Below are 57671 nucleotides of genomic sequence, written 5' to 3' on the forward strand. Positions count from 1 at the left end.
GCCGGCGACTCCGGCGCGCGCGGCCTTCTGGCCCTACGCCTCGTTCTCCCCCGAATGGCAGGCACTGCGCTACGCCGCCGAATTCGCCGTGCCCGTTCGCTTCTGCGATCTGCCCGCCGCGAACGCGCTCGCCGCGTCCGACGACGGCGGCGAAAGCGGTGACCCGCTGGCCGAATTGGCGGCCGCCGCGGGCTACGACGACGCCGAACGCTGGTGGGACGCGGTCGTCGAATCCAGCGCCGACGCCACCGCTTTCGACGCCATCACCGAAGCCATGGCCGCGCTGCGCGATTCGCCGGTTTCGGCGGTGGTCGACGCGCACACCCTGCGCCGCGAGGCGTTCATGCGCCAGACCATGCGCAAGGCGCTCAAGGCAGGCGCTCGCCGGCTGGCCGTGGTCTGCGGAGCCTGGCACGCGCCCGCGCTGACGGGTCCGCTCGGCCCCGCCGCACCCGATATGCGCCTGCTCAAGGGGATGCCCAAGGTGAAGGCCACCGTGACGTGGGTGCCGTGGACGCATTCGCGACTGTCGACGGCGTCGGGCTACGGCGCGGGCGTCACCTCACCCGGCTGGTATCACCACCTGTTCTCCGAAACCGAACAGCCGGTCGCGCGCTGGCTGACGAAGGTCGCCGGGGTGCTGCGGGCCCACGATCTGCCGGTCTCCAGCGCGCACGTCATCGAGGCGGTGCGGCTCGCCGACACCCTCGCGACCCTGCGGACCCGGGCACTCGCCGGTTTGTCGGAGGTGACCGAGGCGGTCCGTTCGGTGCTGTGCGGGGGTGACGAGACCATGGTGCGGGTCGTGGTCGCCGAACTCGTGGTCGGAGAAGCGCTCGGCGCGGTGCCGGAGGGTGTTCCGACGGTGCCGCTGGACGCCGACCTACGGGCCGCGATGCGGACGCTGCGCCTGAAACAGGAGCCGACGCCGAAGACGCTCGATCTGGATCTGCGCAAGGACAGGGAACTCGAACGTTCCCGGCTGCTGCATCGGCTGCGTCTGCTCGGCATCGACTGGGGCACACCGATCACCGGCGAAGTGCGCAATACCGGCACCTTCCGGGAGAGCTGGCGGTTGAAATGGCGGCCCGAATTCGCCGTGGCGGTCATCGAGGCCTCGCGCTGGGGTCCGACGCTGCGCATCGCCGCGCAGGCGAAGATCCTCGATACCGCGCAGAGCACGGGGGTCACGTTGGCCGATCTCACCGACGCGCTCGATCTGGCCCTGCTCGCCGATCTCGGTGACGCCACCGAAGGGCTCATCACCCGCCTGGAATCGGTCGCCGCACTCGATCACGACGTCACGCATCTGCTCGCGGCGCTGCCCGGCCTGACCAAGACCCTGCGCTACGGCGACGTGCGCGGCACCGACACCGAGGCGCTCGGCCATGTCGCCGACGGCCTGCTGGTGCGGATCTGCGCCGGATTACCCGGCGCTGTCACCGGACTCGACACCGACGCGGCCGAGCAGGTGCGCGCGCTGATCGACGCGGCGCACACCGCGGTCCACACTCGCGACGACGCGTGGTCCACGGCGCAGTGGCTGACCGCGCTGGAGAAACTCGCCGAACGCGCCGACGTGCACGGCGCGCTCGTCGGGCGTGCCGTGCGATTGCTGAGTGATGCCGGTGTCATCGACGAGGGGCAGGCGGCTCGGCGGCTGTCGGCGGCGCTGTCGATCGGCAACACCCCCGCGGCCAAGGCCGCCTGGATCGACGGTTTCCTCGGTGGACGCGGACTGCTGCTCGTCCACGACAGGGAGTTGTTGCACCTCGTCGACGGGTGGCTGGAGAGTCTGGCCGAAGACCAATTCGTCGAGACGCTTCCGCTGTTGCGCCGCACCTTCGGCGCCTTCGAATCCGGGGAGCGCCGCGCCATCGGCCGGGCCGTGCGCGACACCGGACCCGGCCCCGGTACCGCCGTCGCCGGCATCGACTCGGCGCGCGGTCTGCTCGCCATGCGCACCGTCGCGGAAATACTCGGAGTGAACCCATGACCGACGAAACACAGAACAGGCGTTGGCGATTGGTCCTCGGCGGCGCGGCCGAGCCGGAACTGGGCGGACTCGGTTCGGGCGACGACGCGGCCATGGATCGAGCGATGGGCGGGCTCTACGACTCGGGTGAGGACGCCGCGACGGGTAAACGCTCGGCGGGGCTCGGCGGCTCGGCGCCGAAGGTCGCGCGCTGGCTGGGCGATATCCGCACCTACTTCCCGTCCACGGTGGTCGAGGTGATGCAACGCGACGCCGTCGAGCGGCTGAATCTGACGCAATTGCTGCTGGAACCGGAGTTGCTGGAAGCGGTGGAACCCGATATCCATTTGGTCGGCACCCTGCTCAGCCTCAACAAGGTGATGCCGGAGACCACCAAGGCGACCGCCCGCGTCGTCGTCGAACGGGTGGTGCGGGAGATCGAGCAGCGCGTCGCCGCGCATACCAGGGCCGCGGTCTCGGGCGCGCTCAATCGCGCCGCCCGCGTCGCCAGGCCGCGCCCGCGCGATATCGACTGGGACCGCACCATTCGCAAGAATCTCGCGCACTATCTGCCCGAATATCGCACCGTGGTCCCGGAACGGCTGATCGGCTACGGGCGCAAGGCCCAGGCCGTGCACCGGGATGTGGTGCTGGCGATCGACCAATCCGGTTCGATGGCGGCCAGTGTCGTCTACGCCTCGGTCTTCGGCGCGGTCCTGGCCTCCATGCGGGCGCTGAAGACCTCGCTGGTGGTCTTCGACACCGAGGTCGTCGATCTGACCGAATCGCTGGCCGATCCGGTCGACGTGCTGTTCGGCACCCAACTCGGCGGCGGCACCGATATCAATCGCGCCATCGCCTACAGCCAAACGCTGATCACCCGGCCCGCCGACACTCTGTTCGTACTCGTCTCCGATCTCTACGAGGGCGGAATCCGCCACGAGATGATCCGCCGCGTCCACGCGATGAAGGAGGCGGGCGTCACGGTGGTGGTGCTGCTCGCGCTGTCCGACGACGGCGCTCCCGCCTACGATCACGAGAACGCCGCCGCGCTTGCGGGCCTGGACATCCCCGCGTTCGCGTGCACCCCCGACCGATTCCCCGATCTGCTCGCCACCGCGCTCGACCGCGGTGACATCCGATCCTGGGCCGAACGCGACACCCGGTAGCGCCGGGTCGGAGTACCGTGCCCCTGCCGGACCGACGGGTTCGATAGGCTGCCAAGGTCTTTGCTGGGATGGGGGCACGCATGCTGCGCCGTGGTGACGTATTCGCCGGGTATGTGATCGAACGCGAACTCGGGCGCGGCGGCATGGGCGCGGTCTACGCGGCGCGCCACCCGCGCCTGCCGAAGCTGACGGCGCTGAAACTGCTGCACCGGGGCATGTTCGAGGACGCGGACACCCGCGTGCGCTTCGCCCGCGAGGCCGAGACCGTGGCACGTCTGGACCACCCGAATATCGTCACCGTCTTCGACCGCGGCATCGAGGACGATCAGCTGTGGATTTCCATGCAGTACGTGGACGGTGTCGACAGCGCGTCGGTTCCGGCGACGGCCATGTCCGCGAATCGGGCCGTGCAGATCACCGTCCAGATCGCGGGCGCGCTCGACTACGCGCACAAATCGGGAGTGCTGCACCGGGATGTGAAACCCGCGAATATCCTGCTGTCGAAATCCGCAGGCGCGTCCACCGGCTTCGAGGAACGGGTGCTGCTCACCGATTTCGGCATCGCCAAACTGCTCGACGGTTCGGCCGGACTCACCCGCACCGGGACGCTCACCGCGACACTGGCCTACGCCTCGCCCGAACAGCTCACCCGGGGCGACCTCGACCACCGGTCGGATCAGTATTCGCTGGCCTGCACGCTGTTCCGACTGCTCACCGGTGCGGGCCCGTTCGACGCCCCCAATATCGCCGCCGTCGTGTTCGGCCACGTCCAATCCCCGCCGCCGTCGCTGTGCGCGGCACGGCCCGACCTGCCCGCCGAATTGGGCGAGGTGGTGGCCACGGCGATGGCCAAGGATTCGGCGGATCGGTTCCCGTCCTGTGCCGAATTCGCCGCGGCGGCGGCGCGCGCGTTGCGCACCCGGGCGACGATTCTCGCACCGGCCCGATCCGATCCGCCACGTCGTGGCCCCCGGGCCGCACCCGATCCGACGGTGCGTGCCGAGCCGGTGCGGCCGAGCCGCGAGGACATCGTGCGAGGCTGCCTGTTCGGCGGCGCGGTCGGCGACGCGCTCGGCGCGCCGGTGGAGAACATGATGCTGCGCCACATCCGCCAGCGCTACGGCCCGCGCGGAGTGACCGGAGATTCGGCCGTCCTGGAGATCTCGGACGAAACCCAGCTCACGCTGTTCACGGTGGAGGCGCTGATCAAGGGTTCGATCCGGGCCAGGGCGCACGGCAAGGGCGGAGCCACGCTGGGATTCATGCAGGCCGGGTTCCTGGAATGGCTTCGAGGACAGGGGCTTTCCACGACGGAATCGGCCGCGCACGCGGATCGTCCGTACAGCTCGCTCACCGGATACCCGGAGCTCATGAGCCATCGCGGCACCAGCAACGCCAGCGTCACCGCGTTGCGCACAGCGGCCGAGCGCGGGCAACCCGGTCTGCCGCTCGGCACCCGCGAGCGTCCGATCAACGATTCCAAGGGGTGCGCGGCGCTGGTCCGCGCGGCGCCGTGCGGCTTCGGGTACGCCGCCGACACCTCCGGCTCCTCACTCGAGTTCGTCTTCGAATTGGGTTGCGACGCCGCGGCGCTCACGCACGGCAATCCCGGTGGCTGGCTACCCGCCGGCGTGCTCGCGGCCATCGTGTACGCCCTGTGCCGGGGCGCGGAACTCGACAAGGCCGTCGGGCTGGCCCGCGCGGAACTCACCCGCTACAAGGGGCACGAGGAGACCGAGAAGGCGCTCGCCACCGCAGTTCGGCTCGCGGGCGAGGCGGGCGGACGGGTGCCGGGCGCCGATGAGGTCGAATCGCTCGGACGCGGCTGGATCGGTCCGGAGGCGCTGGCGATCGGCGTCTACACGGCGCTGACCGCCGCGGCGGCGGGCGGCTCACCCGAGCAGATCGTGCGCACCGGAATCCTGCTCGCCGTGAATCATTCCGGCGACAGCGATTCGACGGCGGCCGTGTGCGGAAATATCCTCGGCGCCCGCTACGGCGTCGCGGCGGTGCCCGCGAGATGGCGATCGACACTCGACGTGGCCGCCGTCGTCGACCGGCTCGCCGGTGACTACTGCGCCGAATTCGGCCCGAATCCCCCGCGCGACGACAACGGCGAACCCGCGTCGGAATGGCGGACCCGCTACTTCGGCTGAACCGCGCCCATCCGTCCCCAGGCGGTGGCGGACGCGGGCACCAGCACCGGGTGCAGCAGCGCGGCCAGGCCGAGCAGCGTGATCGCGACGACGGCGTCGAGCCAGTAGTGGTTACCGGTGCCGACCACCACCAGCAGGGTGAGCACCGGATGCGCCAAGAGCAGCCAACGCCATCGGCCGCGCGTCGCGGCCACCACGGCGAAGGCGAGCAGCAGCGCCCAGCCGACGTGCAGCGACGGCATGGCGGCGAACTGATTCGACATTCCGCCCGCGCCCACCGGCCCGTAGACCGATTGCCCGTGCACGGCGGCCAGGTCGACGAAACCGTATTCCGGCAGCATGCGCGGCGGCGCGAGCGGCATCAGGACGTGTACGACCAGCGCCGCGCCGGTCAGCACCACCATGAGATTGCGCGTCCACCGGTAGTGCTCGGGGCGGAAGACCCACAGCCACAGCAGCACGCCGACCGCGACGGTGAAATGCGCGGTGGCGTAGTAGAAATTCGCGGGCACGGCCAGCCAGTCGTGACCGACGAACAGCGACTGCACCGTGGTCTCCCCCGGCAGGCCGAGTCGACGTTCGACGCCGAGGACCTCGTGGGCATTGTCGAGCGCGTGCGCGCTGTCGTCGGCGGTGATCATCCGCCCCATCTTGTAGGCGAGATAGAGCACCGTGATCAGCGCCAATTGCCCGATCGCCTCGCCGCCGCGGCCACGCAACGCCGTCCGCATCCGTTCGACGACGACTTCGGGCACCATCCGCAGCCCCACACCAGGTCCACCGAGACCTACCGCCACCATTGCCGCGGCCTCCTTCCCATCACATCCGGAAGACCACCCCCCTTAACCGGAGTGACACCCTCCGTTTAATCTAGCAACACCGGATGGACACGATCCGCACACTGTGACCGAGGAGACAGCGAGGGAGTCCCGCGCTCCCGCGGCGGTGAGGCGCGCCCTCGGATGCACTGAATCTACTGCGGCACAGGGGAATACGCCCCCCGATCTGTTCGAGGACGAAATGAGTCCGGTGGGCCGGTGGGCCGGTGGGCCGGTGGGCCGGTGGGCCGAGCGTAGGCACCGTCCCGGATATGACAGAGCCCGGTGGATGACGCGGCGTGCGTCACCCACCGGGCTCGGATCGTGCGGTCCTACAGGTCCGCGATAGCCGCCAGCGGAGGCGTCCTCGCGGCGCGGATACCGGGCCAGACAGCGGCGAGCACACCCACCACCGCCGAGGCGATCAGGACGGCGACCAGCTGGTTCCACGGGATGGAGATCTGGTCGATGCCGAAATCGCGCAGGGTGCGCAGGAATCCGATGCCGAGACCGACGCCGAGCAGCACCCCGACAATGGCGCCGAAGACCGCGATCAACATCGATTCCAGGTAGATGCTGCGTCTGACCTGGGCTCGCGTGGTGCCGACCGCGCGCAGCATCCCGATCTCCCTGCGCCGTTCGACCACCGACAGCGCGAGGGTGTTGATGATGCCGAGAATGGCGATCACCACCGCCAGCGCGAGCAGGCCGTAGAGGATCGCGAGCAGGGTGTTGATCTGCCTGCCCTGCGCGCCCTTGAACTCTTCACGATCCTGCACCTGGACCACGGCGAACCGGTCGGTGGCCTTCGCCAGGTCGGTTCGCATAGCGGTCAGGTCGGTTCCGGGCTTCGCCTTCACCAGCACGAAGAAATTGTTCTGGAAGGCGACCGGGGTCACCTTCTGGAACACCCCGGGCGACAACACCATCGAACCGAGCAGCGGCGTCTTCTTGTAGACGCCCGCGATAGTCACCGGGACCTTCTGATTCTTGTCCAGCGTGGTCAGTTCGACGGTCTGTCCGACCTTCCAGTTCCGGTCGGCCGCCTCGGTGTCGTCGACGAGGATGTCGTTGTCACCGAGGGTTCCGGTGCCGCGCAGGATGTCGTAGTTCAGCACACCCTCCAGCGGTCCGTCCGGCGAGACGCCCGCCAGCTGGTCGTCACCGATCTGCACGGCCGCGCCCCGGAGACCGACTGCCTGCGCGACCTCGGGTACCGCCTGTTTCACCGCGTCCGGCACCCCCAGCGGGAGACCGAGCAGCTGGGATTGCTGCGGACCGGCGAGCACGTAATCGGCGGCGACGCCCTTGTCGACCAGCACCCCGACACTGGACTTCGCCGAGGCTCCGAGGATGCCGATCGCCGAGACCAGCATCAGCCCGAGGGTCAGCGCGAAGGCCGTGGCGGCGGTGCGGCGGGGATTGCGCACGGCGTTGTTGCGCGCCATCCGGCCGATAGGACCGAACGGACGTACCAGTACCCCGAGCGTGCCGACCACCGGCCGCGACAGCGCGGGCGATGCCAGCAGCACCGCGAATATCAGCGCGAGCGCGCCCACCCCGACGGTCGCCGCGGCATTGCCGCCGGTGGATTGCGCTCCGAGCGCGACCAGCACCACGCCGATGACGCCGAGCACCGCGCCGACCAGCGTCCGCACCCGCAGCGAATCGCCCGCCGACGCGAATTCCTCGCGCATGGCCTCGACCGGCGGGATCTTCGCGGCCCGGCGCGCGGGGGCGTAGGCACTGACCACCGTCACCAGCAGGCCGACGACGAGACCGACGACGATGGTGCGCGGCAACACCGTCATGGAACCGGTCGGCAGCCCGAGATCGAAGGCGTTCAACAGGGCCGAGAGTCCGAAGGCCAAACCGACACCGGCCGCCAAACCTATCGCGCTACCGATGAATCCGATCACCAGGGCCTCGGAGATCACGGTATTGCCGACCTGGCGTCTGCTCGCGCCGACCGCGCGCAACAGGGCGAGTTCGCGCAGACGCTGGGCCACGATCATCGAGAAGGTGTTGTAGATGATGAAGGTGCCGACGATCAACGCGATCGCGCCGAAGGCGAGCAGGAAGTAATTGATGAAATTGAGCGCTTCCGACACCTGGGATTTCAGGTCGGCCCGCACCTGTTCGCCGTTCTGCACCTTGAAACCGGGTAGCTGCTCGGCGATCCGGTCACGCAGATCGTCACCGGCGACACCGGACGACGCCGCGACGTCGACGTAGGCCACGTGATAGCCGTCGGTGAACAGCTGACGGGCCTGGGTGTCGTCGAAGATCAGACCGATGAATCCGCCGGTATCGGAGGCGACGGTGTAGATGCCGGAGATCGTGACATCGATGGTCGGACTCTGCTGGGTGCTGCGCGAGGGAATCAGCACCTTGGCCGTATCGCCGACCTTCAGGCCCGCGCGGTCGGCGCCGCCGCTGTTGATCGCGACCTGCCCCGTCGCCGTGGGCGGAGCGCCCTCGATGAATTTCTTCGGCTCGGCGACCGCGCGCTCCGGCGGCACGTAGGACTCGCCCCAGCTCGGAGCGCCGCCGGTCTGCACCGGCTTGTTCTCCAGGTTCAACAGGACCAGCGGTCCGTTGACGTTCGGCGCCACCGCGCGCACACCCTCGGTGCGGCTGATCTGATCGACCACGGCGATCGGCACACCGAAGGACTGCTGGTTCTCCGGACTCACCCGGACGTCGACGCCCTTGGCCTCGTCCTCGAAGATTCCGTCGAAGGTGCGTTGCAGGGTATCGGTGAAGACGAAAGAACCCGCGATGAACGCGGTACCGAGCACCACCGACAGCAGGGTCAGCGCCAACCGGACCTTGTGCGCCGCGAGATTGCGTAGAGCCACCTTGCGCATCGGGTTGCCGCGCGGCCGACCATTCTTGGTCGGCGCGCCGGGCGATGCCGCCATCAGGCCTGCTCCAGCGATTTCATCCGGTCCAGCACCGACTCGGCGGTGGGATCGCGCAATTCGGACACGATGCGGCCGTCGGCCAGGAATACCACCCGGTCGGCGAAGGAGGCGGCGTGCGGTTCGTGGGTGACGATCACGACCGTCTGACCGAACTCGTTCACCGCCGCACGCAGGATGGAGAGCACCTCCTCGGAGGCGCGGGAGTCCAAGTTGCCGGTCGGCTCGTCCCCGAAGATGATCTCGGGTTTGCCCGCGAGAGCGCGCGCGCACGCCACCCGCTGCTGCTGACCGCCGGACAGTTCACTGGGACGGTGGCCGAGCCGGTCGGTGAGCCCGAGCCTGCCGAGCACCGTGTCGAGCCATTCCTGATCGGCCTTGCGGCCCGCGATGTCGAGCGGAAGGGTGATGTTCTCGAGCGCGGTCAGGGTCGGGACGAGGTTGAAGGCCTGGAAGACGAATCCGATGCGGTCACGGCGCAGACGCGTCATCTGCTTGTCGGACAGGTTCGTCAACTCGGTGTCGCCGATGCGCACCGCGCCCGAGGTCGCGCTGTCAAGACCCGCCAGGCAGTGCATCAGCGTGGACTTACCGGAGCCGGACGGACCCATGATCGCGGTGAACTCTCCACGCGCGAAATCCGCAGACACCTGATCCAAGGCTGTGACCTGCGTATCTCCTGTTCCATAGATCTTGGTAACCGCAATGGCGCTGGCCGCGATATCTGTCGCGGTCGGTGGATCAGCGATATCTGTACCCGCTACGTGCGAAGTCATGCCACCAGTCTGTCTGGCGAGCCGTCCGCGCGCCATCAGGGTTTGCCCGGAATCCCGTGGCCATCGGCCCGCGGCGCTCGCCGAGCGGGGCACCGCGAAACCGGCGTCCGGTACGTTGATTCTCGGATCACGGGGATCCGGAATTGGCAGGTGGAGACAAGTGAGCATTCGAACGATTCCGCTGCGCACACTGTCCGGCGAGCAGGCCACCCTGGCCGAGCTGGTCGGCGACAAGGTGGTGCTGCTGGTCAATGTGGCCTCGAAATGCGGTCTGACCCCCCAGTATTCGGGGCTGGTCGAATTGCAGCAGACCTACGGCCCCAAGGGTTTCAGTGTGGTCGGCGTGCCGTGTAACCAGTTCATGGGCCAGGAACCCGGCAGCGCCGAGGAGATCCAGGAATTCTGTTCGACCACCTACGGCGTCGACTTCCCGCTCCTGGAGAAGACCGATGTCAACGGCGACGAACGCCACCCGCTGTACCAGGAACTGGTGCGGAGCCCCGATACCGAGGGCGAGACCGGCGATATCCAGTGGAACTTCGAGAAGTTCCTGATCGACCGCTCGGGCGCGGTGGCAGGCCGTTTCCGCCCCCGCACCACCCCCGAGGCGCCGGAACTGCGTTCGGCCCTGGAAAACCTGCTCTGACCTCCTCGCCGCCCCGACGGGCCGAGTACCCGGCGTCGACAGCGAAAAGGCCGACCGGACGCAACCCGTCCGGTCGGCCTCCGCGTATTCGGGGTCGGATCGTGCCCTGAATCAGTTCAGCGGGGCCGAACGCCACCAGCGCAGCACCTCGTCGATGGTGCCGACGATTCCGTCGGTGTACATCAGGATCTGGCTCCGGTCCTTGTCGCCGGTGAAAACGGTGACCATCTTCGGACCGCTGTTCTCGAATTTGTAGTTGGTGTAGGTCTTCCCACCGTTGGTGTCGGTGGATTTCACCTTGTCGCTCGGCAGGTTGTTCACCGCCGCCTGGGCGTCCGCGGCGGAATCGTAGATGTAGAAGGTGAAGAACGGATCGTCGTTGTCGCCGCCGCCGAAGCAATCCCACTGGTAGACCCAGTCACCGAAATCCGGGGTACCCGAGGTCGGCGTCGACGGCGAACTCGCACTGTAGGAACCGCAGGTCGCGCCGTTGTAGCCGGTGTCGCCCGATGTGGACGCGGGCACCATGCGCGGGAATTCCTTGCTGATCGACTCCGAGTCGGCGGTCACGGTGCCGCTGCTGCTCGGCGAGGTCGTCGATGACGACGACGGGCGCGCGACCGTCGTGGTGGTCGGCGTATCGGAACCGCCGCCCGCGACCACACCGACGATGCCGATGACGACGACGAGAAGGACCACCGCCGCCACACCGATTCCGATGATCAGGCCGGTATTGGATTTGCGCGGCGGCTGATGCGAACCGGGGAACCCTCCGCCGCCACCCATCGGCGGGCGCGGCGGCTGCTGCGAATAGCCGTAGGTCTGCTGATTGTTGTACGGCCCCGACGTATTCGGATGCTGCGCGTTCGGACCGCTCTGCTGCGGTGGCATGGCATTGGGCATCGAGGTGTACGGCGGCGCCGCCGTATTGGCCATCGTCGCGCCGGTCAGCGGCTGGTTGCCGCTGTTGACCGGGGACGGACCTTTGGTGAGCGGGTAGGGCGAGCCGGTCAGCGGATGCTGCGGGCCGGTGCCGGGTCGCGGGCCGGTCACCGGAATCGGGGGGCCGGTGACCGGCATTCCCGTGATCGGCAGGGCAGGCGCACTCTGATTGGACAGCGCGACGAGCGCGGCCGCCGCGAATTCCGAACAGGAGGCGAAGCGCTCCTCGGGACGTTTGGCCATCGCCCGCGCGAGCACGAGATCGACCGCGTAGGGCAGGCCGGGGCGCGTATTGCTCAGCGCAGGCGGTGGTGTCTGGAGGTGGCCCTGGATCACCTGGGCCGGATTGGTCGCGGCGAACGGGCCGCTGCCGGTGAACAGCCAGAACAGCGTGCACGCCAGCGAATACTGATCCGAACGGTGATCCAGCGACGCGCCGGTGAGCTGCTCGGGGGACGCGTAGGCCAGGGTGGCGGTGAACGTCCCGGTCTGCGTCAGATGACCGGTGTCGTCACGCAGGCGCGCGATACCGAAATCGGTCAGGTAGACGCGCTCGCCGCGGCCGCTGCCGGAGCGAGCGAGCAGGATATTGGCAGGCTTCACGTCACGGTGCAGCACACCCATCCCGTGCGCGTAGTCGAGCGCGTCGGCGGTCTCCTTGATGATCTGCACGGCCCGTTCGGGCGGCAGCGTCGCGGGATCGACCGACGCGGCGTCGATTCCGTCGACGTACTGCATCGAGATCCACAACTGCTCGTCGTCGAGGCCGCGGTCGTAGACCGTGACGATATTCGGGTGATCGAGCCGGGCGACCAGATCCGCCTCCCGTTCGAACCGCGCCCGCACCTCCTTGTCGAAGAACATCTCCCTGTTCAACAACTTGAGCGCAGTCATCCGCGGCAGGCGCGGATGCTTCGCCAGATACACCGAACCCATGCCACCGCGGCCCAATTGCCGGTCGATGACATAGCCGGCGAAAACGTCACCGCTGGCCAGCATTGTCTGCTCCACTTCCCGCCGTCATCGGGACCCACCGATGAACAGGCGTACAGCATAAGAACGCGCGCCCGAGCAACGCCCGACCACGGAAAACATCGAAACCATAGCAGCAGTCGCGTGCTCATCGGTTGCCCGAGGATTTCCGGATTGTCCGGCGCGACATGGACAGCGGACCACTACGGCGGAGGCCGCGGCTCCGACGGCCCCCCGGCGCCCGGGGTCGCGCCCGGCGGACGGACGCGCCGGCCCCTGGCATCGGGCAGCGCGATCGTGATGGGCCGAACCGGACGCTTCCGGTTCGGCGTCTCCCGCGCCCCGGAATCCGGTTGCCCGGCAGCCGAACCCGACCGATCCTCGGCCGCACCCTGCCCGCCGTCGACCCGCCCCGACGAGGATTCCGACCCGCCCGACGGAACATCCGGTCGCGGCGAACCGTGCGCGGTACCGCCGGAACGGCGCGCCCGCGGTGCTCCCTGGACGCCGGGCGACCCACCACCCGCCTGCGCTGAACCGTCAACGGGCGGGCCCGGAACGACACCGTGCGACGCCCCACTCACCTGCGGCGAACCGTGCGGAACGACACTGTGGGACGTTCCACTGGATTGCGGCGCGCTGTGCGCCCGGGAGGCCGGTTGAGGCGGAACAGGTCCCGATGTGCCCGAATAGGGCGGAACCACACCGTGCGAGGTTCCACTCGATTGCGGCGAACCATGCGGCGACGCGCTCGCGTGCGGCGGAACGGGTGCCGAAGTGCCCGGATACGGCGAAACCGCACCGTGCGAATTCCTACTCGCCTGTGGCGAACCATGCGGCGGAACGACTCCGTGCGAGGTTCCACTCGATTGCGGCGAACCGTGCGGCGGCGCGCCCGGGTTGGGCGGAACGGGCGCCGATGTGCCCGGATACGGCGGAACCACACCGTGTGAACTCCCGCTCGACTGCGGTGCTCCGTGCGGCGGCGCGACGCTGTGCGCGGTTCCGCTCGACTGCGGCGAACCGTGCGGCGGCGCGCCCGGATTGGGCGGAACCACGCTGTGCGACGTTCCGCTCGGTTGCCGCGGGTGGGGCGGGACGACGCTGTGCGACGTTCCGCTCGACCGATATCCGGGACCGTTCGGCCGGGCCTGGGGACCCGGTGGCGCGTGGGGTGGTTGCGGACCGTTCGGCGAAACCGGGGCGGGGCGAGCGGGGTTCGGGTACGGAGGGCGGGGCGGGGTCCCGACGCGGGTCGGGTCGACGTAGCCGGGGGGAAGTACTCCGGTGGGCGGTAGCGCGGCGGCGGGTGGCTGCGCCGGGTGCCGGGGGGCCGACGGGCGCGGGTGTGCGGGGCCCTGCGGGACGGGCGGCCGGACGGTGCCCGGATGCGCTTGACCGGCGCTGTTGTTCGGGTAGGGGGTTCCGGTGGCCTGGTAGCCGGTTCCGTTGGGCGCGTATCCCGTCGGGTACCCGGTGCGCGGTCCCTGGACCGGCGCCTGACCGGTACGGGCGGACGGATGCGGGGGCATTCCCACGGGGCCGGGCTGACCGACGGGGGTGACCGCCCGTCGCGCCGCCGCCGCGAAATCGGTGCAACTGGCGAATCTGTCGTCGGGTCGCTTGGCCATCGCGCGCGCGAGCACGGCGTCGAGGGCGGGGGGAATTCCCGGGCGCAACGGTCGCAGTGAGGGCACCTGACCGTAGAGGTGGCCGTTCATGACCGAGGCGGGGCTGGTCCCGTTGAACGGCGCGGTACCGGTCAGCATCCAGAACAGGGTGCAGGCCAGCGAATACTGGTCGGCGCGATGGTCGAGCGACTGTCCGCTCAACTGTTCGGGGGCGGCGTAGGCGAGGGTGGCGGTGATGGTGCCCGCGGATCCGAGGGTGGTGTCGCTGTCGCGCATACCGGCGATGCCGAAATCGGTGAGCAGCACCCGTTCCGGCTGCCCGATGGGCGCCTTGGCCAACAGGATGTTGGCCGGTTTCACATCGCGGTGCAGTACCCCGTTGGCGTGCGCGAAATCGAGTGCGGCACCGGTCTCGCCGATGATCTGCACGGCGCGCGCGGGCGCGAGCACGTTCACATCGACGCTGGCCGCGTCGGACCCGGCCACGAATTGCATGGAGATCCAGAGCTGGTCCTCTTCCGCGCCCCGGTCGTACACGGTGACGATATTCGGATGGTCCAGCTGCGCGACCAGATCGGCCTCGCGCTCGAATCTGCCACGCATCTCGGCGTCACCGTACAGATCGCGTTCGAGCAGTTTCAGGGCGGTCAGTCGCGGCAACCGCGGATGCTGAGCCAGATACACGGTGCCCATGCCACCCTGACCGAGCACACGCTTGATCACATATCCGGCGAAGGTCTCGCCAGTGCGCAACACGGTCTGATTCACCCCCCTCGTAGGGTCGAGCACGTGGATCCTAACGATGTATCTCTTCGGACCACGCGGGCGCAACATCCCATTATCCACCGGCACGGCCGCGAACATCGGCTGTCGGCGAGCTGTCGGTGCCAGTCATTAGGCTGAACCCATGCGCATTGGAGCACACGTACGGCTCGACAGCGACCCGATCGGCTTCGGTGAGAAACTCGGTGCCGAGGTCATCCAGTTGTTCGTCGTCGATCCGCAGAGCTGGGACAAGCCCACGCCGCATCCGCGAACCGAGGAGATCCTGGCCAGTCCCATCGATGTGGTGGTGCACTCGTCGTATCAGATCAACGTCGCCAGCCTGAACAACCGGCTGCGGATGCCCTCGCGCAACGCGGTCGCCCAGCAGGCGAAGGCCGCCGCCGAGCTCGGCGCCTTCGGCCTGGTGGTGCACGGCGGTCACGTCCGTTCCGACGCCGAGATCGAGGACGGGATCGTCAACTGGCGCAAGTTGTTCGAACGTCAGCAGGACAAGGGCGGTTTCGCCGTGCCGATCCTGATCGAGAACACCGCGGGCGGCAACCACGCGATGGCGCGGCATTTCGACTCGATCGGCAGGCTCTGGGACGCGGTCGGCGATTTCGGCGCCGGGTTCTGTCTGGATACCTGCCATGCCTGGGCGGGCGGGGAGGAATTGGTCGGCGTCGTCGAACGGATCAAGGCCATCACCGGCCGGATCGACCTGGTGCACCTGAACTCCTCGCGTGACGAATTCAACTCCGGCGCGGATCGGCACGCCAACTTCGCCGACGGCACCATCGACCCGGAACTACTGGCCGAGGTGTGCCGGACCGCCGACGCCCCGGTGATCCTGGAGACCCCCGCCGAAGGTGTCGCCGACGATCTGGCCTACCTGCGCGAACACCTGGGCTGAACGGTCCGCCCGGTCGGGGGCCGGGCGTCGCCGGTTGCGATCAGCGCGACGACAAACCTGGTCGGGACGCTGTCCCGGTGATGTGCTCGACGTCGTACCCACCCGACTTCGAGCAGCGAAGGTGATCACATGACGGTCGACTACGCCACCCCCCGCACCGCGACGGTGTCCAAACTCGGCTCCCGCATCGGCGCCAGGGTCGACGGCGTCCGGCTCGGCGCCGATCTGGACGCCACCACCGTCGGGGTGATCCGGGCCGCGCTGCTCGAGCACAAGGTGATCTTCTTCCGCGGCCAGGATCACCTGACCGAGGACGGCCAGTACGAATTCGCGCAGTTGCTCGGCACCCCGACCACCCCGCATCCCACGGTCACCTCCAAGGGCGTGAAAAGCCTGGCGATCGATTCCGAGAGCGGTCGTGCCAACAGCTGGCACACCGATGTCACCTTCGTCGACCGGATCCCGAAGGCGTCGATCCTGCGGGCGGTGCACCTACCGCCCTACGGCGGCTCGACCACCTGGGCCTCCACCGTCGCGGCCTACGAGTCGCTGCCCGAGCCGCTGAAGTTGCTCGCCGAGAATCTGCGCGCGGTGCACACCAACGTCTACGACTACGCCGCCTCGCACAACACGATCAGGGACAACCCGAATTCGACCGCCTACCGCGCCGAATTCGAGTCGACCTATTACGAGACCGAACACCCGGTGGTGCGGGTCCATCCGGAGACCGGTGAGAAGTCGCTGCTGGTCGGTCATTTCGTCAAGCATTTCGTCGGTCTGTCCTCGACGGAGTCGCAGGCGCTGTTCCGGCTGTTCCAGGATCGGGTGACCCGGCTGGAGAACACCACCCGCTGGGATTGGCAGCTGGGCGATGTCGCGATCTGGGACAACCGCGCCACCCAGCACTACGCGATCGACGACTACGACGACGCGCCGCGCCGCCTGACCCGCATCACGCTGGCGGGCGATGTCCCGGTCGGTGTCGACGGCAGGCGCAGCACCGTCGTCGCGGGCGATGCCGAGCACTACTCGATCGTCGAGGACGTCACCGAGGCCGCCTGACCGAGCGGGGCCCGGCCGGGCCCTCACCCCCGGCCGGGCCCCGCCCCGGCGATGAGGGACGGCACGGCGGTCGGACGCCGTGCCGTCGGACGAGGTGCGCGGCGCCGACCGGTGGTCGATAGTCCACACTGGTTGCCATGAGTATTCGGCCGTTGGACGGCGTTCGCGTCCTCGAGCTCGGCAATTACATCGCGGCGCCGACCGCCGGACGCATTCTCGGCGATTTCGGCGCCGAGGTGATCAAGGTCGAGCGGCCCGAGGTGGGTGACGAGTTACGCAACTGGCGGCTCTACGGCGGTGACACCTCGATGCTGTTCCGCACCGTGAACAGGAACAAGAAGTCGATCACGCTGGATCTGCGCACCGACCGGGGCCGCGAGATCGTGCTCGACCTCATCCGGCATTCGGATGTGCTGCTCGAGAATTTCCGTCCCGGCATGCTGGAGAAGTGGGGCCTGGGCCCCGAAGTCCTCGATGCCGTCAATCCCGATCTCGTCATCACCCGCATCTCCGCCTACGGGCAGACCGGTCCGCTGGCCGAACGCCCGGGATTCGCCGCGGTCGCCGAGGCGGTCGGCGGCCTGCGTGAACTCGTCGGCGATCCGGACCGTCCGCCGGTGCGCGTCGGAGTGTCCATCGGCGACTCGATCGCGGGCATCTACGCGGCATTCGGCACGGTCATGGCGCTGTTCCGGCGCGAGCGGGTCGGCGCGGGTTCGGTGGCGCTGTCCGAGCGCGTCATCGACGTCGCGCTGAACGAGGCCGTCCTGTCGGTGATGGAATCGCTGGTGCCGGACTATCTCGCCTACGGCATCAACCGGGAACGGGTCGGCGGCCGGATGGAGGGCATCGCCCCGAGCAACGCCTATCCGTGCGCGGACGGGGTCAGCATCATCATCGGCGGCAACGGCGACGCCATCTTCCAGCGCTACATGGCGGTGATCGATCGCCCGGATCTGGCCGCCGATCCCGAACTCCAGGACAACGCGGGCCGCTGGCGTCACCGGGAGCGGCTCGACGCGTCGATCGCCGAATGGACGATCCGCCACACCAGGGACGAGGCGTTGACGATTCTGGAAGGGGCCGCCATCCCCTGCGGTCCGATCTACACCGCCGCCGATATCGTCGCCGACGAGCAGTATCTGGCCCGCGACATGATCCAGCCGTTCGCGGTCGACGTCGGCGAACCCGAACCCAAGACCGTCGGATTCCCCGGCATCGTGCCCGTCATCGGCGGGAAATCGCTTCCCATCCGCAACGTCGGCCCCGATCTCGGCGAGCACACCCGCGAGGTGCTCACCGAACTCCTCGGCCGCAGCGCCGCCGAGGTCGACGCGATGGGGATCTCGTGAGCAGGCCGGGGCCCGAGCGTCGCCGTCCGATGGGCCGCGGTCGCTGGGAGACGCGCGCGCCCTCGCCGCGCAGGCCCACCGTGCATCCGAATCCGGCGGGAATCAACCGGAAGGCCTGGGCGGGCGTCATGTGCGTGCAGAACCGCAAGCGCGAGGAGAAGTGATGAAGGCGACCGAATCCGTGCTGCGCGATGTGACCCTGCGTGACGGTCTGCAACTCACCGGGAAGGTGCTGCCGGTCGAACACAAGGTGCGCGTCGTCCGGAAGCTGCTCGCACTCGGCGTGCCCGCGCTCGAGATCGGGTCCATGGCGCGGCCCGATCTGGTGCCGCCGATGGCCAACACCATGGATCTCATCGCCGAACTCACCCCCGAGGAATTGCGGCGGTGCTGGGTCTGGGTGGCGACGCCGCGCCATATCGAGAAGGCCGCGGCGGCGGGCGTGCGCAATTTCCAGTACTGCTTCTCCGCCTCGGATTCGCACAACAGGGCCAATATCGGACGCGGCACCGAGGACAGCGTCGCCGCGATGCCCGACGCGGTGCGTCTGGCCGAGGAGGCGGGCGGCGAGATCCAGCTCTGCCTGGCGACCAGTTTCACCTGCCCGTTCGAGGGGCCGGTCGATCCGGAGCGGGTACTCGCCATCGCCGCGGATCCCCGCACCGACGGTGCGGCCGACATCGTGATCGCCGACACCCTGGGCCAGGCCCATCCGGCTCAGGTGACGGAGCTGATCTCCGCGGTGGCGACGCGAACTCCGCCGCGCCGCATCGTCTTCCACGGCCACGACACCTGGGGTATGGGGGTGGCGAACACACTGGCCGCGCTCGCGGCGGGAGCCACCATGGTCGACGGTTCGCTCGGCGGTCTCGGCGGCTGCCCGTTCGCACCGGGGGCCAGCGGCAACACCTCGACCGAGGACATCCTCTTCGCCACCAGACCCGCCTGGTTCACCCCGTCCACGCTGGCCGGTCTGGTCGAGTTGACCGAGGAGCTGCTGGGCGATCTCGGCGAGCCCAATCGTTCACGAGCCGCGCAGGGGGCGCGTTCGGAGGCCGAGGCATTCGAGTGGGTGGCGCATCGGGCGTCGGCCTGATCCGCCGCACGGAAATCCTTCAGTCGCCGGGCTTGCCCTCGTCGGCGCGCAACTTGAGCAGGACCAGCCCGGACGTACAGGCCAGGATCAAACCCGCCACGGTGATCTCCACGTGCAGCCCGGCGATGCCGAGTACGGCCCCGACGAGGCCCGCGACGAAGAAAACCCATCCGAGGATCCGGAAAAGGATCCTGGGCACGGCGCGCACCGGCTGTGCCGAGTCACCGTGTGCCGGGTCGCCTTGTACCGAGTCGCCGTGCGCCGAGTCACTGTGTTCCGACTCGTCGTGCCGCTCCGATGCCGGGGCCTGCGCCTCGTCGACTTCGGGCGCGGAGCGCAACGGCGTTGTCGAGTATGCTCCCATCACCACTCCTCGATGACGCCGACAAGAGTATTGCCATCGCGCGGCTCGAGCGGCGCGTCTCTCATCTGATACAGGCGTCTCACGCGTAACTTCGATCACAACGCTACGACTCGCGCTGACGATTGTGGCGCGACACGTGTCCACGACACGCCGGTGAGACCAATTCGATATTTGAATCACCAATGTTTAAAACTGGTGGTCGCGGACCCGCCGACCGGTGTCCCACCTGGCTTGGGCGATCGACCTGGTTTATGGTGAGCCCACTCGAAAACACACGAGGAGAGACCCCGATGGTGAGCAGCAGGGCCAAGATCGCCGGTCCGGCGATCGCAGTCGGCGCCGTATCGCTCGGCCTGGTTCTCATCGGCGCGTGCGGTGTCGGACACCACGACATCTACGTGCCGCCGCCGCCGCTCGAACTCGGTCCGGCCGCCGCGGTGGCGACCATGCGCGACGGTTCGACCGTCACGGTGCCCAAGGTGATCATCCCGCCGTCCCCGACCTGGCAGATGGCGCCCGCGGGCCCGCCGCGCAGGCCCGCCGGATACACCCCGCCGTCGTCGACTTCGCCGGGCTCCGAACCGGACTCGGCGACCGAGTCGCCGGAATCCTCCACCCGGCCGGGACGGACGTCCCCCACGCGCACGACGACGCCGCCCGCCACCCACGGTTCGGATACCGAAGAGACCCCGACGACGACCCGAACCCGCACGCAGACGGCCGATCCGACCACCGTCGAGGAATCGGTGCCGACGACCCGCGCCCAGACGAGCACCGAGGAAGCCGCGGCCCTGGAGGAGACGCGCACCGAGGATTCGAGCGTCCCGCAACCCGGCGCCGGCGAACCGATCGTCATCGAACCGACGAACGCGGGCGCCACCACGGAATCGCCCATCGCGCCGATCCCGGAGTCACCCGTCGCGGAATCGACGACCACCACCGAGGACGCGACCACGGTCGTCCCGGGCCCGCTCGTCTCCGCCGACCCGACCGCGACGCCACGATGAACACCCATCGAGGGCTCCGAGCATCCGAATAACCCCGGACTCGAGCGCCACTCGATCCGCGCCGCCCCTCTGGCACACGAAAGGCCGGATGGTCGGCGCGAGTACCGAACCCGCACCGGCCATCCGGCCACCGTGGTAGCCGACCTACAGCTCCGGCAGTTCGTACTCCCCGACCCGCGCGGTCAGCACCGACAGGTGCTCGAGCGAGCCGCCGAGGGTGCGCTCGATCGCGGTCAGCCTGGCGACGTAGTGGCCCACCGGATATTCCGCGGTGACGCCGATGCCGCCGTGCATCTGGATCGCCTCCTGCCCGACATGCCGGGCCGAACGGCTGATCTGCAACCGGGCCCGCGAGCCGACGACCGGATCGACCGTGCCGTCCGCCAGCGACGCCGTGACGTACAGGCTCATACTGCGCGCCAGTTCCAGCGAGACGTACATGTTCGCCGCCCGCTGGGTCAGCGTCTGGAACTTCGACAGCGTGACACCGAACTGCTTGCGGGCCTTGAGGTAATCGGTCGTCAGCCGCAGCGCCTCCTCCATCGCGCCGATGGATTCGGCGCACAGCAGCGCCTGCGCGTGGGTCAGCGCCGACAGCACCGTCTCGGCGGCGTCCTGCGCGTCGCCCAGGAGTTCACCGGGCGCGTTGTCCAGTTCGATCTGGGCGCCGCGCGATCCGTCCACCGTGCTGTAGGACTTGCGGACCACGCCGGTCGCATCCGGCGCGACCAGGAACAGTCCGACACCGCCGCCCGGCAGCACCGCGCTGACGACGAGTTCGTCGGCGGCGTCACCGTGCGAGACCGGATTCTTCACACCGGTCAGCGTGTACGAATCGCCCTGCGCGGTGGCCGTGGTGGCCAGTTCGGACGACGGCCACCGTTTGCCCGGCTCGGCATGGGCGAAGGCGAGCAGTCTGGTGCCGCCCGCGATCTCGGGCAGGATGCGTCCGCGCTGCTCGGCGCTACCCGCGAGGGCGACGAGCGCACCCGGCACGTAGACCGCGTCCACGATCGGCTCGGGAGCCAGCCTGCGGCCGACCTCCTGCAACACGACCATGGTCTCGACCGGGCCCGCGCCGACGCCGCCGTCCTCCTCGGAGAAGGGAAGGCCGAGGACGCCGAGTTCGGCGAGCTGATTCCAGACGTCGCGACTCCAACCGAGGTCGGTATCGGTCACCTTGAGCCGGGTCTCCGGGTCGTAGGCGCGGGCGAGCAGGTCGCGGACGGTGTCACGCAGCATGACCTGTTCATCGGTGAGTTCGAAATCCATGATGGCCCCTCACAATCCGAGGATCGTGGAGGCGATGATGGTGCGCTGCACCTCGCTCGAACCTCCGTAGATGGTTGTCTTGCGGTAGTTCAGGTAGCCGGGACCGGTGCGCTGGGCCCAGGCCGGTGAGGCGATATCCTCCGCGCCGACCGGAATCGCGTCCGGTCCCGCGATGTCGAGCAGCAGTTCGGTGGCGGCCTGCTGCAATTCCGAACCGCGCATCTTCAGCACCGACGACACCGGATTCGGCTTGCCGTCCTCGGAGTTGGACACCACGCGCAGCTGGGTGAGTTCGAGCGCGAGCAGTTCGTTCTCCAGTTCGGCGACCCGCGCCGCGAACAGCGGGTCCTCCAGCAGGGTTCCCGCACCGGAGCTGGTCTGACGCGCGTATTCCTTCGCGACACCGAGTTTGACCTTGGTGCGTCCGACGCCCGTGATGCCGGTGCGCTCGTTGCCGAGCAGGAATTTGGCGTAGGTCCAGCCCATGTTCTCCTCGCCGACCAGCTGATCGGCGGGGACGCGGACATTCTCGAAGAAGACCTCGTTGACCTCGTATCCGCCGTCGATCAGCTTGATCGGGCGGATGGTGACGCCGGGACTCTTCACGTCGAACAGCAGGAAGGAGATGCCCGCCTGCTTCTTGGGCGCGTTCGGATCCGTGCGTACGAGACAGAAGATCCAATCCGCGTACTGGGCCAGGGTCGTCCAGATCTTCTGGCCGTTGACGATGTAGGAATCGCCGTCGCGGACCGCGGTGGTGCGCAGTGCGGCGAGGTCGGAACCCGCGTCGGGTTCGGAGAAGCCCTGGCACCACCAGATGTCCATGGCGGCGGTGGGCGGCAGGAACCGCTCCTTGATCTCCTGGGAACCGAAATGCGCGATGACCGGGCCGACCATCTGGGCGTTGAAGGTCAGCGGCTCGGGAACCGAGGCCAGCTGCATCTCGTCCTGCCAGATGTGGCGCTGGATCGGCGTCCAGTCCTTGCCGCCCCACTCCACCGGCCAGTTCGGCACGGCGAGCCCGTGGTCGTTGAGGATCTTGTGTGAGGTGACGACTTGCTCGCGGGACAGCTCCTTACCGTATTTCACACGCTCGCGGATCTCGGAGGGAATCTCGGAGCGATAGAACTGGCGCAGTTCGTCGCGGAAGGCGACCTCGTCGGGGGACAGGGATATTTTCATACATAGCTCCCATGGTGTCTCGTACGTCCGAGTGAAACCCTACCTCTCGGTAGTCTCCCGCTGACTCCGGGATCACACCAGGCAAACACGCAAACACGGGCAACCACCGGGCGACCCCGACGGCTACCCGGGCGCACTCCACGGCGAACTGGTAACTTGCTGCAGGTGGGGCCAGGGAAAACCCACGCGTTCGGCAGTCAAAGGGAGTTATGTAGTGAACGGCAGAACCTTCGCACGCGCGGCCACGGCAGTGACATCACTCGGCATCGGTGCGGTTCTGACCCTCGGCAGCGCGTCCGCCGAACCGGCGTCGCCGGTCGAGACCGCGCTCACCGACCTCACCGTGCGGGCGGGAGAGGACATCTCCGCACAGGCGGGCGTCGGAGCGCTGAAGGAGTACACCTCACTGCTCGACCTGCCCCAATTGCGTCACGTGGCGGCCAGTTTCATTCCCTTCGCCTACGCCGCCCCCACCTTCGGCTGCGGCAGCCACGGCCCGATCACCACCGTCATCGCGGCGGCGACCACCGAGGGCCCTCATCGCAACCAGGGCGTGAGCCCCGACCCCGGCACCCTGCGCTTCAGCGCCTCGCCCGCGCATACGGGCGCGCCGCTGAATTCGGGCCTCGTGGTGGCCTGGGTCAATATCAACAACGGCCGCAGCGGCCTGGACACACTCGACGACCGCACCGAGGTCGGACTGCCCACACTGTCCAAGACCATCGATTCCGGTCCAGGCACCGTGCTCGCCTCGATGTGGGGTGTCATCAACTATCCGTTCGCGAACTGCGTGATGACGCCGACCGTCGGCACCTTCGTCGTCCCCGATCTGCCCGCCGCCGCGCCTGCGGAAGCGGCCCCGGCCCCCGAATCCGCGGCCCCGACCACGCCGAGCCTCCCTCCGGTACCGCAGGCGGGGCCGGGCACCGGTTCACCGGCGCCCGCCGACGTTCCCACACCCGCCCCCGCGGCGCCCGCTCCGACTCCGGTGCCCGCGCCCGCCGCACCGCAGCCTCCCGCGGGCGCGGCGGTTCAGGGCGAAGTTCCTTCCGGCAGCTGAGTTCTCGTTCTCACCACCGTGCTGGACGCCGACGACGTGCGCCGGATCGCGCTCTCCTTTCCCGAGACCGCCGAGAAGGAGCGCTGGGACCATCCGACCTTCGACGTGGCGGGCAAGATGTTCGCCACCGTGCCCGATGATCAGACCTCGTTCGCGGTGCGCTGTCCGAAACCCGACCGGGACGAGTTGATCGCGGCCGAGCCGGACAAATTCTGGGTGCCCACCCACGAGGCATCCTCCTCGTGGGTGCGTGCGCGATTATCGGCGCTGGAGGACGCCGGGGAATTACGCGACATCCTCTTCGACTCCTGGCGGCAAGCGGCCCCGAGTCGTCTCCTCGACGACGCGTGAGCGCCTCTCGAGCGCGAGGCCGACTCATCGCGCGCCGACCATCGGCCGCCCACTCCCACAGGCGATCAGATGCGTGCCGGAGACAGGCCCCTCGTCAAGGCCGCGTGTCGGCCCACGCCTCCTCGGTGACGTAATGCCAGCGATATTCGGGTACCTCGACAACATCGGGCGTACAGGTCGCGCCGAAGTCGCCCGGGCCGCGCACTTCGGCCTCGCGCAGCGCCGACCCGACCGCGCAGCACACTTCCAGCGTGAAGCGGCGGCGACCCGAGGGGGATATCGCCGCGATGGTGCTGACGATCATCCGCAGCGTTCCCAGTGCCGATTCCCTTGCGGTGCGCCATTTTCGGCGTCTCGCGGTCACGGTTTCACCTCGATCGGCTCGACAGCGGGCTCGACGGCGAAATCGGCGGCGGGCTCGACCGTGCGTGCCGCCGGACGCAGGGCGAGCGCGACGACACCGGCCGCCAGGCCCGCGCCGATACCGAACAGGAAGGCGCGGTCCGAGGCCGCCAGCGCGTCCCCGAGGGTGGTCGAGGTGCCGATGACCGCGATCAGCACCGCGGTGCCGAGTACCGCGCCGAATTGCCGGAAGGCGGCGACGACGGCGCTTGCCGAGCCGTAGCGGGCGGCGGGAACATCGGTGACGGCCGCCGCGCCCAGAGCCGGGAAGGCCAGGCCGATTCCGATACCGACCAGACACTGTCCGGGCAGCCATGTGCCGAGGAAATCCGGTTCCGCACCCGCTCCGCGCAACCACAACAGGCCTGCCGCGTAGATCAGCGCGCCGGGGACGATCACCGCGCGATGTCCGAAACGGTCGGCGAGCCTGCCCGCGGGAACGGCGACGACGGTGGTGAGCAAGGGACCCGGCAGGACCGCGAGACCGGCCGTCAGCACGCTGTACTGCCAGACCCCGGTGAGAAAGAGAATATTGCCGAGGATCATCGAGAAGAAGGCCATCGCGAACAGCAGCGTGCCGAGATTGCCGAGAACGAAACTCGGGATGCGGGCGAGCGCCGGTTCCACGAGCGGTTGCGGATGGGTGGCGCAGCGACGGACCAGCCAGGCGACCAGAATCGCCGCGACGACGAAACAGGCGATGGTGCCGGGGCTGCCCCATCCCCAGTTGTGTCCCTCGATGATGGCGAGGGCGAGCAGTCCGAGTCCGATCGCGGCGAGCAGTGCCCCGAGCAGATCGGGAAGTCCGCTCTCGGTGCCGCGCGGGGTATCCCGCAGAGCCGCCCGGCCCGCCGCGAGGATGAGGAGTCCGACGGGGACGTTGACGAGGAAGATCCAGCGCCAGTCGCCGAATTCGATGAGCAGCCCGCCCAGCGGCGGACCGGCGCCCGCGGCGAGCGCGGCGGCCGCGCCCCAGATGCCGACGGCGGCGGCACGGCGCTCCAGCGGGAATTCGGGGAGCAGCAACGCCATCGACACCGGGGTGATGACGGCCGCCGCCACGCCCTGCATCGCGCGGGCTCCGACGAGGAACTCCCAGGTCGGCGCGAACGCGCAGGCGATCGAGGTGAGCACGAAAAGCGCTGTGCCCCAGAGCAGTAGCGGCTTGTGCCCGAAGCGGTCACCCAGTCCGCCCGCCGGGACGAGCAGTGCCGCCATGGCGATGAAGTATGCGTCGAGTACCCAGCTCAGTTCGGCGCGGTCGGCGTCGGGGAACGAGGCGGCGATATCGGGGAAGCTGACATTGACGATCGAAGTGTCGAGGAAGGCGAGGAACGCGCTGCCGCAGATAGCCAGAAGCGCCAGAGCACGTCGTTGCAACATGCAACTAGAAGCTAGGCGACGTAGTTGCGTTTTGCAACGGGGTATTCTGGCCTGGATGAAACACGATGATCTGCTGGGCAGTAACTGCGCCATCGAACGTTCGAGCGCGGTACTGGGTGAACGCTGGGTGATCGCGATCCTGCGCGCGGCCTATTTCCGCGCCCGCACCTTCGAGGACTATCAGCGCCGAACCGGCATCGCGCGCAATATCCTCACCGATCGACTCAACCGCCTGGTCGACTTCGGGATCATGGAACGGCGCGAATACGCCTCGGGTCCGCAGCGCAGCCTGCACGAATACCGACTGACTCCGGCGGGAATCGAGCTGTATCCGGTGATCGCCGCCATCCTCGCGTGGGGCGAGAAGCACACCGGACTCGTCAACGGGGCGCCGACACAATTGCGCCATCGTGGATGCGGAGAGATAACCCACGCCAAGGTCGTCTGCGAATGCTGCGGCGAAGAACTGCTGCCGAGCGATGTCGAGGTCGGTCCAGGACCGGGGGCGAACGCACCCGCCCCGCCCTGGCGTCCGCTATCCGAACGAACGGACCCGATCGAACCGGACCCGATCGGGCACTGACGCCGGATCGGGCGTTCCGCCGACCCGGATCAGCGAGCGAGCCGGACGTTCAGCACGGTGCCGACCTCGGTGCCGACGAACAGTTCGTCGCGCTGCCCAGGCACAGCGACCACCGACGTCATCGGCTGGCCGGTCAGCACCGTGCAGACCGCTCCCCCGCTGGGATCGACCCGGACGAGTTTGCCCGACAACGTGGTCACATACAGGATTCCGGCGTCGTCGATCAGCAGATCGTCGGCGAAATCGGGGATGCCCGCCACGCCGGTGGTGAGGTCGGCGAGCACGGCCCGGCGCTCGGGGGCGTCGATCGCGATGCCGACGACCTGCCCGAGCGCGCTGCCGTTCGCCGTCAGGTAGATCGTGCGGTCGCGGATCACGATGCCGTTGGCGCCCGAACCGCCGCCCGAGCCCGCCGCCCGAGCGGTCCATTCGGCGTCGATCGTGCCGTCCGCGCGGACCTTGATCACGCCCGCGTTCGTCGCGGCGATGTAGAGCGCCCCGTCCGGCCCGAATGCCGCGCCGTTGGGCATCGAGGCCAACCCGTCGACGAACACCTCGGGACGCGGTTGCACGACCCTGGGATCGAACCGGACCACACCGCCGGGACGTATCGCGCTGGTCGGCGCGTCCCCGTAGACGACGTACAGCAGTCCGTCGGGTCCGAGCCGAAGCGCGCCCGGGAATTCGACCGGCACCGTCGCCGTCAGCGCGCCGGTGCGGTCGTAGCGCTGGACGGCGTTGCGATACAGGCGTGCGACCCAGAGATTGCCGTCGGCGTCGAAGGTGACGTTCTCCGACCAGTCCAGAATCGGCACCTGAGCTGGGAGCACGGGGGTCGCCACGGCGGGCGCGCAACCGGCCACCGGGTCCGCCGAGGCCGTCGGCGCACCGGAAAGGCAGGTCACGGCGAGTGCGGCGAGGACGGGACGGGCCCAGCGAACGCGACTGCGATGCCGTTTCACGAACACGTCGATCCTCCTGGCTGCGGGGCGAATCCGCGCAGTCTAGTCGCATCCGCGGGATCTGTGTGAAGTACCCTGAGACGCAGAAGTTTTGGCACTATCTCCTAATGCTTTTCTTCGACGGCGCGCGTGGCCGGATGCACTATCGGCGGTGGCCGGTCGAAAACAACGTCGCGGTGGTGGTTCTCCTGCCGGGTCTGGGCCAGCACAGCGGCCATTATCACCGGCTCGCGAGGACCCTCAAGGCGATCGATGTCGAGATGTGGGCACTCGATACCGCAGGTCACGGACTGAGCGAGGGCGATCCAGAACATCCGGGCACCCTGGCCGAGCTGGTGGCGGACGCGACGAGGCTGGTCGAATTGACACGCGCGGAACTTCCACACACGCCGATGGTGCTGATGGGCCATTCGCTCGGCGCGGTCACCGCACTCGGCATGCTCGGCGCGGCCATCCCCGATATCGGCTCGGAGGCCGATCTGTCCGCCGTCGAGGCCAACGTGCCGGTGACGCCGAGTCTGCCCGTCGAGGACCTGACCGGTCTCGTGCTGTCCGGCGTGCCGAAGCGCGCGCTCGGCGGCGGTGTTCCCGGAGCGCTCGGCACCCCGATGCCCGCGCACCTTCCCGTGCTCGCCGTGCACGGAATGGAGGACCGCCGGGCGCCGATCGATGCGATGAGGGTATGGACTGCGCGCCACGAAACGGTAAATTTGCGTGAGTACGCCGACGCCGGACACGACCTGCTGCACGAGCCGGGGCACGCTCGGGTCGCCGGGGATATCGCGCAGTGGCTCCGAAACGCGGTGGTGGGGCTGGCTCGGCAACGCTGAGCCGGGGCGGCGAGCCGATCGGGCCGTCGCCACGGCACGACGAGGAAGGGGGATCGCGATGCGCTCGGATGTCACGGCTCTGAACAGGGCGGTCGACGAGGGACAGTTGTGGATCGACGGGGTGCTCGTCGCCGACGGCGCCCACGATCGCTGCGCCCGCAGGTACGAACAGCTGGCCGACGAGGTCGACGCTCAGATCCGACTGCTGAGCGAGGCGACCTCGCTGCCCGGATTCGGCGGTTTCGCCTCGGGTGCTGCCTTGCGCAGCGGTTTCGAGGGCAAGGCGGACGACGCGGTGGTACGGCTGCGCGAGTACGCCGACGCCGCGCGGGCCCTCGCGCAGACCTTCCGCGCCGCGGCCGCTGCCTACACCCGTTCCGATGACGAACTGGCGAGCGCGGTCGGCCGGATCGACCCGACGGGAGCGATCCGTGCGTGAACTACCGACGAACGCCGAACGCGGGGAGCACACCCGCCACGATCCCGAATACGCGCCGAATGTCGAGATATTCGACAACCTGACCCATCGCCAGATCCACGCGGGAGTGCAACTGCTCGACCCCGCCGCGCTCAGCGCGGGACAGCAGGCGTGGCAGGGATCCGCCACCGGGGTCGCGGACGCGGTGTCGCGAGCGCACACCGAGATTCGCGCGCTCATCGCCGACGGCTGGCGCGGTGGTGCGGCGCAGACCGCCGCCGACGCGGTCCGGTCCTTCGAACAGCACGGCCAGCAGCTCGCCGATGTGATGTCGGTGGTGGCGCAACGTCTCGGCCACGCCGGTGACGCCGCGGAGACATTGCGCGGCGCGGTGGGAGCACCGACCGCCGACGCGCCGGATCTGTCCGCCGCACTGCTGGATCCGAGTCAGGCGACCGCCAACAGCGCCACGCAGAAAGCCGCCGAACACGAACGCGGCGACGTGGTGCGCGCGATGGACAGCGTCTACACGAACGCGTTCATCCGTTCCGGGACCGATGTTCCCGCCTTCCCGGACGCGACACCGTCGGATTCACAGCGGGTTCCGGTCACGGCGACCACAGCGGTCGCACCGACGACTCCCGCGCCGCCAGCGAGCATCCCTGTGCACCAACCGGTTTCGGATGTGGACGTGGTGGGTCCCGCGACGGCGGTTCCCGAGGAGACCTCGTCACGGGCCGAACCCGTCGCGGCGCAGGCCACGACGGCGCAGGCGGTCACCGTTCCCGCCTCCCCCGTGCTCACCTCCGCCCCCCACGCGGTCGACGCGCCTTCGGTCCCCGCATCGACACAGACCGCCGCCACGACCGCACAGCAGGCCGCTCCGGCCGTGCCGGCGCTCGCCCCGGATCGTGTCACCGCGCCCGGTTCGGGGGTGACGACCGCGCCCGCCGCGGCGGCCCCGGTCGTCACGCCGACCGTTCCCGGCACCGGCGCCCAGAGCAATACCGAGGACGACCGTAAGCGGGACGAACGGCGACGCGACACCGGCGGCGACGCCGTCAACGGCATGGGCGCGGGTGCGATCGGCGGTCTGATGGGCGGCGCGCTCGCCACCTCCGCCGACAATGCCCGCTCCGGTTCCGGAATCGGGTCACCCCAGGTCAATCGCACCGCACGTCCCGAAGAGGACGAGGACGACGACCTGGAGTGGATCGACGACGACGATCTGACCTTCCTCGAGCCCGCCGACGAGCCGGACGAGTTGATCGGCGCGCTCGATCCCACCACACCGCCGGTGGTCGGGGACTGGACCGAACTGGAGTGAACTGGACGCTGACCCCCGACCAGTTCGCACTGGCCTGGGAGCGCACCGACGGCGACCGGATCCCCTATCCGCTCTCGGTGCGGCTCTCGGCCCGCGACACCGTGGAGCGCGCCGCGCAATTGCCCGCGCTGACCGCGTGGTGCGACCGGGTCCTCGACGCCGACCTGGAGGCGGCGCTGCGGGTGCTGGCCAGGCCGACGGTACGGCTGGAGGTGTACGGCGAGTGCGATCCGGCGGCCGCGCGGCGATCGCACGACGACCAGGAACCTGATCACTCGGTGCTGACCGATGCCGCACTCGGCGCCGAATCCGGCCGGGCGGCAACACCGCTCGCCACGGAACCGGACGACGAGGCGGTGGGCAGCCGGAATGTCCGCATCCCCGTCGCGGCCCGATCATCCGGGAACGGGCCCGCGCCGATCGCCCCGTACGTGGTGCGGGCACCGGCATACGGCCGGTCCGGCGACGGACCGGGCCCACACCGCGCGGCGGCCCCGAATTCCGAGGCCGCCGGGCGCACCGGTGATCCCGAAACCGTCGCGGGCCCGCGCCCGGTGCGGGTCCTGGGCGCGACGGCGGGCCATATCGCGGTGGTGGCGGCCCAGCGGCCCGGTTCCGCCCCGGATCGCGGCGGTGATATTCGTCTCTTCATCGGCGGACCGAAAAGTCTTGCCGCCCGCGTGATCTCGACGCTTCCGGAGAACCCGCCCGGCACCTCGGCCCGGCTCGTCGCACCGCTGCCGCGCGTGCGCGAGGACAGCAGGGATCTGGTGACCGTTCCGGTGGCCGGTCCCACCGCGCCCGCCCGGATCCGCCGTCTGCTCGGCAGGCCACGCGACGGCATCGGCCAGATCGTGGTCTCGGCCACGCGCGCCGACGGCGAGCTGCACCCGTTCGGGGTGCTGTGCTGGGTCGATATCACCGGCGACGGGCGGTACGCGATCCGCACGGGCGCGGACGTCGATGTCATCCCGGTCGACGCCGACGGTTTCGCCGCCCAATTGCGTCCCATGCTCAACGCGGCGGGCCGATCGAGCGCGAATTCGCGCTGATCCGCGTGCGCGAGCGGCGCACTGTGCCGACACCGCCGTCAGCGCAGCAGATCGGTGACCTCGTCGTCGGCGAGCTGGTGGAAATCGCGGAAGGCGGACCCGACACCGCCGAGGGATTCCGGCACCAGCGGGCAGATCACCTCGTCGGCCTCCCCCTCGACCCGTCGCACGGCTTCGGGCGAGGACACCGGGACGGCGACCACGATGCGCTCGGGCCGCCGCAGCCGCGCGACACGGCAGGCGACGACCACCGTCGCACCGGTCGCCATGCCGTCGTCGACGATGACCAGGGTGCGCCCCGCGATCGGGATCGGCGCGGCGTCGCCCCGCCACATCGTGCGGCGACGTTCCAGTTCGGCGCGCTCACGCGCCTCGACCCTGTCGAATTCGACCGCGGGAACCCGGGATTGAGCGAGCACGTCGGGATTGCGCACCAGGGTGCCGTCCTCGCCGATCGCCCCCATGGCCAGCTCCGGCTGCCACGGCACGCCGAGTTTGCGGACGAGCAGGATGTCCAGGTCACCACCGATGACGTCGCGGACCGCCGCCGCCACCGGAACGCCCCCGCGCGGCAGCCCGAGCACCAGCGGCAGCGACGCGCGCAGGTGTTCCAGTTCGGCCCCCAGTGCGCGACCGGCGGCCGCCCGATCGGTGTAGCCCATCGGTTCGAACGCTACTCCTGGCCCCGCTCGGTGATCGAGAATCGGCGCAATGCCAGGCTCGGGTTCGCGGCACGGACGGCGGCCAACTGTTCGAGGTCGACCTCGGCGGTGATGACACCCGGCCCGTCGCCGAGTTCGGCCATGATCCGCCCCGTCGGGTCGACGATCATCGACGCGCCCGCGCCGCGCGGCGCGGCCTGGTCCGCGGCGGCGATGTAGACGGTGTTCTCGATGGCGCGGGCCCGTACCAGCGTGGTCCACTGATCCACCTTGGCCGGACCGGGAATCCACTGCGCGGGCAGCAGCAGCACCTGCGCGCCCGCGACCGCGCTGCGCCGGAAGCCCTCGGGGAAGCGGAGGTCGAAACAGGTCTGCATGCCGAATGTCACACCGCCCGCCTCGAATGTGGCGGGGGTCTCGATGACGCCCGGTTCGACCACCTCGGATTCGCGATGTCCGAAGGCGTCGTAGAGGTGCACTTTGCGGTAGCGCGCGATCTGTGTCCCCGAGGGGTCGAAGGCTACGAGTGTATTGCGGATACGTTCCGATCCAGGATCGCCGCGCTCCACCGTTCCGGCCACCAGATGCACGCCGAACTCCGCGGCGATCGCCCCGAGTCCGGAGACGAACGGGCCGGTCAGCGGTTCGGCGACGGCCACGACCCGCTCGTCGAGCCGCGAGACCGCGTACATGGAGTACTCGGGCGCGACGACGACCTTCGCACCGCTCTGGACGGCCGCCGCGACGTGCTCACGCAGCGCCTCCAGATTGTCCGGCGGCTGCTTTCCCGGCGCGAATTGGATGACGGCCACCGACATCTTCGCGGTTGCCCGGTCGTGATCCGCGGGCGGGTCATTCGATCGCATAGGTCTCACCGTATTGGGCCGGTGGCCGGGACAGCTACTACAAGGCAGTAAAGTACTGGTCAATGAGCACCAATGAGGTCGACAGCGTTTCTGGCGACAACGACAGGGACAACGACGGCCCGACCTTCGCCGATCTGGGGATCGATGACCGCCTTCTCGCGGCCATCGCCGATGTCGGCTACGAGTCGCCGTCGCCGATCCAGGCCGCGACGATTCCGCCGCTGCTCTCCGGCGCAGACGTGGTCGGCCTCGCCCAGACCGGAACGGGTAAAACCGCGGCTTTCGCGATCCCGATCCTCATGGGACTGGAAATCATCGGCAAGCAGCCGCGCGCGCTGGTGCTGGCACCCACCAGGGAACTGGCGATCCAGGTGGCCGAGGCGTTCGGCCGCTACGCCGCGCACATCCCCGGTCTCAACGTGCTGCCGATCTACGGCGGCCAGAGCTACGGCGTGCAGTTGTCCGGACTGCGCCGCGGCGCGCACGTGGTCGTCGGCACCCCCGGTCGCGTGATCGATCACCTGGAGAAGGGCACGCTCGACCTGTCGCAGCTGCAATACCTGGTGCTCGACGAGGCCGACGAGATGCTCAAGATGGGCTTCCAGGAGGACGTCGAGCGCATCCTCGCCGATACGCCCAAGGACAAGCAGGTCGCGCTGTTCTCGGCCACCATGCCGCCCGCGATCCGCAAGATCTCCAAGCAGTACCTGCGCGAACCGGTCGAGATCACGGTCAAGACCAAGACCACGACCAACGTCAATATCAACCAGCGCTGGGTGCAGGTCTCCCACCAGCGCAAACTCGACGCGCTCACCCGAATCCTCGAGGTCGAGTCGTTCGAGGCGATGATCATCTTCGTGCGCACCAAGCAGGGCACCGAGGAACTGGCCGAGAAGTTGCGCGCCCGCGGATTCTCCGCCGCCGCGATCAACGGCGATATCGCGCAGAATCAGCGCGAGCGGACCATCGGACAGCTCAAGTCGGGCACGCTCGACATCCTGGTCGCCACCGACGTGGCCGCCCGCGGTCTCGACGTCGACCGCATCTCGCACGTGGTCAACTACGACATCCCGCACGACACCGAGTCCTACGTGCACCGCATCGGCCGCACCGGCCGGGCCGGGCGCAGCGGCGAGGCGCTGCTGTTCGTCGCGCCGAGGGAACGGCATCTGCTCAAGGCCATCGAACGCGCCACCCGGCATCCGCTGACCGAGATGCAGCTGCCGAGCGTCGAGGACGTGAACGCCCAGCGGGTCGCGAAATTCGGTGACACCATCACCGAGAACCTGTCGAACCCGAACCTGGCGCTGTTCCGCACCCTCATCGAGGATTACGAACGCGAGCACAACATCCCGCTGGTCGATATCGCCGCGGCGCTGGCCGTCGGCTCCTACGACGGCGACAACTTCTTCATGGAGCCCGAACCGGAGCCGGTGGAACGTCCGCAGCGCGCGCCGCGTGACCGTCCGGCCCGTGGCTTCGACGAGGATCGCGGCACCGGCTTCAGCCGGACCAGCGGCGCCGAACTGGCCACCTACCGGATCAGTGTCGGCAAACGGCACCGCGTGGTGCCGGGCGCGATCGTGGGCGCCATCGCCAACGAAGGCGGTTTGCGGCGCAGCGATTTCGGGCATATCAGCATCCGACCGGATCACAGTCTGGTCGAGTTGCCCGCCGATCTGTCCAACGAGACGCTCGAAGCGTTGCGGCGCACCAGGATCAGCGGCGTGCTGATCCAGCTCCAGCTGGATTCGGGCCCGCCGCAGAGCCGCTCGTTCACCCGTGGTCCGCGCACCGAGCACAGCGCCCCGAAGCGGTTCGAGAGGCGTAAGCCACGCTCCTGAGCCGGGCAGGGTTCACCGAGGTCACATGGGCTAGCTAAGGTGTTGCCGTCCGCGTTGCTCGGGTGCCGGTGTTCGTCGGGGCACCGCGAGTGCGGGTGTCCCGTAAGACACAGGAGGGCCGCGTTTGTTCGTGTTCGGTGATCGTGTCGTGTGCACCGCCGCTGATCTCGTGCGCGCGGCGCGGTGCGAATTCGCGCTGTTGCGCGCCCTTGACACCGAGCTCGGCACCTTCGCGGCCGAATCGGCGGATTTCGGCGATATCGCCACGGTGCCCGGCATCGGCGCGGCCCGCGAACGCACACGCACCGATTTCCGGGATCGATTCGGCGACACCATGGTCGAGGTGCGGGCGCCGCATCCCGAACCGGAGGATCCCGAGGCCAGGGTGGCGGCATTACGCGCCGCCGACGCCGAGACCGACGCGGCACTGCGCGCGGGCGCGGATATCGTGCACGGCGCCACCTTCTTCGACGGCCGCTTCGCGTGTGCCTGCGAATTCCTGGTGCGCGATCAGGCGGGTTACACCGCGCACGGCACCGCGCCGTATCAGCGGGAATCGGTCAGGGAAGCACTGGAACTCGCCGCGCTCGAACTCGCGGCCTGCGCCGACGCCGCGCACGCCCGCGGGATGTCGGCCGCGGCCGTGGTCCGATTGCACTGGGGCCGAGACCTTTCCGATCTGCCGACGGCCGAACTCGTCCCGATCTATCGGTCGCTCAGGCGCAGGGTCGAGTGGATCGTGGAGGAGAAACTCAGCGAACTGCTGCCCGTGCAATGGGGTGATCCACGCTTCCTCGCCTGCGGTCGATGCCCGATCTGCACGGCGGCGCTGACCACCGCGCGTGATCTGCTGCTCGTGGCCGGACTCGGCAATCCGGCGCGCGCGCGACTTCGCGAGGCCGGGACCGCGACCATCGACCGGCTGGCGGTCACCGAATCCGCGGTCGCCGGACTTTCCCCGCGCACCGTCGGCACACTGCGGCGTCAGGCCGAAATCCAGCTCGCCGGTGAATATTCCGGTGGCCCGGAGTACGCCGTCTTCGACCCGGACGCACTGCGCGCGCTGCCACCGCCGTCCTCCGGCGACCTCGCGCTGATCCTGGACGACACCCCCGGCGAACCGCTGCGGATCGAGGTGGGCGGGCCCGGGGTCACCTATCGGAGCTACCGGATTCCCGGCGACTCGCCCGCCGCGACGGCCGCGCGCCGAGACGCCGTCGCCGACACCCTCGATTTCCTCGCCTCGCGGCGTCGCGACGATCCCGCGACGCGGGTGTACTACTTCACGCGCGAGGTCCGCGCTGCGCTGCTGCGCCGCACGGGCGGGTACGGCGTCGGCGAGGAGATCGTCGACGAACTGCTGTGCGACGGCGTGCTGGTCGACCTGTATCCGATCCTGCGCAACGCGGCCGTCATCGGGCGGCGATCGTATCGGCTCGAGACCCTGCGCGAATTTCTCGACGGCCGCGCCCGTCTCGATGCCCCGGCGGGCGAATCCGCCGACTGCGCGACGATCCTGCGACTGCGCGACTGGTTGCTCGACCGCGCCGTGGACGAGCGGATCACCCCGTGGCCGGTGCCGCCCCCGGGAACGCGGTCCTGGTGCGGCCCGGATTCGCAGGGGGCGGAATCGATTCCGCCCGCGCCTCCGTCGTCCATCGAGGCGGCGCTGGCCGAATTCGCGGCGGGTCGCGGCGCGGCGGGTCCGGCACCGCATCCGGCGGCGCTGATGGCGGCCGCGCTCGGCTACCACCGGCGCGAGCGGCGGCCGCTGTGGTGGGCGCATATGGACCGGCTCAGCCACCCGGTGAACGAATGGCCCGAGGCGGCGGGTGTGCTGGTGGCGGACTGGGGCACCGTCGACACCAAATGGCATCACAGTCCGAACCGTCCGACCATGCGGCGCTACCTCACCCTGACCGGACGGATCGGCACCGGTCGCGGCCCCGGCACGACGCTGGCGCCGGGCGCGACCGTCTACACCTACTACGACCGCCCCGTGGCCGCGGGTATGGTGACGGCGGTCGGTAGGCGCGCCACCGCGACCGCGACCGTGCTCGGCTGTTCGGTCGACCCGGATTTCGACGACACGGTCCGCCTGGAGGAATTGCTGCCCGCCGGGTGCGAACCCTACGACGATCTGCCCGTCGCCATCGCGCCGCAGTTGCCCGCCCGTGACGAGAATGCCGAGGGCGCGGTGGAATTCGCCGCCCAGCAGTTGCTGGTGACACTGCCGGAGATACCGCGCAGCGCCGTCTTCGACATCCTGGCGCGCAGGTCGCCACGGCTACGCGACGGCGCCGCGCTGCCGGAGGTGCACGGCGATCACGCGGCCGCGATCACCGCGGCGATCCGCGAACTCGACGACTCCTACGTCGCGGTGCAGGGTCCGTCCGGCACCGGGAAGACCTCCACGGCGGCGCGGGTGATCGAACGGCTGGTGACCAAGCACCGATGGCGGGTGGGTGTGGTGGCGCGCTCGCATCCGACCATCGAGAACATGCTGGACGCGGTGGTCGAATTCGGCGTGCTCCCGGAGCTGGTGGCCAAGAAGGATGTCGAATCGGTCGCGCCGGAGTGGGCCGTCATCGACGCGGGCCGCTACCAGCGTTTTCTCGACAACGCCGTCAACGGCTGCGTCATCGGTGGCGCGCCCGCGGATTTCGCGAACGAGGATCTGATCGGGCAGCAGGCCCTCGACCTGCTCGTCATCGCCGACGCGGGCGGTTTCGCGCTGGCGGAGATGATCGCGGTCGGTCCGAGCGCGCGCAATCTGCTGCTGATCGGCGATCTCGCGCCCACGACGGCGCACGCCGCGCACCAGGAACCGGTCGGTGAATCGGTGCTCGGCTGGCTGGTCGAGGACCGGGCCACGCTGTCGGCCGAACGCGGCTACTTCCTCGACCGCAGCTGGCGGATGCATCCGCGCGTCTGCGAGCCGATCTCACGGCTCTACTACGACGACCGGCTGCGTTCCAACGAAACCATCACGCTCGCACGCCAACTCGACGGGGTGGTGCCCGGTATCGAGGCGGTGCTGGTCGATCACCTCGGCAACACCACCGAATCGGAGGCCGAGGCGCGCGAGGTGGTCCGGCGGGTGCGCACACTGCTCGGCGTCTCGTGGACGGTCGGCACGATGACCCGCCGTCTGCATCCGCACGACATCTTCGTCGTCGCGCCCTACGGCGCCCAGGTCGGCCGGATTCGCACCATGCTGGCCCGCGCCAAGATCGAGGACGTCCTCGTCGGCACCCCGGATCGCTTCCGCGGCAGGCAGGCCGCGGTGGTCCTGCTGTCGATGACGACTTCCACCCCCGCCGACGCGCCCTACGGCATGTCGTTCCCGCTCTCGCGCGGTGTGCTGCACGCCGCGCTGTGCCGGGCGATGTGGAAGGCGGTGATCATCCGTTCCACGCTGCTGACCGAATACCTGCCGTCCACACCTCGCGAGGTGACGGATCTGGCCCGATTCCTCGAACTGACGGCCGCGCCCGGCTGAGCGCGGCGGATCACGCGGAGTCGGTGCGGACGGACACCGTCAGGAACGCTGCGTCGACCGGACTCGAATGCCGAGCAGACTACGACGTCGACCGTTGAGCCTCGACCAGAGTTCGATGCCGAACCAACGTCGATGCCGAGAAGATTTCGACATCGACCGGAGTCAGGCCCCGACTGAAATCCGGGGCCGGGGCCGTCAGCCGAAGCACTGACCTTCGCCGCGATAGGTGGGAACCGTAGTGCGCGTGCCGTCCTCGTCCACGAGGTGGATGCGATCGAAACGCTCGCACAGTTCGCCCGCCTTGGCGTGCCGGAACCACACCCGGTCACCGATGCGCAGCCCCGCCGCCGACGACAGAGGGGTCTGCACCTCGCCCGCGCCCTCGGTGCCGATCAGCCGTAATCCGTTGGGCCACACCGGCTTCGGCACGCGAGACGGACCGGTCGGTCCGGAAGCGATGTAACCACCGGCGAATACGGTCGCGATGGACGGCGTCGGCCTGCGCAGCACGGATGTGGCGAAGAAGAGGGCGGGGCGCGGGGTGAACGCGCGGTAGTTGTCGAACAGCGTCGGGACGTACAGGCCCGATCCCGCCGTCACCTCGGTGACCTCGGGATCGGTGATACTGACCTCGATCGAGCCGGTGCCGCCGCTGTTGACGATCCGCAACGGGCCGACCACCGAGCGCACGGCCGCGAGCACCTCGGTGCGCCGGGTGGCGATCTCGGCGGCCGAGAGTTTCTTGACCAGGCGAATCGCGATATTGCTGTCGGGAAGTCCCGCGATCTGCGCCTCGTAGGTCATCGCGCCGACGACGTCGAAACCGCGATCCACGCCCGCGCGGGCCAGTGCGGCGGCCTGATCGGGCGTGCGTATCGGGGAGCGGCGCACGCCGAGATGGATCGGGCCGACCCGCAGCGAGGCGTCGACATCCAGGCAGATCCGGGGCCGGACCCAGTCACTGCCGACCGCAGCCCTGATCAGCGCGAGTTGCTCGACGTCATCGACCATGAGGGTGATGGAATCGAGCAGCGTCGCGTCGCCCGCGAGTTCGGCCAACGCGGCCCGGTCCACACTCGGATAGCCCAGCAGCACGTCACGGGCGCCGAGTCGAACCAACCAGATGGCCTCGCGCAGCGAATACGACATGATGCCCGCGAAACCCCCGGCCGGTCCTGACCCGAGCACTTCCTCGAGGACGGCGCGGCAGCGCACGGACTTACTCGCCACCCGAATGGGGACCCCGCCCGCCCTGCGCACCAGATCGGCGGCATTGGCACGCAGTGTGGGCAGGTCGATGGCGGCAATGGGCGGATCCAATTCGGCGGTTGCCGTGTGGAGCCGCGCGATCGGCGAGGTCACCGTCCCCACTCAACCACCAAACTGGTCAGACGTCCAGCTCCTGTCAGTACGCGTCGGTCGCACGTCCCGCCAGGCCGCTGACCAGGTCGTCCAATACGACCAACGCGGTCTCGTCATCGCAGTCGGCGAGCCACCGCAGCACCGTGCCCTGCAACATCGCGGCCGCGTACGCGGCGATCGACTCGACCGGTTCCAACCATTGCGTGCCCGACCGGGCCGCGCAGAGGTCGAGGAACCACGCGACCTCGACATCCATGTCACGGAACATCGCGCGAGCCGAAGGGTCCGGCGCGCAATCGGGCGGGACGTCCCATCTCTCACGTAACGCGTTGACGGTCGCCTCATATGCTTTTACCTGTTTGGTCGGCGCGGCCTTGACCATCGGCCAGTACGCACTGACCCCGGCATGCAACAACACTCGTAGTGCTCGCACACCGGTGAAATCGAGCGAGGCGGCCGCCTTCTCCACGGCCTCGCAGATCGTCGGCCGAAACCGCACCTCTGCTATCTCTCCACGTGTGCTCAACGACGACTCCCTCGGCGAAAAAACTCGCGCAAACTGCGGCGCGACTCGCTGAACATTGCGACCACTCCCACCGACCTCATCATTGAGATCACGGGGCTGCCCGGTCCAACGTTCACCAATGGTAGAGGGTTATCAAGGTTTAAGAACGGGTTCAACGGGTAATTTCAGACTGGAAGAATGTTTTGTTACCCAAACGGAATGGCTTCGCGACCATCCCTCGGCGCCGATGAAACCTCGTTCTGGGTGTGGTCTCGTCGACCCTCCCGGCGAGAGACACCTCGATCCACTGTACGGACGATTTCGGGACCGCCCGGTGTCGCTGTGGCGCACAACACAGCGCGATCCTCGCGAACCGGTCATCAGAATTTCGCCGAGCGAACGATTCCCACGGCAACCCCCGGCCGATAGCCTGGGTCGGTGACTCTCCCGACCCCCGTCGACCAGTTCTTCATCTCCGGCACCTTCAACTTTCGCGACACCGGCGGCCTGCGCACCGCCGACGGCGCGACGGTCCGTCCCGGCGTCCTGCTCCGCTCGGCTCAGCTCAGCGGCCTGACCCCCGACGGCCACGCCACCATGCGCGACCTCGGCGTCACCGACGTCTACGACCTGCGCGGACTGCGGGAGATCGACCACGTCGGGCACGACAACCTGCCCGACGGCGTCCGGCTCAACATCACCCCCTTCGACTCGCGCATGGGCGAGCGACCGCCGCACGAGGCGCGCACCTCCTTCGGCATGGCCCACATGCTCGAGGTCTACCGGTTCTTCCCCGCACTGCCCGAGGCCCAGCGCTCGATCACCGCGATCGCCGACTCCGTGCTGCGCGGCGAGGGCGCGGTACTGGTCCACTGCGCGGCGGGCAAGGACCGCACCGGCTGGGCGGTCGCGACGCTGCTGTACTCGGTCGGGGTCACCGAATCCGACATCTTCGCCGACTTCCTGCGCAGTAACGAGGCGGTTCCCTCGCTGCGCGCGATGTTGCAGCCGAAAATGCCCGAGGGTGTCGAACTGACCGCCGATCTGCTCGGTGTCAGGAACGAATATCTGAACGTCGCCGTGGCCGCGGCGCTGGAACAACACGGTGACTTCGACAGCTATCTCGAGGCCATCGGTCTGACCGCGCAAGTGCGCGCGCGATTGCGCGAAACGATGCTGGAGTAATCAATCGATGCGTGGAAATCCCGACTGACCGGTCGCACCGCGCCGGACCAGGCCGTCCGCGTCGATGGTGACCTGATCGCCGGTGTGGAACCAACTGCCCGTGAAGCGATCCGCGGTCGCCTCGGGATCGTTCCAGTAGCGTCGCGTGACATTGGGCCCCCGGCACAGCAACTCACCGTGCCCCGAGCCCGCGCGCGGCCCGAACAGCGCCAATTCGGTACCGCCGAAAGGGAATCCGAGGACGGCGGCATCCGCTTCGGCGCGGTCGTCGACGGCGAGACCGATACCGCTGGTCTCGGTCGCGCCCCAGACCGACCACTGCCGCGCGGCGGGAAAGATCTCACGCAGGGCGGCCGAGGGCGTCGCGCCCGCGGCGGGGACGAACATGCGTTCGGCGCGATGTCCGGCGCTGCTGATCCGCGACACGCCTTCGGTGCGCATCCCGTCCTGACGCAGCGCGGCCAGTCGCGGTAGAAGGCGGGCGAACAATCGCGGGGTCGCCGAGACCATGTCGACCCGTTCGGTCGCGATCCCCTCGGCGAGTTTCCCGGTATCGGGGGCGAGTACGACCGTGCCGCCGACCGCGAAGGTGGGCAGCAACTGATCGACGCAGCCGCTGGCATGGGCCAGCGGCAGCAGCAGCAGGTTGCGCAGTCCGTCGGTCGGCAGGTCCAGCGCGCCGACCACCGACCGGATGGCCGAGAGCAGATTCTCGTTGGTCAGCTCCACCCCCTTGGGCGCGGCGTCCTGGCCAGCGGCGCCCGGCGCGGGGCCGCTGGTGTAGCAGAGCAGGGCCAGATCGCTCAGCGCGGCGCCGTCATCGATATAGGCCGCGCCGTCGGGGAGTTCGTCGCCCGCGCCCGAGCCGAGGACGAAATCCGCTCTGCTGTCGGCGATCACGCGTTCGGCCACCGCCGCGGGCAGGCCGTCGTGGACGAGAACCGGCACCGCGCCGCTGAGCAACGCCCCGAGGAAGGCCTGCACCCAGCGGGCGCCCACTGGCATGTGGATGGCGACGCGGTCGCCGTAGCCGATGCCGTGCTCCTGTAATCCCCCGGCGATCCGCGAGGCGGAATGCCACAGCTCCCGATACGTGAACCGGGGGCCGCCGATCTCGACCACCGCCTCGCGCTGGGCGAACGCGTGCACCTGTAGATCGAGCAACTCGGTGAGCGCGGGGGTGAGGTTGCCGTACCTGAGCACACCGTCGGCGCCGCGAGCCAGCGGGTTGGCGCACACGGGCGGTCCGACCATGGGGTATTCGACCAACAACTGCTGCGACATTCGTCCTCCGCGCGCCTCGAGCGACCAGGCACCTGCGACTATATGACGTGGATCACAATCTCGCTGGGTTAGCGGTGATACGTGTCATGTCGGACACGCCGGTCATCGACCGGTGTATGTCGCCTTACCCGGTCCGACCTCCAGAAAGCTGCGCACCGCGCCGCGCAGATCCTCGGTGTCGAACAGCACGCCGGAAACCTGCGGGGTGACCGAATCGGCGTGTGCCACACCGCCGGAACGCCAGGCCGCGACGATCTGTTTGGTGGCGGCGTGCGCCCGGGTCGGCCCCTGCGCGAGCCGGTGGGTCAACTGCCTGGCCGCGGTGTCGACGTCCTCGTGCACGGCGTTGACCACACCCCAGTCGGCCATGGTCGCCGCGTCGTAGAGATCGCCGGTCATCACGAATTCGCGGGCGCGCCCCGATCCGGCGCGCTCGGCCAGCCGCTGCGGGCCGCCCATCGACGGGGTCAGCCCGACCACCGTCTCCACCAGACCGAACCTGGCCTTCGGGGCGGCCAGGATGATGTCGCAGGCCAGCGCGATCTCGAAGGCCGCGGTGAGGGTCAGGCCGTGTGCGGCGAAGACCACCGGGCACGGCAGCGCTTCGAGCGGATGGATGATCTGCGCGAACAGGGTGCGCCACAATTCGGCGCCCTGTTCCACCGACAACCCGTCGAAGACGTGCACGTCGACGCCGCCGGAGACGACCTTGCCCTCGGCACGCAGCAACACCGCCCTTGGCGGGCGCGCGGCCAATTCCGCGATATCGCCGACCAGGGAGTCGAACATCGCCTGGTCGAACAGGTTCAGCGGCGCGTTGGCGAAGGTGAGGATCGCCACCTCCGCTCCGCCGTCGGTGACTTCACGTTCCAGCCGGGTGGCCTTCGATTCGCTCATCCGGTCAGCCTAGAACCCGAATCTGCCAGACTGTGCCGGTGACCAAGTCGGCATCCGAATCCGGTACCTACGTCGAGTCCGGCGAGTTCAAACGCGACACCAACTACATCACCACCCGGATCACGGCCGACGGCCGCGACGGCTACCCGGTCGAGGCCGGCCGCTATCGGCTCGTCGCCGCCCGCGCGTGCCCGTGGGCCAATCGGACGCTGATCGTGCGCAGGCTGCTGGGCTTGGAGAACGCGCTGTCGCTCGGACTCTGCGGCCCCACCCACGACAGGTCGAGCTGGACCTTCGATCTCGACCCCGGCGGCGTCGACCCGGTGCTCGGCATCGCCAAGCTGCGTGACGCCTACCTCGCCAGATTCCCCGACTATCCGCGCGGCATCACCGTCCCCGCGATCGTCGATATCGCGACCGGTCAGGTCGTGACCAACGACTACGCGCAGATCACGCTCGACTTCTCCACCGAATGGACCGCCCTGCACCGCCCCGGCGCGCCGCTGCTGTATCCGGAACCGCTGCGCGAGGAGATCGACGAGGTGAGTCTGGCGATCTTCCGCGACGTCAACAACGGGGTGTACCGCTGCGGATTCGCCGGGGCCCAGGACGCCTACGACAAGGCCTACGACCGGCTGTTCAGCCGGTTGGACCAGCTCGGCGAACGGCTCGAGGGGCAGCGCTACCTGGTGGGCGACACCATCACCGAGGCCGACGTCCGGCTGTTCACCACCCTGGTGCGCTTCGACCCGGTCTATCACGGACATTTCAAATGCAACCGGAGCAAACTCAGCGAGATGCCGGTGCTGTGGGCCTACGCCCGCGATCTCTACCAGACACCCGGTTTCGGGGACACCATCGACTTCGGCCAGATCAAGACCCATTACTACGTGGTGCACACCGATATCAATCCCACCCGGATCGTGCCGAAGGGACCGGATCTGTCCGGCTGGCTCACCCCGCACGGCCGCGAATCGCTCGGTGGCCGCCCCTTCGGCGACGGCACACCGCCACCGCCGCCGGTACCGTCGGAACAGGTGCCGACACCGGTCCTGCCGTAGCCGGGTATATCGGCCGTAACGGGGAACCCGTCGAGTGACGCGGTTCGTTGCCGTGTTGGGCCGAGCGATTCTCGGTGCCATAGAGTTCTGCCAGCGAATGCTGAGACTAAGGGGTTCTGCCGATGAGGCATAGCGCGTTCGAAAAGACCGTGGTCACGCTGCTCGAGAACGGATCGAAGCTACAGGGCCCCGCGGTGGAGAAGTACATCGACATGATCCGGCGCTCACACCCCGACGAAACCCCGGCTCAGATCATCGCCCGGCTGGAACGGCTGTACCTGCTCGCGGTCACCGGCAGCGGTACGGCGGCGGGCGCGACGGCCGCCATGCCCGGTGTCGGCACCGTCGCCTCGCTGGCGACGATCACCGCGGAAACCGCCTTCTTCCTCGAGGCCTCGGCCCTGTACACCCTCGCCATCGCGGGGGTGCACGGCATCGCGCCGGAAGCCAAGGAACAGCGCCGCGCGCTGGTGATCGCCGTCGTGCTCGGTGACGCGGGCATGGACATCGTGGAGAAGTCGGTCGGGCATTCGGCCAAGAACTGGGGCACGCTGCTCGCCACCCGCGTCCCCGGCCTGTCCGGGATGAACGATTCGCTGATGAAGCGTTTCATCGTCCGATTCCTGACCAAGCGGTTGGCGCTGATGGCGGGCAAGGTGATCCCGATGGGCATCGGCGCCGTCATCGGCGGTGTCGGTAACCGTGCCCTGGGCAAGACCACGATCGTCAACGCGCACAAAGCCTTCGGCGCGGCGCCGACCAGCTGGCCCGCGTCCAGGCATCAGATCATCGAAGCGGATCCGCTGAAGGCGATCGATCCGTCCGCACCACGGCGGACCCCGGGTAAGCGGTGAGCCGAGCACGCCCCGCTTTCTCCGTTCGCGGATTGACCAAGCGCTACGAACAGACCGTGGCGATCGAGGATGTGACCTTCTCCGTCGACACCGGCACCAGCGTCGGCCTGGTCGGGCCTTCGGGCGCGGGTAAGTCGACGGTGCTGCGCATCCTGCTCGGTCTGGTGCGTCCGACCGCCGGCACCGCGTCGGTGGGCAGCCCCGGCGCGGTGGCGGGTATCGGCGGCGGGTCGCCCGTCGGCGGCATGCTCGCTCCGCGCGGGCTGCATCCGGCCCGCGCGGCCCGCGACCACCTGTCGATCCACGCCGCCGCCGCGCGCGTGCCCGACGGACGCGTCGAGGAGGTGCTCGACTCGGTCGGCCTGTCCGGCCACGCCGACACCAGGATCTCGGCGTTGAGCGCCGGACAGCACACGCGGCTCGCCCTGGCGACGGCGCTGCTGGCCGACCCGCCACTGCTCATCCTGGACGAACCGGCCGAAGGTCTCGACGCCGCCGAACGCGGATGGTTGCAGGATTTCCTGCGCGGGCACAACCGCAGGGGCGGCACCGTGCTGCTGTCGAGCACGTCGCTGGCCGCTGTGGTGCCGATGGTCGACAACCTCGTCGTGATGAGCGAGGGCTCGGTGGTCTACCAGGGCTCCCCGGCGAAACTGCGGCGCGGACATCCGGACCGGCTCGTCGTCGCGGCGTCCACCCCGGTGGCGCTCGCGACCGTGCTCGCCGCGCGCGGCTACACCGACGCGGTGATCCGCCCGGACGGCAGACTCGCGGTGGCCGACGCGACCGAGTCACAGATCCGGGACGCCGCGCACACCGCGGGCGTGCGGCTGGACAGCGTCACCGCCGACCCGATCCACCCGGATCGGGTCCTCGCCTCGCTCACCAAGCCGAGAACCACCGCACCGACACCGTTCGCGGCGCCCGCCCCGTACCCGAACCACCCCGTCCAGCAGCCGACGTCCTACGGAATTCCACGGTGATCACCCTCCTGCCCCCGGATCTCGTCCCCGCCGTCAACTCCGAACTCCGCAAAGCCGCGACACTGCGCTCGAACGCGATGCTGGCCGCCGTCCTGCCCGCCGTCGCGCTGGTGGCGTGTCTGGCCACCAGTGTGCGCTCCGGCCCCGCCGACCCCGATGCCGATCCGGCCACCGGCGCCGCCTCGATCGGGCTCTACGCCGCGATCGCGGTGACGATCCTGGCCGCGGCCGTCTTCGGCGCGGCGGGCGCGGGTGCGGAATTCCGGTATCACTCGATGCCGGTCACCGCGCTGTTCACCACCGACCGTGACCGTCTGATCGCCTCGAAACTGCTGGTCACCGCGGCCATCGCGCTGACGGTGGCCGTCGCGGTCGAACTCGTCGGCTTCGCCTGCCTGCTGATCTTCGGGCGCGGCAAGGTCGAGTTCGGCACGCAACTGGTCACCGTGCTCGGCGGCGGACTGCTCGCCACGACCTGCTGGTCGCTGATCGGCGCCGGGCTGGCCCTGGTGCTACGGAAATCGGGTGCCGCCATCGCGGTGCTGCTCGGCTGGCTGCTGATCGCCGAACCGCTGATCTGGCTCATCGCCAACGCCGTCGGGATGGGCGGCGTCGCGACCCTGCTTCCAGGATCGGCGACCATCGCCACGGTGGCCGTCGGCTCCTTCCCCGACAGCGACATCCTCGCGCCGACACCGGCCGCCGTCGTCGTCCTGCTGCTGTGGACCATCGCCTGCGCCGGCGCGGGCTGGTGGACCCTGCGCACCCGCGACCTCTGATCCCCGAGCCGGGGACTTCGCCGCTACGGGCGGTCCCCGGGATCATCGGTGTCATCCAGGAGCCGCGCTCGGCTGATACGAGGGCAACGGCCATCCGGAACCGCGAGGTGAGCGGCGACGATCGCGCGTCGGTGACCCTTGAGGGTCGGCACATCGATCGCGGTCGCCGACATCCGAACGCGCGCCACGCGCCACTGCCGAGCGGGAGGGCCGCGGCGCGCCTCGGGCGCGCACGCGGGAATCAAAGCGCGGCGCGAGACGTCGTAACGTCGGGGATACGAACGGGGGTGAGTGGAAAGTGCTGGTGGCGGAGTTGGACGGGCGTGCGACGCGACGGCCGGGGTGGATTCGACGATTGTGGGCGGCGAGCCTGGTCTACCGGGGCACGCTGGCCGGGGTCGCCGCGGCGGTGGCGCTCGGCGCGGTGGTCGAGGTCGCCGCTCCCCTGCTGACCAAACGCGCCGTCGACGCGGCGGGCGTCGGCGATACCGAGGTGATCGGGGTGGTCGCGGCCCTGCTCGCCCTGCTCGCCGCCGGGCGGTTCGTATCCTCGCTGACCAGGCGGGTACTGGCCGGGCGACTGTCCTTGGATATGCAGCACGCGATCCGGGTGGATCTGCTCGCCTCGTTGCAGCGCCTGGACGGGGCCGGGCAGGACGCCATCCGTACCGGGCAGGTGGTGTCGCGATCCATCACCGATCTGCAATTGGTGCAGGGCCTGGTCGCCATGGTGCCGTGGTCCGGCCTGGCGCTGCTGCAATTCGTGCTCGCCGCGGCGGTCATGGTGTGGCTGTCGCCGCCGCTGGCCGCGGTGGCACTGCTGGTCGTGCCCGCCATCGCGCTCGTGGTCTACCGGATGCGGCCGCGCCTGTACGCGGCGACGTGGTCGGCGCAGCAGCGCGCGGCCGATCTGGCCCAGCACGTCGAGGAAACCGTCACCGGCGTCAGGGTGGTGAAGGGTTTCGGGCAGGAGGCCAGGATGGTCGACCTGCTGGAGCAACACAGTCGCGACCTCTACGCCGAGCGGCTGCGCGCCGCGCGCGTCGACTCGAGGTTCGCGCCGGTGGTGGCCGCCGTCCCGCAGGCCGGGATGGTCGCGGTGATCGTGGTCGGCGGGCTGCTCGCCCTGCACGGCATGATCGGCGTCGGCACCTTTCTCGCCTTCGCCGCCTACGTCGCGACCATGACCGCCTCGGCGCGGACCATGTCCTCGGTGGTGATCATGGCGCAGTTGACCCGCGCCGCCGCCGAACGAGTGTTCCAGGTCATCGACACCGCACCGGTCATCGCCGAACCGGCGCACCCCGCACCGCTGCCCGACGGCCCGCTCGGCATCGATATCCGGTCGCTGAGCTTCGGATTCGACCCGGACCGGCCGGTGCTGCGCGATCTCGACCTCGTGGTGCGCCCCGGCGAGACGGTGGCGATCATCGGCCCCGCGGGCTCGGGCAAGTCGACGCTCGCGCTGCTGCTGCCGCGTTTCTACGCACCGGATTCGGGCAGCATCCACCTCTTCGGCGCGGGGACCGATCCACGGGAAACCGCCCACGCCACCCCCGACGGTGACTCGCCGGAGTCCGACTCCGGCGCGAAGATCTCTCAGCCGGGGGGCGAGCCGGGCCGGTGCGAACCGGCGGACGGTCGATGTCGGTCCGTCGACATCTCCGATGTCAGCACCGCCGACCTGCGATCCGCCGTCGGCGTCGTGTTCGACGATCCCTTCCTGTTCTCCGACACCATCGCCGCCAATATCGCGCTCGGCCGCACTGATGCCACCGACGCCGAGGTCAGGCAGGCCGCGAAACTCGCTGCCGCCGACGATTTCATCAACGAACTCCCCGACGGTTACGACACCGTCGTCGGCGAACGCGGTCTCACCCTCTCCGGAGGCCAGCGCCAGCGGATCGCGTTGGCCAGAACCCTGCTGGCGCGTCCGCGCGTCCTGGTCCTCGACGACGCCACTTCCGCGGTGGACGCGGTGACCGAGGCCGCCATCTTCGACACCCTGCCCGACCGGGGCGGGCGCACCACGCTGATCCTGGCGCACCGCGAATCCACCCTCGCCCAGGCCGACCGGGTGATCCGGCTGCCCGCCCCCGAGGCACCCGCCCTCGTCGTCACCGCCGAACCGGCGCGCGGACGCGAGGCGACCGGCGGTCCGGGGAACTGGTCCGGCATCACCAACGCGTTGAGCGAAACCCCGGAACTGCGCCGCAACATCGCGCGGCTGCCACCGGCCACCGACCGTCCCGTCGACGACGAGCGCGCGTTGCGGCAACCCGAACCGAACTTCCGGCTGGCGCGGCTGCTGCGCCCGGTCCGGCTGCTGGTGCTCACCGTGGTCGCCCTGCTCGCCGTGGACGCGCTGCTCGCGATCGCCTTCCCGCCGCTGGTGCGCTACGCCATCGACGACGGTGTCAGCGGTGACGACGCCGGAGTGCTCACCCGCGCCGCCGTGATCGGAACCGTCCTCGTCCTCGCCGGTCTGCTGGTCGGCGTGGTGACCACGGTGCTGACCGCCCGCACCGGCGAACGCGTGCTCTACGGTCTGCGCATCCGCAGCTACGCCCACCTGCAACGGCTCGGGCTCGACTACTACGAGCGGGAACTGTCCGGCCGGATCATGACGCGCATGACCACCGATGTGGACGCGCTGTCGACCTTCCTCCAGACCGGGGTCGCGACCACCCTGATCGGCGGACTGACGCTGATCGGCATAGCGGTCGCGCTGCTGGTCATCGATGCCTCGCTGGCCGCGGTGGTACTGATCGCGCTGCCGCCGCTGTTCGGGGCGACCCTGCTGTTCCGTCGCGTCTCCGACACCGCCTACACGGTGTCGCGGGAACGGGTGTCGGCGGTGAACGCGCATTTCACCGAGAACGTCACCGGTCTGCGCGCCGTGCAGGCCAATCGGCACGAACCGGTCGCGGCCAGGCGTTTCGCCGAGTATTCGGTGCGCTACCGGCATTCGCGAATGCGGGCGCAGTGGGCGATCGCGACCTATTTCGCCTCCGTCATCGCCTGGGCGGATCTGGCCCTGGCGGCGGTGGTGTTCATCGGTGCCCGCGAGGTGGCGGCGGGCACAACGACGGCGGGCACGCTGATCGCCTTCGTGCTCTATCTGGAACTGCTGTTCGGTCCGATCATGCAGCTGTCGCAGGTCTTCGACGGCTATCAGCAGGCCAGGGTCGGCCTGCGCCGAATCGGCGAGCTGCTGCGCACGCCGTCGTCCATCGCGGCCGATCCGCCCGACGCGGTCGCGATCGAGGGGTCGTTGCGCGGCGAGGTCGGATTCGAGGAGGTCCGCTTCCAGTACTCGGGGGCGACGAGCCCGGCGTTGGACGGGGTATCACTGGAGATCGCGCCCGGCGCCACGCTCGCGCTGGTCGGTCCGACCGGCGCGGGCAAGTCGACCATCGTCAAACTGCTGGCCCGGCTCTACGATCTGCCCCCCGGCGGTGCCGACGGCGGGGTCGGCGCGATCCGGGTGGACGGTGTCGACATCCGCGACTACCGGCTCGCCGACTACCGCTCCCGGCTCGGCATCGTGCCGCAGGAAGCTCACTTGTTCACCGGCGACGTCGCCAGCAACATTGCATTCGGACAACCATCCGCGAGCGCCGAACGGATCGCCGCGGCCGCCGAAGCGGTCGGCGCGTCGGAGATGATCGCGGCGCTGCCGTTGGGGATGCGGCAGCCGGTCGGCGAACGGGGACGCGGGCTGTCCGCGGGGCAACGTCAGCTGATCGCGCTCGCCCGCGCGGAACTGGTCGACCCCGATCTGTTGCTACTCGACGAGGCCACCTCGACCCTCGATCCGGAGACCGAGGCATCGGTGCTGGTGGCGAACCGGTCACTGGCACGCGGACGAACCACCGTCGTGGTCGCGCACCGGCTCGGCACGGCCGCTCGGGCCGATCGGATCGCCGTGGTCGACCACGGCCGGATCGCCGAGATCGGCACCCACGACGAACTGATTTCGGCCGGAGGACAGTACTCGCGCCTGTGGGAGGCGGCCGCCTCGCCCTCTCGTTGAGCGCCAAACGTGGTACGGGCGACAGTCAGCCGGGACGAGGGAATATTCTCGTTGCCGGACGAGTCTGCACAGGTGAGTTCTGGAATGTCCGGTGGTGGGTAGCATCGCCGATTTGCTGCTGGGCCTATCCTCAATTAGGGCGCATCGGCGCGCATCCGCTGATCCCCGTGCCGGGCACGTCACAAACGTCGCAGCGCGAAGAACGAAATGAGGCGAACACCTGCTGTGAGCAGCTCAACTTCCCAGTTCGGACAGAACCAGTGGTTAGTCGACGAGATGTATCTCAAATACAAGGAGGATCCATCCTCTGTCGACGCGAGTTGGCACGAGTTCCTCGCCGACTACACCCCTGAAGTGACCGGCGACCAGCCCACTCCTCAGACGACACCTCCCGCAACCGATTCGGCGCCCGCCGCACCGGCGGCCGTGAAGACCGCACCGGCGGCCGTGAAGACCGCACCGGCAGCGGTGAAGACAGCACCGGCGCCCGCACCGGCGAAGGCCGCGCCCGCCGCCGCCAAGGCCACGTCGCCCGCCGCCAAGCCGGCGCCCGCCGCCGCAAAGCCCGCGCAGGCTCCGGCGGCCAAGGCCACCCGTGCCCCGCAGACCACCCCGGCGCCGCTGTCGAACGCGGCGCCCACCACCGGTGGCCCCAAGTCCGGCGAACCGGCCTCCGACGAATCCAAGGTGCTCCGCGGCGCGGCGGCGACGGTCGTGAAGAACATGTCCGCCTCGCTGGCCATCCCGACCGCCACGAGCGTGCGGGCCATCCCGGCGAAGTTGATGATCGACAACCGTCTGGTCATCAACAACCACCTCGCGCGGACCCGCGGCGGCAAGATCTCCTTCACCCACCTGCTCGGTTTCGCGATCGTGCAGGCGGTGCGCAAGTTCCCGAACATGAACCGGCATTTCGCCGAGGTCGACGGTAAGCCGAACGCGGTCACCCCCGCGCACACCAACCTCGGTCTCGCCATCGATCTGCCCGGCAAGGACGGCAGCCGTTCGCTGGTGGTCGCGGCCATCAAGAGCACCGAGGACATGACCTTCGGGCAGTTCCACACCGCCTACGAGGACGTCGTGCGGCGAGCCCGCGACGGCAAACTCACCGGCGAGGACTTCGCGGGCGTCACCATCTCGCTGACCAACCCGGGCACCATCGGCACCGTGCACTCCGTGCCGCGCCTGATGAACGGCCAGGGCGCCATCATCGGCGCGGGCGCGATGGAGTACCCCGCCGAATTCCAGGGCATGGCCGACGAGCGCATCGCCGATCTGGGCATCGGCAAACTGATGACGCTCACCTCGACCTACGACCACCGCATCATCCAGGGCGCGGAATCCGGCGATTTCCTGCGGACCATCCACACCCTGCTGATCTCCGACGAGTTCTACGACCAGGTCTTCCACGCCCTCGGTGTGCCGTACGAGCCGGTGCGCTGGCGTCAGGACATCCGCGAGCGCGGCGTCGACAAGAGCGCCCGCGTGCTTGAGATGATCGCCGCCTACCGCAACCGCGGTCACCTGATGGCCGACACCGACCCGCTGCGCCTGGTCAAGGAAAAGTTCCGCAGCCACCCCGATCTCGACGTCACCCAGCACGGGCTGACCCTGTGGGATCTGGACCGCGAATTCAACGTCGGCGGTTTCCACGGCCAGGAGCGCATGAAGCTGCGCGACGTGCTGTCGATCCTGCGCGACGCGTACTGCCGCCACGTCGGCGTCGAGTACACCCACATTCTGGAAACCGAGCAGTTGCAGTGGATCCAGGACCGGGTCGAGCAGAAGCACGCCAAACCGACGGTCGCGCAGCAGAAGTACATCCTGAACCGGCTCAACGCCGCCGAGGCGTTCGAGACGTTCCTGCAGACCAAATACGTCGGCCAGAAGCGGTTCTCGCTCGAGGGCGCCGAAGCTGTCATCCCGATGATGGACGCCACCATCGACCAGTGCGCCGAGCATTCGCTCGACGAGGTCGTGATCGGTATGCCGCACCGCGGCCGCCTCAACGTGCTCGCCAATATCGTCGGCAAGCCCTACTCGAAAATCTTCACCGAGTTCGAGGGCAACATGAATCCGGCGGCCACCCACGGCTCCGGCGACGTGAAGTACCACTTGGGCGCGCGCGGCACCTACCTGCAGATGTTCGGCGAGAACGAGATCGAGGTCTCGCTGACCGCCAACCCCTCGCACCTGGAAGCGGTCGACCCGGTGCTGGAGGGTCTGGTCCGCGCCAAGCAGGATCTGCTCGACAAGGGCGACGGCCCCGAGGGTTTCTCGGTCATGCCGCTGATGCTGCACGGTGACGCCGCGTTCGCCGGTCAGGGCGTGGTCGCCGAGACGCTGAACCTGTCGGGTCTGCGCGGTTACCGGGTCGGCGGCACCATCCACATCGTGGTGAACAACCAGATCGGCTTCACCACCGCCCCGGAGAACAGCCGCTCCACCGAATACTCCACCGATATCGCGAAATTCATCGGCGCGCCGATCTTCCACGTCAACGGCGACGATCCCGAAGCCTGCGACTGGGTGGCCCGTCTCGCGGTCGACTTCCGGCAGAAGTTCCGCAAGGACGTCGTCATCGACATGGTCTGCTACCGCCGTCGCGGCCACAACGAGGGCGACGACCCGTCGATGACCCAGCCGTCGATGTACGACGTCATCGACACCAAGCGTTCGGTCCGCAAGGCCTACACCGAAAGCCTGATCGGCCGCGGCGACATCTCGCTGAAAGAGGCCGAGGACGCGCTGCGCGACTACCAGGGTCAGCTGGAGCGGGTCTTCAACGAGGTCCGCGAGCTGGAGAAGTACACCCCGGGGCCGAGCGAGTCGGTCGAGGACGACCAGAAGGTGCCGACGACCGTGCAGACGGCCGTCGACAAGGCCCTGCTGCAACGGATCGGCGACGCCTTCCTCGACGTGCCGGACGGTTTCAACGTGCATCCGCGCGTCAAGCCGGTGCTGGAGAAGCGCCGCGAGATGGCCTACGAGGGCAAGGTCGACTGGGCCTTCGCCGAGTTGCTCGCCTTCGGCACGCTCATCGACGGCGGTCTCGCGGTGCGCCTGACCGGTCAGGATTCGCGTCGCGGCACCTTCACCCAGCGCCATTCGGTGATCATCGACCGCAAGACGGCCGAGGAGTACACCCCGCTGCACAACATCGGCAGCGAGAACCCGGGTTGGTTCGCGGTGCACGATTCGGCGCTGAGCGAATACGCCGCCGTCGGTTTCGAATACGGATATTCGCTGGGCAATCCGGACGCACTCGTGCTGTGGGAAGCGCAGTTCGGTGACTTCGTCAACGGCGCGCAGTCCATCATCGACGAGTTCATCTCCTCCGGTGAGGCCAAGTGGGGTCAGCTCTCCGACGTCGTGCTGCTGCTGCCGCACGGCCACGAGGGTCAGGGTCCCGACCACACCTCCGGTCGTATCGAGCGGTTCCTTCAGCTGTGCGCGGAGGGTTCGATGACCGTGTCGGTGCCGTCGACCCCGGCGAACTACTTCCACCTGCTGCGCCGCCACGCGCTGGACGGCATCCGCCGCCCGCTGATCGTCTTCACCCCGAAGTCGATGCTGCGCAACAAGGCCGTCGTCTCGGATCTGAAGGATTTCACCGAGTCGAAGTTCCGTTCGGTCTTCGACGAGCCCGCCTACGAAACGGGCACCGGTGATCGTTCCAAGGTCAAGCGGATCGTGATGACCAGCGGCAAGCTCTACTACGAGCTCGCCGCCGAGAAGGCGAAGCAGAAGCGCGAGGATGTCGCGATCGTTCGGATCGAGCAGCTCTACCCGCTGCCCGTGCGCCGCCTCAACGAGGCGCTCAACGGCTACCCGAACGCCACCGATATCGCGTGGGTCCAGGAAGAACCGGCCAACCAGGGCGCATGGCCCTTCTTCGGCCTGAACCTCCCCGAAACCCTCCCCGAGCGTTTCAAGAAGCTGCGCCGCATCTCCCGCCGCGCCATGTCGGCCCCGTCCTCGGGTTCGAGCAAGGTCCACGCCGTGGAGCAGGCCGAGATCGTCGCCGAGGCGTTCGAGCCGACCAGCTAGTCACGTCCTACCCCGACGCCGGGTCGATCGCGTTCCCCAGCGATCGACCCGGCGTCGTCGTTGGGGAACCATCCCATCCCTCGGCCCTGATATTACGAATCACTGATATTATGAATACGAAAGTTCTGAAATATAGGGAGGGACCGATGGCGACGACCGTTGAGATCCCCGATGACGTGCTGTCCGAAGCGCTGCGTCTGACCGGCTTGACCACCAAGAAGGCCGTGATCAATCTCGCGATGACAGAACTCGTACAGGGGTACCGTCAGCGGGAGGCCCTGAGTCGGCTGGCGCGGATGAAACATAATCCGTTTCTCACCGCCGAAGAACTCGCCGCCGAGAAATCAGGCGAGTGACCGCCCCCAGCATCCGCCCCAGGTACCTACTCGACCAATCGGTCATGTCCCACTATCGGACGAATGCGGCGGTCGAGCGCAAGGTGAACGAACTGGCAGTGATCGGCGTGCTCTGTTCGTGTGTAGTCACCATGGACGAAGCACGGTACAGCGCCAGGAACAAGGCCGACCTGAGCTTCATCACCGAACTGTACGGACGTGTCTTCCAATGGCTTCCGATGGATGATCCGATCGAGGAGCAGGTTGCCGACATCAGGGCCGCTCTGTGGAGGAGCGGCGCGGGTCGCGGAGCACAGACGACCGACGTCCAGATCGCCGCGCTGGCATTGATGCACGAGGCGACAGTCATCCACAACGACACCGACTTCATCACGATCCAGCGCGCGGTACCGGAACTGCGGCAGTTGCGAATCGTGCCTGATCAGCGGTAAGAACACTCGGCAGAGAGCGCCGTGCTGGACCGGCTGCTTTCGTTCTCGTCCGGCGTGGCGTCGCATTCCGAGAGGGAGCGGTGCACGCCCGCCTGGGCGGGTTCGGACGCAGCGGCAGGTACGCCGAAGACCCCCGGCACGGAGGTTCGACGTGAATACCTCATCGGCCGAACAACTTTCACAAGCGGGCCACCGCGGGTCGGCCGGGGACGCGGCGCTGGAGGCCCGCACGAGCACCTGCCTCTTGCGTGACCTTCGCGAATTCGCCCAGGTCACCGGGCTGAAACCCCATGAACTCCACCTCGCCGCTGCGCGTCTCGCCTCTCCGAATACGTGACGCCCGCGCCGCACCCCGGGGCCGGACGCTCGATCCGCGATACCGAACGAGGTACCCGCCGATTCCTCGCGCCCGGCGCGGGTTCTCACCGCCACCGCCGCCGAGGTGCCCGCACCCGCGGACCGCGATCCGGTTGCAGGGCTGCACGATTCGTCGCAAGGGCTGCTTCGACCCGCACATGTGGGCGCATTTCGGCGGCACCGTCGTCCCCGTGGGCGAGTGGACCGAACGGCCCCTACGCGAGGCGCCCATGGCCGGAGGCAACCGAAAATCGAACACGCGTTCGAGAGCGAGCGGGAATCGGAACCATACCCAGTCGGTATGCGGCCGTGTCCTACGGTCGACCGTTCGGGAGGACTCTGGACAGAGTTGGGGTGCGGTGGTCGGAAGGAGTGGGGTATGGGTTTATCGAAACGTCACGTCCATATCGAATCCGACTACCTTTCGCTGGATTACACGGCGTCGGCGGAACAGGCCCGCAATGTCGCCGATGAACTGGCCGAAGGTTTTCCGGAATTCGAAGTGACGGTCGACGACGAACTGCAAGACGGATTGCCGCCTCTCCCCTGTTCACGTCTGTGGGATTGAGGCCGTAATTTCCCTTGCCGAATCGGGTATTTCGTGTCCACGCGGCCGTTGTGCCGATTCGACGTGGCGCGCGGCGGGCGCTCTGCGCATAGGGTGGGAACCGTTGGACGGCGCGACGGTGATTGTGCCGTATCGCGCGTCGAGAAGTAGGTGTCGGTGTCCACGACGGTTGATGACGAGGGTGTGCCCGGACTCGCCTGGGTCACGATGGGGCTGGGGTGGGATCCGGAGACCCGTCGATGGCTGGCCGGTGGCAGACCCGATATCGATCTGAACGCGGCCGCGCTGATGTTCGAGGGCGACATACTCGTCGATACGGTGTATCACGATCAGTTGATATCCCAGGACGGCGCGGTGCGACTGCTCGCCGACAGCGTCACCGGGGAGGAACCGGGCGACGACGAAGTGCTCACCGTCGACCTGACCCGGCTGTCGCCGACTATCACCACCATCATCTACCTGGTCACTTCCTACGCCGGACAATCGTTCGAGCAGATCGACAACGCCTTCTGCCGCTTCGTCGACGGTGTCAACGACATCGAATTCGCCCGATACATTCTGGACAACGGACCGAATCGCACGGGATTTGTTCCCGGAAAGCTGGTCCTGACGGCGCGGGGATGGCAGTATCAGCCGATCGGCGTGGCCATCGAGGCGAACCATCCGGTCGAGGCGATTCCCCAGCTCGCCCCCTACCTT

At 68.7% G+C, this 57671-nt stretch carries 47 protein-coding genes (2 of these 47 running past the window's edge); 30 read left to right on the forward strand and 17 right to left on the reverse strand.

The features are described 5' to 3' along the window. The 3 genes from DAT37_RS31265 to DAT37_RS46285 form a co-directional block, all read left to right on the forward strand. Window positions 1-1996 carry the 3' portion of a DUF5682 family protein gene (locus DAT37_RS31265; protein ID WP_232840106.1) on the forward strand. The gene continues 221 nt to the left of window position 1, outside the view, so 1996 of the gene's 2217 nt are visible here — the last part of the coding sequence; the start codon falls outside the window, past its left edge; its stop codon occupies window positions 1994-1996. Next, window positions 1993-3144: a VWA domain-containing protein gene (locus DAT37_RS31270; protein WP_109528428.1), complete on the forward strand. Its 1152-nt coding sequence runs from the start codon at window positions 1993-1995 to the stop codon at window positions 3142-3144. Before DAT37_RS31265 ends, DAT37_RS31270 begins: the two co-directional genes overlap by 4 nt. Window positions 3145-3212: 68 nt before the next feature. Next, window positions 3213-5300, forward strand: coding sequence for an ADP-ribosylglycohydrolase family protein (locus DAT37_RS46285; RefSeq protein WP_198654512.1), 2088 nt, complete (start codon window positions 3213-3215; stop codon window positions 5298-5300). Here the strand turns inward: DAT37_RS46285 and DAT37_RS31285 are convergent. From DAT37_RS31285 to DAT37_RS31295, 3 genes are all read right to left on the reverse strand, one after another. After that, window positions 5288-6100, reverse strand: a complete 813-nt coding sequence (locus DAT37_RS31285; protein ID WP_232840107.1) for a phosphatase PAP2 family protein — start codon at window positions 6098-6100, stop codon at window positions 5288-5290. The genes DAT37_RS46285 and DAT37_RS31285 overlap by 13 nt on opposite strands. A 350-nt stretch (window positions 6101-6450) precedes the next feature. Next, window positions 6451-9042 carry an ABC transporter permease gene (locus DAT37_RS31290; protein WP_232840108.1) on the reverse strand — a complete coding sequence of 864 codons (2592 nt, stop codon included), beginning with the start codon at window positions 9040-9042 and terminating at the stop codon, window positions 6451-6453. Then, entirely contained in the window at window positions 9042-9818 is a 777-nt protein-coding gene (locus DAT37_RS31295; RefSeq protein ID WP_109528622.1) for an ABC transporter ATP-binding protein, read from the reverse strand. The genes DAT37_RS31290 and DAT37_RS31295 overlap by 1 nt, the downstream gene beginning before the upstream one ends. Before the next feature lie 160 nt (window positions 9819-9978). On the opposite strand from DAT37_RS31295, the gene DAT37_RS31300 reads away from it, so the two are divergent. Continuing rightward, window positions 9979-10464: a glutathione peroxidase gene (locus tag DAT37_RS31300; RefSeq protein WP_109528429.1), complete on the forward strand. Its 486-nt coding sequence runs from the start codon at window positions 9979-9981 to the stop codon at window positions 10462-10464. A gap of 111 nt (window positions 10465-10575) precedes the next feature. Here DAT37_RS31300 and DAT37_RS31305 read toward each other — a convergent pair whose 3' ends face one another. Further along, window positions 10576-12405, reverse strand: coding sequence for a protein kinase domain-containing protein (locus DAT37_RS31305; protein WP_109528430.1), 1830 nt, complete (start codon window positions 12403-12405; stop codon window positions 10576-10578). Window positions 12406-12581: 176 nt separating this feature from the next. Further along, window positions 12582-14777, reverse strand: a complete 2196-nt coding sequence (locus tag DAT37_RS46290) for a serine/threonine-protein kinase (protein ID WP_408637457.1) — start codon at window positions 14775-14777, stop codon at window positions 12582-12584. 139 nt (window positions 14778-14916) lie between these two features. On the opposite strand from DAT37_RS46290, the gene DAT37_RS31315 reads away from it, so the two are divergent. From DAT37_RS31315 to DAT37_RS31330, 5 genes are all read left to right on the forward strand, one after another. Beyond that, window positions 14917-15687 carry a deoxyribonuclease IV gene (locus tag DAT37_RS31315; protein WP_109528431.1) on the forward strand — a complete coding sequence of 257 codons (771 nt, stop codon included), beginning with the start codon at window positions 14917-14919 and terminating at the stop codon, window positions 15685-15687. A 129-nt stretch (window positions 15688-15816) separates the two neighbouring features. Next, complete coding sequence (locus DAT37_RS31320; protein WP_109528432.1) at window positions 15817-16749, forward strand: TauD/TfdA dioxygenase family protein; 933 nt, start codon at window positions 15817-15819, stop codon at window positions 16747-16749. A gap of 137 nt (window positions 16750-16886) precedes the next feature. Further along, complete coding sequence (locus DAT37_RS31325) at window positions 16887-18101, forward strand: CaiB/BaiF CoA transferase family protein (protein WP_109528433.1); 1215 nt, start codon at window positions 16887-16889, stop codon at window positions 18099-18101. Continuing rightward, window positions 18098-18265 (forward strand): hypothetical protein, encoded by a 168-nt coding sequence (locus tag DAT37_RS44405; RefSeq protein WP_157978793.1) that lies wholly within the window; start codon window positions 18098-18100, stop codon window positions 18263-18265. Before DAT37_RS31325 ends, DAT37_RS44405 begins: the two co-directional genes overlap by 4 nt. Continuing rightward, a complete protein-coding gene (locus tag DAT37_RS31330) occupies window positions 18265-19197 on the forward strand; it encodes a beta/alpha barrel domain-containing protein (RefSeq protein ID WP_109528434.1) in 933 nt (310 codons plus the stop codon). The genes DAT37_RS44405 and DAT37_RS31330 overlap by 1 nt, the downstream gene beginning before the upstream one ends. A gap of 19 nt (window positions 19198-19216) precedes the next feature. Here DAT37_RS31330 and DAT37_RS31335 read toward each other — a convergent pair whose 3' ends face one another. Further along, window positions 19217-19561 carry a hypothetical protein gene (locus DAT37_RS31335; protein ID WP_157978794.1) on the reverse strand — a complete coding sequence of 115 codons (345 nt, stop codon included), beginning with the start codon at window positions 19559-19561 and terminating at the stop codon, window positions 19217-19219. A gap of 290 nt (window positions 19562-19851) precedes the next feature. On the opposite strand from DAT37_RS31335, the gene DAT37_RS31340 reads away from it, so the two are divergent. After that, entirely contained in the window at window positions 19852-20568 is a 717-nt protein-coding gene (locus DAT37_RS31340) for a hypothetical protein (protein WP_109528436.1), read from the forward strand. Between the two features lie 144 nt (window positions 20569-20712). Here DAT37_RS31340 and DAT37_RS31345 read toward each other — a convergent pair whose 3' ends face one another. Both DAT37_RS31345 and DAT37_RS31350 read right to left on the reverse strand, forming a co-directional pair. Beyond that, entirely contained in the window at window positions 20713-21840 is a 1128-nt protein-coding gene (locus DAT37_RS31345; protein ID WP_109528437.1) for an acyl-CoA dehydrogenase family protein, read from the reverse strand. A 9-nt stretch (window positions 21841-21849) separates the two neighbouring features. Further along, entirely contained in the window at window positions 21850-23022 is a 1173-nt protein-coding gene (locus DAT37_RS31350; RefSeq protein WP_109528438.1) for an acyl-CoA dehydrogenase family protein, read from the reverse strand. A gap of 214 nt (window positions 23023-23236) precedes the next feature. Between DAT37_RS31350 and DAT37_RS31355 the strand changes: the two genes are divergently transcribed. Further along, window positions 23237-24082: a hypothetical protein gene (locus DAT37_RS31355; RefSeq protein ID WP_109528439.1), complete on the forward strand. Its 846-nt coding sequence runs from the start codon at window positions 23237-23239 to the stop codon at window positions 24080-24082. Window positions 24083-24100: 18 nt separating this feature from the next. After that, window positions 24101-24433, forward strand: a complete 333-nt coding sequence (locus tag DAT37_RS31360) for an MmcQ/YjbR family DNA-binding protein (RefSeq protein WP_109528440.1) — start codon at window positions 24101-24103, stop codon at window positions 24431-24433. Between the two features lie 94 nt (window positions 24434-24527). Here the strand turns inward: DAT37_RS31360 and DAT37_RS31365 are convergent, their stop codons facing one another. Further along, entirely contained in the window at window positions 24528-24797 is a 270-nt protein-coding gene (locus DAT37_RS31365; protein WP_157978795.1) for a hypothetical protein, read from the reverse strand. Then, entirely contained in the window at window positions 24794-26218 is a 1425-nt protein-coding gene (locus DAT37_RS31370) for an MFS transporter (protein WP_232840109.1), read from the reverse strand. The genes DAT37_RS31365 and DAT37_RS31370 overlap by 4 nt, the downstream gene beginning before the upstream one ends. 55 nt (window positions 26219-26273) lie before the next feature. On the opposite strand from DAT37_RS31370, the gene DAT37_RS31375 reads away from it, so the two are divergent. Then, the gene (locus DAT37_RS31375; RefSeq protein WP_157978796.1) at window positions 26274-26801 is read left to right on the forward strand and encodes a winged helix-turn-helix transcriptional regulator; all 528 of its coding nucleotides are present in this window, start codon (window positions 26274-26276) and stop codon (window positions 26799-26801) included. Window positions 26802-26830: 29 nt separating this feature from the next. Here the strand turns inward: DAT37_RS31375 and DAT37_RS31380 are convergent, their stop codons facing one another. Next, window positions 26831-27769: an SMP-30/gluconolactonase/LRE family protein gene (locus tag DAT37_RS31380; RefSeq protein ID WP_109528443.1), complete on the reverse strand. Its 939-nt coding sequence runs from the start codon at window positions 27767-27769 to the stop codon at window positions 26831-26833. 101 nt (window positions 27770-27870) lie between these two features. Here DAT37_RS31380 and DAT37_RS31385 point away from each other — a divergent pair, with 101 nt between their 5' ends. The 4 genes from DAT37_RS31385 to DAT37_RS31400 are packed head-to-tail and all read left to right on the forward strand — an operon-like array spanning window position 27871 to window position 31390. Next, entirely contained in the window at window positions 27871-28593 is a 723-nt protein-coding gene (locus tag DAT37_RS31385; RefSeq protein ID WP_109528444.1) for an alpha/beta hydrolase, read from the forward strand. Window positions 28594-28651: 58 nt separating this feature from the next. After that, window positions 28652-29032 carry a hypothetical protein gene (locus DAT37_RS31390; RefSeq protein ID WP_109528445.1) on the forward strand — a complete coding sequence of 127 codons (381 nt, stop codon included), beginning with the start codon at window positions 28652-28654 and terminating at the stop codon, window positions 29030-29032. Beyond that, window positions 29025-30338, forward strand: coding sequence for a WXG100 family type VII secretion target (locus tag DAT37_RS31395; RefSeq protein WP_109528446.1), 1314 nt, complete (start codon window positions 29025-29027; stop codon window positions 30336-30338). The genes DAT37_RS31390 and DAT37_RS31395 overlap by 8 nt, the downstream gene beginning before the upstream one ends. Then, window positions 30335-31390, forward strand: a complete 1056-nt coding sequence (locus DAT37_RS31400; RefSeq protein WP_109528447.1) for an ESX secretion-associated protein EspG — start codon at window positions 30335-30337, stop codon at window positions 31388-31390. The genes DAT37_RS31395 and DAT37_RS31400 overlap by 4 nt, the downstream gene beginning before the upstream one ends. A gap of 38 nt (window positions 31391-31428) precedes the next feature. Here DAT37_RS31400 and DAT37_RS31405 read toward each other — a convergent pair whose 3' ends face one another. Then, the gene (locus DAT37_RS31405; RefSeq protein ID WP_109528448.1) at window positions 31429-32052 is read right to left on the reverse strand and encodes a phosphoribosyltransferase; all 624 of its coding nucleotides are present in this window, start codon (window positions 32050-32052) and stop codon (window positions 31429-31431) included. 11 nt (window positions 32053-32063) lie between these two features. After that, window positions 32064-32918: a carbon-nitrogen hydrolase family protein gene (locus tag DAT37_RS31410; RefSeq protein WP_198654513.1), complete on the reverse strand. Its 855-nt coding sequence runs from the start codon at window positions 32916-32918 to the stop codon at window positions 32064-32066. 62 nt (window positions 32919-32980) lie between these two features. Between DAT37_RS31410 and DAT37_RS31415 the strand changes: the two genes are divergently transcribed. After that, window positions 32981-34762 carry a DEAD/DEAH box helicase gene (locus DAT37_RS31415; RefSeq protein ID WP_109528449.1) on the forward strand — a complete coding sequence of 594 codons (1782 nt, stop codon included), beginning with the start codon at window positions 32981-32983 and terminating at the stop codon, window positions 34760-34762. Window positions 34763-34892: 130 nt separating this feature from the next. Next, a complete protein-coding gene (locus DAT37_RS31420) occupies window positions 34893-38264 on the forward strand; it encodes a bifunctional RecB family nuclease/DEAD/DEAH box helicase (RefSeq protein ID WP_232840110.1) in 3372 nt (1123 codons plus the stop codon). 195 nt (window positions 38265-38459) lie between these two features. Here the strand turns inward: DAT37_RS31420 and DAT37_RS31425 are convergent, their stop codons facing one another. Then, window positions 38460-39626: an amino acid deaminase/aldolase gene (locus DAT37_RS31425; RefSeq protein ID WP_109528451.1), complete on the reverse strand. Its 1167-nt coding sequence runs from the start codon at window positions 39624-39626 to the stop codon at window positions 38460-38462. 43 nt (window positions 39627-39669) lie between these two features. Beyond that, window positions 39670-40152 carry a TetR family transcriptional regulator gene (locus DAT37_RS31430; protein WP_109528452.1) on the reverse strand — a complete coding sequence of 161 codons (483 nt, stop codon included), beginning with the start codon at window positions 40150-40152 and terminating at the stop codon, window positions 39670-39672. Between the two features lie 417 nt (window positions 40153-40569). On the opposite strand from DAT37_RS31430, the gene DAT37_RS31435 reads away from it, so the two are divergent. Continuing rightward, window positions 40570-41316, forward strand: coding sequence for a tyrosine-protein phosphatase (locus DAT37_RS31435; protein ID WP_109528453.1), 747 nt, complete (start codon window positions 40570-40572; stop codon window positions 41314-41316). Here DAT37_RS31435 and DAT37_RS31440 read toward each other — a convergent pair whose 3' ends face one another. Further along, entirely contained in the window at window positions 41317-42600 is a 1284-nt protein-coding gene (locus DAT37_RS31440; RefSeq protein ID WP_109528454.1) for a class I adenylate-forming enzyme family protein, read from the reverse strand. It lies immediately after the preceding gene. A 102-nt stretch (window positions 42601-42702) separates the two neighbouring features. Then, entirely contained in the window at window positions 42703-43497 is a 795-nt protein-coding gene (locus tag DAT37_RS31445) for an enoyl-CoA hydratase/isomerase family protein (protein ID WP_109528455.1), read from the reverse strand. A 38-nt stretch (window positions 43498-43535) separates the two neighbouring features. Between DAT37_RS31445 and DAT37_RS31450 the strand changes: the two genes are divergently transcribed. The 10 genes from DAT37_RS31450 to DAT37_RS31495 all read left to right on the forward strand — a co-directional run. After that, window positions 43536-44558 carry a glutathione S-transferase family protein gene (locus DAT37_RS31450; protein WP_109528626.1) on the forward strand — a complete coding sequence of 341 codons (1023 nt, stop codon included), beginning with the start codon at window positions 43536-43538 and terminating at the stop codon, window positions 44556-44558. 122 nt (window positions 44559-44680) lie between these two features. Further along, window positions 44681-45412 carry a hypothetical protein gene (locus DAT37_RS31455; protein WP_109528456.1) on the forward strand — a complete coding sequence of 244 codons (732 nt, stop codon included), beginning with the start codon at window positions 44681-44683 and terminating at the stop codon, window positions 45410-45412. 32 nt (window positions 45413-45444) lie between these two features. Then, window positions 45445-46395, forward strand: coding sequence for an ATP-binding cassette domain-containing protein (locus DAT37_RS31460; protein WP_232840111.1), 951 nt, complete (start codon window positions 45445-45447; stop codon window positions 46393-46395). After that, window positions 46392-47174: an ABC transporter permease gene (locus DAT37_RS31465; RefSeq protein WP_109528458.1), complete on the forward strand. Its 783-nt coding sequence runs from the start codon at window positions 46392-46394 to the stop codon at window positions 47172-47174. The genes DAT37_RS31460 and DAT37_RS31465 overlap by 4 nt, the downstream gene beginning before the upstream one ends. A 304-nt stretch (window positions 47175-47478) precedes the next feature. Next, the gene (locus tag DAT37_RS31470; RefSeq protein ID WP_232840112.1) at window positions 47479-51210 is read left to right on the forward strand and encodes an ABC transporter ATP-binding protein; all 3732 of its coding nucleotides are present in this window, start codon (window positions 47479-47481) and stop codon (window positions 51208-51210) included. A 207-nt stretch (window positions 51211-51417) separates the two neighbouring features. After that, a complete protein-coding gene (locus DAT37_RS31475) occupies window positions 51418-55260 on the forward strand; it encodes a multifunctional oxoglutarate decarboxylase/oxoglutarate dehydrogenase thiamine pyrophosphate-binding subunit/dihydrolipoyllysine-residue succinyltransferase subunit (protein WP_198654514.1) in 3843 nt (1280 codons plus the stop codon). Between the two features lie 146 nt (window positions 55261-55406). Next, window positions 55407-55616, forward strand: coding sequence for a type II toxin-antitoxin system VapB family antitoxin (locus DAT37_RS31480; RefSeq protein WP_157978797.1), 210 nt, complete (start codon window positions 55407-55409; stop codon window positions 55614-55616). Continuing rightward, on the forward strand, window positions 55613-56047 hold the full coding sequence (locus tag DAT37_RS31485; RefSeq protein ID WP_109528462.1) for a type II toxin-antitoxin system VapC family toxin: 435 nt from the start codon (window positions 55613-55615) through the stop codon (window positions 56045-56047). The genes DAT37_RS31480 and DAT37_RS31485 overlap by 4 nt, the downstream gene beginning before the upstream one ends. 736 nt (window positions 56048-56783) lie before the next feature. Next, window positions 56784-56972, forward strand: coding sequence for a hypothetical protein (locus DAT37_RS31490; RefSeq protein ID WP_109528463.1), 189 nt, complete (start codon window positions 56784-56786; stop codon window positions 56970-56972). A 156-nt stretch (window positions 56973-57128) separates the two neighbouring features. Beyond that, a protein-coding gene (locus DAT37_RS31495) for a TerD family protein (RefSeq protein ID WP_109528627.1) crosses the window boundary here: on the forward strand, window positions 57129-57671 show its 5' portion. Its footprint extends 6 nt past the window's final position; 543 of the gene's 549 nt are visible here — the first part of the coding sequence; it begins with the start codon at window positions 57129-57131; the stop codon falls past the right edge of the window.

The sequence above is a fragment of the Nocardia aurea genome (assembly GCF_003123685.1).
Lineage (GTDB): Bacteria > Actinomycetota > Actinomycetes > Mycobacteriales > Mycobacteriaceae > Nocardia > Nocardia aurea.

Excerpts from the sequence above, each read along its gene's own strand:
- DAT37_RS31270 (WP_109528428.1), top strand. The coding sequence starts at position 1,993 with ATGACCGACGAAACACAGAACAGGCGTTGGCGATTGGTCCTCGGCGGC.
- DAT37_RS46285 (WP_198654512.1), top strand. The coding sequence starts at position 3,213 with ATGGGGGCACGCATGCTGCGCCGTGGTGACGTATTCGCCGGGTATGTG.
- DAT37_RS31285 (WP_232840107.1), bottom strand. The coding sequence starts at position 6,100 with ATGGTGGCGGTAGGTCTCGGTGGACCTGGTGTGGGGCTGCGGATGGTG.
- DAT37_RS31290 (WP_232840108.1), bottom strand. The coding sequence starts at position 9,042 with ATGGCGGCATCGCCCGGCGCGCCGACCAAGAATGGTCGGCCGCGCGGC.
- DAT37_RS31295 (WP_109528622.1), bottom strand. The coding sequence starts at position 9,818 with ATGACTTCGCACGTAGCGGGTACAGATATCGCTGATCCACCGACCGCG.
- DAT37_RS31305 (WP_109528430.1), bottom strand. The coding sequence starts at position 12,405 with ATGCTGGCCAGCGGTGACGTTTTCGCCGGCTATGTCATCGACCGGCAA.
- DAT37_RS31315 (WP_109528431.1), top strand. The coding sequence starts at position 14,917 with ATGCGCATTGGAGCACACGTACGGCTCGACAGCGACCCGATCGGCTTC.
- DAT37_RS31320 (WP_109528432.1), top strand. The coding sequence starts at position 15,817 with ATGACGGTCGACTACGCCACCCCCCGCACCGCGACGGTGTCCAAACTC.
- DAT37_RS31325 (WP_109528433.1), top strand. The coding sequence starts at position 16,887 with ATGAGTATTCGGCCGTTGGACGGCGTTCGCGTCCTCGAGCTCGGCAAT.
- DAT37_RS31330 (WP_109528434.1), top strand. The coding sequence starts at position 18,265 with ATGAAGGCGACCGAATCCGTGCTGCGCGATGTGACCCTGCGTGACGGT.
- DAT37_RS31335 (WP_157978794.1), bottom strand. The coding sequence starts at position 19,561 with ATGGGAGCATACTCGACAACGCCGTTGCGCTCCGCGCCCGAAGTCGAC.
- DAT37_RS31340 (WP_109528436.1), top strand. The coding sequence starts at position 19,852 with ATGGTGAGCAGCAGGGCCAAGATCGCCGGTCCGGCGATCGCAGTCGGC.
- DAT37_RS31345 (WP_109528437.1), bottom strand. The coding sequence starts at position 21,840 with ATGGATTTCGAACTCACCGATGAACAGGTCATGCTGCGTGACACCGTC.
- DAT37_RS31350 (WP_109528438.1), bottom strand. The coding sequence starts at position 23,022 with ATGAAAATATCCCTGTCCCCCGACGAGGTCGCCTTCCGCGACGAACTG.
- DAT37_RS31370 (WP_232840109.1), bottom strand. The coding sequence starts at position 26,218 with ATGTTGCAACGACGTGCTCTGGCGCTTCTGGCTATCTGCGGCAGCGCG.
- DAT37_RS31375 (WP_157978796.1), top strand. The coding sequence starts at position 26,274 with ATGAAACACGATGATCTGCTGGGCAGTAACTGCGCCATCGAACGTTCG.
- DAT37_RS31385 (WP_109528444.1), top strand. The coding sequence starts at position 27,871 with ATGCTTTTCTTCGACGGCGCGCGTGGCCGGATGCACTATCGGCGGTGG.
- DAT37_RS31390 (WP_109528445.1), top strand. The coding sequence starts at position 28,652 with ATGCGCTCGGATGTCACGGCTCTGAACAGGGCGGTCGACGAGGGACAG.
- DAT37_RS31405 (WP_109528448.1), bottom strand. The coding sequence starts at position 32,052 with ATGGGCTACACCGATCGGGCGGCCGCCGGTCGCGCACTGGGGGCCGAA.
- DAT37_RS31410 (WP_198654513.1), bottom strand. The coding sequence starts at position 32,918 with ATGCGATCGAATGACCCGCCCGCGGATCACGACCGGGCAACCGCGAAG.
- DAT37_RS31415 (WP_109528449.1), top strand. The coding sequence starts at position 32,981 with ATGAGCACCAATGAGGTCGACAGCGTTTCTGGCGACAACGACAGGGAC.
- DAT37_RS31440 (WP_109528454.1), bottom strand. The coding sequence starts at position 42,600 with ATGTCGCAGCAGTTGTTGGTCGAATACCCCATGGTCGGACCGCCCGTG.
- DAT37_RS31445 (WP_109528455.1), bottom strand. The coding sequence starts at position 43,497 with ATGAGCGAATCGAAGGCCACCCGGCTGGAACGTGAAGTCACCGACGGC.
- DAT37_RS31455 (WP_109528456.1), top strand. The coding sequence starts at position 44,681 with ATGAGGCATAGCGCGTTCGAAAAGACCGTGGTCACGCTGCTCGAGAAC.
- DAT37_RS31475 (WP_198654514.1), top strand. The coding sequence starts at position 51,418 with ATGAGGCGAACACCTGCTGTGAGCAGCTCAACTTCCCAGTTCGGACAG.
- DAT37_RS31480 (WP_157978797.1), top strand. The coding sequence starts at position 55,407 with ATGGCGACGACCGTTGAGATCCCCGATGACGTGCTGTCCGAAGCGCTG.
- DAT37_RS31490 (WP_109528463.1), top strand. The coding sequence starts at position 56,784 with ATGGGTTTATCGAAACGTCACGTCCATATCGAATCCGACTACCTTTCG.